The organism is Pseudomonas sp. NUPR-002 (genome assembly GCF_056322725.1).
On record NZ_CM150476.1, the window covers coordinates 3586940 to 3644191 of the forward strand.

Consider the following 57252-nt stretch of genomic DNA (forward strand, 5'->3'; position numbering starts at 1 on the left):
CGACGTCCGCTTCATAGGCGGTGTAGCGTGCCAGCACGTCGGACTGCTCGGCGCGGCGCGCCTCGACATGGTTGCCAGTGACCAGCGGCAAAGCCAGATAGACCGGGGTATTGCTGGTGTTCGGCGGCAAATCGAGGACCAACGGCTCGGTATTGCCACTCAGCTCGAACAGGCTGCCGTCGGGCAGAATGCCGGACGCCTGACTGATCACCACCTTGCCCATGTCGAGAAACTGCAGGTCGATTTCCAGGCGCAGAAAACCCCAGGCATAACTGCCCAGCAGTTGGGTGCGGGTTTTCATCTGGTAGTCGTAGTAACGATCGTTGTGCTGGAAGTGCTGCGGACGCAGCAGCATGCCTTCCTGCCATATGACTTTGTGTGCATTCATGATTTGTTGTCCGCTGTGGTGAGCGTTGCGTGACGGCTGCGGATACCGGTGTCGTCGAGGGTCAGGTCGGCGTCGGTCAACTGCGCGGGCGAGAGCTGCATTACATAGCGCCACTGGGTTTCAGACAGATCGCGGTAAGCCGCCAGTACACCGACGTAGCGACTGCCTGGCTCGACGCTGAGCTTGAGTTCCACGGTTTCGCCCGGGCGCAGTTCCAGTTCTTCACTGACCACCATGTCCGGTGCCAGAGATTCCTTGGCATGCTCGTACAGGCTGAAGAAATCGGCGTTCTCGAAGGCCACCGGGTGCTTGAGCTCGATCAGCCGCACCACGATCGGCGAGGGACGACCATTGAGGTCGGGATTGAGTTGCTCACTGGCGGTGAGTGTGAGGTTCAGCTTGGTCATGTTCGAGTACGGCGACAGCGACGAGCAGCCGGCCAGCAATACCAGGGCGGTCAACGCCGCCAGTGTTTTGAGCAACAGGGTCGAACAGCGAGTCATGCGCATCATCCTTGGACTCCGGTATGAAGAGAGCCGATCAGGCGAATCTGCTCTTCGTAGGCCAGGGCGAAGTCACGGGCCAGCAGGCGCTCGCTCCAGTCATCATCCTGGCGCAAGGCCTGGTGGTAGCGCTTGTAGGCCTTCCAACGACTGCCGTCGGTGACCAGCAAAGGTTTGCTTTGGCGCTCCAGACGCAGGGTCAACTGCTGCGGCGAGAAATGCTCGAGGGCGCCACGCAGCGCCGCGCGGCTGGCCGCCAACAGTGCCACCTGATGGGCCTGCAAATCGCGCCAGGCCTCAAGGATTGCCTGCTCTGCCGACAACTGGCCGGGCTTGCTGGCGCGCAGCAGACTGTCCAGTGCTTCGCTGGCGTCCTGGGCGTACTTGAGCGGGTTGTTGCTGCGCCCCTGGACGATGCTCAACGCCAGACGCAGTTCGTTTTTCAGCTCGTTACGGGTACGCAGGCCCTGTTGCAGGCCGCTGATACTGTGCTTGAGCAACTGTGCGGCGTTGATCGCCAGCGCTTCGCGGCCGTCGTGGTCGAGACCGTTGAGATCCACCCCCAGTGCTTCGCCAAACTGCGCCCAGAAATCATCACGCTGACGCGCAATTGGCACCTGCTTGGCCTCAACGGCTGCTTCAGGTTGCACCACCAGCTCCGGAATCAGCAGGCGCTCGGTGTCGATGCGGGCGAAGTCCCGGTGTTGCCCGAGGTCCTGGTGCGGCGTGTCGAGCGCAGCCAGCGCATCGAATTCCGTGTACAACCGCTCCTGCTCGTCAAGCAGGCTAAGCGGATCGAGGTCGATCAATGCGTCATCGGGAATGGTGTTAGCGGCCGTTTGCGCACGACCGATCTCGACCTCGCCATTGAACACATCGTGCACCAGCTGCGCACGGATCTCGACATCGCCCAGCTGGAAGACGCTGCCCTGTTCAATACGCTGCGCCTGCCCCTTGCGCAAGTACGCGCCGCTGTCGTTGAGCCTGATGCCGTTACGACTGACATCGGTGAGAAAAAACGCCCCGTTGAGGTAACTGACGAGCGCGTGGCGCTTGGACAGGTGACGATCTTCATCGGGGATTGTCCAGTCGCAATCCTCATGCCGCCCGATCACCCCGCCGGCCTGCGTGAAGGTGTGACGGCTTGACGTTTTCGCTGCGGGTTGCTTGCTCTTGAGCAGTTCGAAAACCAGTTCCATCATGATGCTCCTTGCGGTCATTTACCGCGATTGACCGCCTGTGGATCACCCAATGGGCGATAGGTGTTGTCGTTGAATTTGTAGTTGCCGCTACAGCCGCCAAGGACGATCAGGGCCAGTAGCGCAACGAGCCAGTGACGAACAGGCATCAGGCGTTCTCCTTAAGTAAAAAATGCGCACAGCGTCAGCCCTTGCCGGCAACGCTGACGGTTAAAAAAGCGCTTGGGCACAGCGCGTGCCGCGCTAGTGTTCGAAGTCGCTGAGGTTGATGTTCAGTCGCCCGAGGCGATACAAAAGCGTGCGCCTGGGCAAGCCAAGCTCGCGGGCTGCCAGGCTCTGGTTGCCGGCGTTTTTGCGCAGGCAGTCGAGCAGCAGATGACGCTCGACCCGCTCCAGTCGCTCGCGCAGGTTCAGCCCGGTTTCTTCCGGCAGCGTTTCACTGCTCAGGGAGAAGTGCTCAACCTGCAGCTCACCGCCTTCGCACAGCAGCACCGCCCGCTCCACCAGGCCCTTGAGCTCACGCACGTTGCCTGGGAAGGCGTAACTCGACAGCAGGTTCAGGGCGGTTGGCGACCAGCTGAGCAAATCGCGCTGCAGGAACGTGCAGGCCTTGTCGGCGAAGTGCCGGGCCAGATCGAGGATGTCGCCTTCACGCTGGCGCAAGGCCGGTAATTCAATCGGAAACTGCGCCAGGCGGTAGTAGAGGTCTTCGCGAAAGGTGCCTTCGCTGACCAGCACTGCCAAGTCGCGATGGGTCGCGGCAATGATGCGTACGTCGACCTTGTGCGTGTCGTTGGAACCCAGCGCACGAATCTCGCTTTCCTGCAGCACACGCAACAACTTGGCCTGCAGAGACAGCGGCATGTCACCAATTTCATCCAGCAGCAGGGTTCCGCCATTGGCCGCATCGAACAGCCCGGGCCGGTCGCGGTCGGCACCGGTAAAGGCGCCCTTGCGGTAGCCGAACAGTTCGCTCTCCAGCAGGCTCTCGGGAAACGCCGCACAGTTCTGCACAATGAACGCCTGCGAACGCCGTGGCCCATAATCGTGGATGGCGCGGGCGACCACTTCCTTGCCGGTGCCGGTCTCGCCGCAGAGCAATACGGTGTAGGGGCTGTGCAGCACTTTGCTGATCAGCCGACAGGTTTCACCCATGGCAACGCTGCTGCCTATCAAACCGTAGCCACTGGCGCTGACCGGGGCACTGACCTCAACTGCTGGCTCGCCCAGTGGCCGCCGCAGGTGCTGCAGCCGCTGCAACTGCCCGAGCACGAACGACCCCAGTTGCAGCATTGAATCGGCAAAGGCGTGAAGGTCGACAGATTCACGGCTGGCGCACAGCAACAGGCCTTCAACGGCCTTTTGCGTATTCACCAGTGGCACGCACAACAGCGACTGCCAGGGTGTATCCCGGGGTGGCAGGAAGTTGGTGTCGTGCAGGCTGCCGTTCAACCCGACCAAGCTCACCACACGGTTCTGACACAAGGCGAATTGCAGCAACTGCTCACCGTTGTAATCCGCCGGCAGGCTCGCTGCGTCCCTGGGCTGCAGGATCCCGTCCAGGCATTCGGCACTCAGGCCCAGACGGGTATGGGTGGCATCGAGCAAATACACCTGGCTCAACTCGCAACCACTAAGCCCAGCCACTGCGCATACGAAATCCCGCAGCAGCGCGCCGCCATCAGGCGCCTGCGGCAAGCTGACGAACTGCGCCAGCAGTGCCTCCGCGTAGCTCAGTGGTTGCGGTATACCCGAGAACATCACACCCACCTCAAGAGAACTCGCAGGTCACGCTGCCGCTACTGTCGAGCGTTGCGTGCACGTGTTTGAGGGCCTCACCATTGGCCATGGCATCAAGCAGGCGGTCGGCCACCAACGGCAGCACCTGCAGGTCGAGCAAATGGTCGATCAGGCGCGCGCCGCTGTCGCTCTGGTTGCAGCGCTCGGCCAGGTGGTCGACCAGCCGTTGGCAATGCGTGAACCCCAGCTGACGGCGGCTCAGACGTTCACCCAGGCGCTCCAGCTTGACCTCGATCAGCTCACGCAGTACCGGCCCGCCAACCGGGTAGTACGGTATGACGCGCATGCGCGCCAGCAGTGCAGGCTTGAAGTGCTGGCTGAGAAGTGGACGGATGCTTTCCTCCAGAACCTCGGCGTCCGGCCGCTCGCCGTTCGCGCACAAGGTGCTGATGCGTTCACTGCCCAGGTTCGAGGTCATCAGGATCAGGGTGTTGCGAAAATCAATGGCCCGCCCTTCGCCGTCATTGACCACGCCTTTATCGAAAATCTGATAGAACAGATTCAGCACGTCGGGGTCGGCTTTCTCGACCTCATCGAGGAGTACCACCGAATACGGTTTCTGGCGCACGGCCTCGGTCAGCATGCCGCCCTCGCCGTAACCGACATAACCTGGCGGTGCGCCGATCAGGCGCGAGACGGTGTGCTTTTCCTGGAACTCGGACATGTTGATGGTGGTAATGAAACGATCGCCGCCATACAAAAGGTCTGCCAGGGCCAGAGCGGTTTCGGTCTTGCCAACACCGCTAGGGCCGACCAGCAGGAATACCCCCACTGGCGCGTCCGGCTTGTTAAGGCCGGCGGCGGTGGCGCGCATCGAACGGTCCAACGCGTGCACCGCTTGTTCCTGACCGCGAATCCTCACCCGCAGGTCGGCGGCGAAGCTTGCCACCTTGGCGTTGTGTTCAAGGGCCAGTTGCTCAAGCGGTACGCCGGTCCAGGCGCTGATCACTTCAGCCACCAGGCGCGGGCAAACTTCAAAGCTGACCAGACGCTGCTGATGCTGCGCATCACTCAAGGCCCGATGGGTCTCGTTCAGCGCAGCTTCCAGTGTTTCGACGCCCTGCTCCGCGTGCCCTGCGACGGCAAGGGATGAATTCACCGCACCTTCACCGCCCTCTTCCACCGAGGCCTGCAACTGGCAACTCGTAGCGCGGGCCTTGGCCAGTTGCTGGCGCAGGTCGAGCAAGCGCTCGGCCAGGCCGCGCTGTTCAAGCCACAGGGCTTCCAGGCTGTGCTGCTCGGTGGTGGCCTCCGCCAGACGCGCCTGCAGTGCACTCATTACGTCCTGGTCGATTGCCAGTCCGGCTTCTGCATCGCGGCGCATCGCCTGAAGTTTGCGGTTACCTTCGGCCAGTTCGCCACGCAGCGCTTCCAGGCTCTGCGGCGCCGCTGCCAGGCTGATGCGCACCCGCGCACAGGCGGTGTCCAGCACGTCCACCGCCTTGTCCGGCAGTTGCCGCCCAGCCAGGTAGCGGGCCGATAATTCAGCCGCAGCCACCACCGCATCGTCGCGCAGGTAGATACCGTGGCTCTGCTCGTAAACCTGGGCCAGGCCACGCAGAATGGTCACCGCCTCGCTGACGGTCGGCTCAAGCAACTGCACCGGCTGGAAGCGCCGGGCAAGTGCCGGGTCTTTTTCGAAGTACTTCTTGTATTCAGCCCAGGTCGTGGCGGCGATCGTGCGCAACTCGCCGCGGGCCAGGGCTGGCTTGAGCAGGTTGGCCGCGTCGGAACCACCGGCGTTGTTACCCGCACCGATCAGCGTGTGGGCTTCGTCGATAAATACAATGATCGGCGTGCGCGACGCCTTGACCTCGTCAATCACACCCTTGAGGCGGCGCTCGAACTCCCCCTTGATGCTGGCACCCGCCTGCAGCAGGCCCATGTCCAGCGATAGCAGTTCAACACCCATGAGCACCTGCGGCACTTCACCGGCGGCAATGCGCGAGGCCAGGCCTTCGACCACGGCGGTTTTACCGACACCGGCTTCGCCCACCACAATCGGGTTGTTTTTGCGACGCCGGGCAAGGATGTCGATCATCTGCCGGATGGCACCATCGCGGCACAACACGGGATCAAGCTTGCCTTCGCGTGCCTGCTGGGTCAGGTTGTGGGTGAAACGCTGCAACATCAATTCACCCGGCACCGGCGGTTTGCCATGGCTCGGCGCTGGAGTCTGCGACAGGGCAAATGCTTTCAGCCGCTCGATATCAAGCCTGGCCAGCAGCGGCTGGTAACGGCTACCGGCGTAACGCAACGGGTTGCGCAGCAACGCCAGGATCAGCGCCGCCTGATCAACCTGACTGCGACCCAGTTCGAGATTGCCCACCAGCAAGGCATCCTGTAGCCATTGCACCAGCTCAGGCGCGAACACCGGGTTGCGCGAGGCACTCTGCTCAACCTGCGGCTGTAGCGCCGCGCTCAGCTCTGCGGCATCCACACTGGCGTCCTGCAGCGCGCGGGCGAGCAGACCACGGGGTCGCTGCAACAGGCCCAGCAGCAGGTCTTCGACCAGAATCTTGCTGCCACCGCGGGCAACGCAACGTTCGGCGCAGTATTCCAGGTCACGGCGGGTTTCGGCGTCCAGCGCCTGGATAAGTTGCTGCAGGTCTACGTTGATCATGTCATTTGTCCTTCATCAATTTTGCTGCCCAGGATGACCACGCCGTCCGCACGTTCGCGGCCAAGCCAAGAGGTCCATCCGAGGCGACACGCGTTCTGCTCACCGATGCGCAGTTCGTGAATGTCTTGCTGGCGCAACACCAGGCGAATGTCGTAATCCAGCGGATCGCGCAGGGTGAAGCGCACCAGCGCACACAGCGGCTGGTAACCAAAACCGATCGGCAGGAACTCATGGAAACGTTGCCAGTCGAGCTGGCGGATATGAATGCGGAATTTCCCGCAACGGTCGCGTACCTGCTCGCCCAGCACCAGGTCCTCACCAAGCACGCTATTGGCGCGGGCCAACTGGTTGCGTTGCTCCTCCAGAATCACCACCCGGCGCTCGATGCATTGTTCGATCACCAGGTCGGCATGCTTGAAGTAGTAACGCAGCACCGCCTCGATCAGCGCCGCCGAATGGGCGCGCAGACTGAGCAGGCCGAGGTACGGCAGCAGGCGTTTCCAGTTCAGCTCCCTGGCCTCGCGGATGACTTCACCGCCAAGACCGATCAGGGCAAACAGCTGCGCTGAAAACGGGTCGAATGCGCCGCTCCTGAAACTGGCGCGGTAGCGGTACTTGCACCAGATCGGCAGCATCAAGCGCTGCAGGCGATGGTGAAACAAATCGAGAAAATTACGGGTCAGGTTGCCCTCTTCGCCGTCTCCCAGGGCCTGCTCACCGTAAAAAGCCGGCAACGGCGATCCGGCCCCGAACAGGCCGATCAGGTTGAATCTCAGCCGTGCCCGCAGGTGTCCGTGCTCTTGGAAAAACTCCACGCGATCAATGTCACTGCCAGGAAAACCCAGGCTCGGATTGGCCTGGAACTCCAGCTGTTCATAGAGCTCTTCTTCGCCCAGTTCCGGGTGAGCATCGCGTAGCCGATCCACCACCACCAGCACCGCCTGAAACAGCGAGTACTCGCGGATGACCTGGGTCAGCCCATTTAAAGCAGGGGCTGCAGACCCATACGGGGTGTCCATTGGTACACCTCTCCTTGTGTACTTTTTACGCGCAGTTCGTGATAGGAGTTGAGGCTGGCGTAAAGCGCGAAAAACTCATTGAGTACCGAAGCGAACACGAACAGGTCGCCTTCGCCGATGTAACTTTGCCGATCCATGGTCAACTCGGTGCGCAAGCCACGCATCGGCAAGCCCCGGTGCAGCCTGTCGACATGCGTGTGGCGGATCGCCTTGAGCCCGTCCAGCAGGCGCTTGCTGACTTTTTCCTGGTGTTGGTCGTAATAGCGCGGCAAGTCGTAGGTTTCGAGAATCACCTTCAGTGCATCGACGTTGGCCAGCGACAGGTAGTTGAGCGACATGTTGCTGATCAGTTTCCACAGGAAGTCGCGATTCAACGGTGGCGCAAAACTCGAGGTGACCGGGGTGATATTGCTGAACTTCAGGAACTCCGGGGTTTGCGCGCACGTCTGGTTGATCGCGCCGCGCTTCAAACGCCGTGGCAAGTTCTGGTTGGTGCAGGTCAGCTCGATGGACAACGTTTCCTGGGCCTCGGAGTCGAGCACACCAAAGCTCAGGTAAGTGTCCAAACCATCGTGCAACAACGAAGGACGCTGGCGGATGCTGTAGTGCGGGCGCCGTTGCGGGACGTCAAAACTCGGGTCGTGCTCGAAGGACTCGAACGGCACATAGTCCTGGTAGCTGCGAGTGCCGGGGTTCCAAGCGGTCACGGCGTCCACCGAGAACACTCCACAGTTTTCTTGGCTGTAGGTGGCAGGCAGCAGCAGGTACTCATCCTGCTTGCCGTCGAGACGGATCGGCAGGGCATCGTGCTTGAACAGGTTGACGATTGGCGTGCAGTACAGCTTGACGTTGTCCAGCGTCGGCCGCAGGCGCTGGATATCGCTTTTGCGAATATCAAAGCGCAGCTCCAGGCCGTGCATGTGTTTGAGCCTGTCTGCTGGCAGCGACTGGAGCAGGTCGAGGCCATCGAGGTCGACGAACAGGAATTTGTCCTGGAACGCGAAGTACTCCTGCAAATAGCGATAGCCACGAAAGGTATTGAGCGGATACGGGATCAACGCCTCTTCTTCGGCAAAGCCCACCGGCTGCACGCGGCGGCCCGGCAGGTTGAACGACAAGGCGTTGCCGCTGGCATCCAGGCACGGCTGGCCATCCGCATCGAGCGGCAGCAACTGTATGCCTTGGAGGTTGCGCAGCAGGCACAGATAGAGCATCTGGCTGATGTAACGCTCGCCCGCCAGGTGCAGCCGCAGCCGCTCCAGCTTGAGCTCGCCGAGATGGCCGTCGCAGTTCATCTGCAGGCGCAGGCTCAGCAGTGCGCCATCGCCCTTCACCGAGTAATTGAGCGCGTCCAGCCTCAGCGCCTGGACGTCGGTCGGGTAGCACGTGCGAAAGCCGCAGCTCACCTCATCAATCAGCTCGCTCTGCACCGGCGTTTCACGCGCCACGCACCGCGCCGGCCCGGCCTGCGTCAACGGCTCGAACTGCAGGATGCTGAACGCCGGCAGCGGCCGCATGTAGTTCGGCCACAGCAGGTGCATCAACGAGTGGCTCAGTTCCGGCAACTCATCATCGAGCTTCTGTCGCAGCCGCCCGGTGAGGAACGCGAAACCCTCGAGCAAGCGCTCGACATCCGGATCCCTCCCGGCCTCGCTGAGAAACGGCGCCAACGCCGGACTACGCTCGGCGAAGCGGCGACCTAACTGGCGCAGCGCGGTCAGTTCGCTCTGGTAGTAGTGGTTGAAGGACACGTGTTGATCCCTGCTGTGGTGCTGGTTAACGTTGTGAAGTCAGTTGCATGGGCAATGCCGCGCCGAGAGCGGCCATCGTCGCCGGGTTAGCTGACCTTGACCTTGCCGCTGCCATCCAGGTGCGCGGTAAAACGGACCTGGCGCTTGAAACCATCGATCTCCAGCAGGCCTTCAATGTTGAAGGCCAAACGAAGCTGCTCAGGCTCACGCGGCAGGGAAACGACACGCACGCTGCTCAAACGCGGCTCATAGGCTTCGATGAAGGTCTCGATGGCCGCGCGTGCCTGGCTCAAGGCATCGTGCAGGCTCAAGCGCATGTCGTTCAGATCAGGTAGCCCGTAGTCGGACAACGTCTGCACACTGCCCGCACGGGTGCTGAGCATCTTGTCCAGATGGGCAGCCACCGACGCCGTGGCCCCCGCCTCGCGGCTCCAGCCGACACGCTCGTTGGCTTCGCCACTCAGGCGTTCGAACAGGCTGCCGTATCCGTTCATGGCCTAGCCCTGCCTACTCTTTGTCCAGCTTGCCGACCAGCGACAAGGTGAAGTCGGCACCCATGTACTTGAAGTGCGGGCGCACGTTGAGGCTGACGCGGTACCAGCCCGGCTCCCCTTCCACATCGCTAACGACAATCTGCGCGGCGCGCAGCGGACGGCGACCACGCACTTCTGCGCCAGGGTTCTCCTGGTCCGCCACGTATTGGCGAATCCACTTGTTGAGTTCCAGCTCCAGGTCGGTACGTTCTTTCCACGAACCGAGCTGCTCGCGCTGCAACACTTTCAGGTAGTGAGCAAGGCGGTTGACGATCATCATGTACGGCAACTGGGTGCCAAGCTTGTAGTTCAACTCGGCGGTTTTGCCTTCGGCACTGATGCCGAAGAACTTCGGCTTCTGCACCGAACTTGCGGAGAAGAACGCCGCGTTGTCACTGCCTTTGCGCATGGTCAGGGAGATGAAACCTTCCTCGGCCAGTTCGTATTCGCGGCGGTCGCTGACCAGCACTTCTGTTGGAATCTTGGTTTCGATCTCGCCCATGCTTTCGAAGTGATGCAGCGGCAGGTCTTCGACTGCCCCGCCACTTTGTGGGCCAATGATGTTCGGGCACCAGCGGAACTTGGCAAAGCTGTCCGTCAGTTTGGTACCGAACGCATACGCGGTGTTGCCCCACAAGTAATGCTCGTGGCTGTTGGCGACGGTTTCCTGATAGACAAAGGATTTGACCGGGTTCGCTTCCGGATCGTACGGGTTGCGCAACAGAAAACGCGGCAAGGTCAGGCCGATGTAGCGCGAGTCTTCCGACTGGCGGAAGCTCTGCCACTTGGCAAATTGCGGGCCTTCGAAGTGATCTTTGAAGTCTTTGAGGTCTGGCAGGCCGGTAAAGCTTTCCAGGCCGAAGAACGCCGGACCGGCTGCGGCGATAAAAGGCGCGTGGGCCATGCAGGCGACACTGGAGACGTATTGCATCAACTTGACGTCTGGTGCGCTGGGCGACATGAAATAGTTGGCGATGATCGCGCCGACCGGCTGACCACCGAACTGACCGTACTCAGCGGTATAGATGTGCTTGTACAGGCCGGCCTGCATGACTTCCGGCGAATCCTCGAAGTCGTCGAGCAGGTCCTGCTTGGAGACGTTGAGAATTTCGATCTTGATGTTTTCGCGGAAGTTGGTGCGTTCAACCAGCAACTGCAGGCCACGCCAGGCCGACTCCAGCGACTGGAAGTCGGCGTGGTGAAGGATTTCGTCCATCTGCCGGCTGAGCTTGGCATCGATCTCGGCGATCATGCGGTCGACCATGGCCTTCTTGACCGGCTCACCGTCATTCTGAGGCTTCAACAGCTCTTCGATGAACGCCGACACGCCGCGTTTGGCGATATCATAGGCTTCGTCGCCCGGTGTCAGGCGGGTTTCGGCGATGATGCTGTCGAGAATGCTGTACTCGCCATTGTCTTGGCTGTTCTGTGGTGCTGCACGAGTGCTCATAGGGTTGGCTTCCTTTGCGGATGGTGACTCAGGCGTCCGGGGCGGTGGCGTTCAAGCCCAGCTCACCCAGCACGCGGCCGCGCGATTCGTCGTCGGCGAGTACACCTTCGATGGCTTTACGGAATGCAGGGGCGTTACCCAGCGGACCTTTGAGGGCCACCAGCGCATCGCGCAGTTCCATCAGTTTTTTCAGCTCAGGCACTTGCTCGACCAGGCTGGCGGGATTGAAGTCCTTCATCGAGTTGACGTGCAGCGTCACCGCCAGCTCTTCTGTCTCGCTGTCTTGCTGCAGACGGTTAGGCACGCTCAGCGTCAGGCTCAGCTCTTGCTTGGCTAGCACCTCGTCGAAGGTCGCCTTGTCGATGCTGATCGGCTTGCGGTCTTCCACCTTGCGTTCGTCGCTGCGCAGGGTGTAATCACCGACGCTCAATAACTTCAACGGCAGTTCGATTTCTTCCTGAGCATCCCCGGTGCCAGGTTTGAAGGTGACGTTGATCCGTTCTTTTGGGGCTACCGAGCCTTCTTTGGCCATGGCTTTTCTCCGTGCGGTTGTTGGCCGAGTGGCCTATTCGAGTACCACTTCGAGGTCGAGGTGGCACAGCCTGCGATAAATCTCTTCTTTGCGTTCTCGCACGACGTGGTTCTGCGGCAACAACTCACAGCAGCTGTGCAGGAGGTGCAGCACATCCAGGGCAAGATCCGGCTCCCAGGCATGCAGGCCCGAGCGCTGAAGGTCTGCGTCGAGGGTTTCGAGCTGGGCTTTGGCCAGCTCGTACTTCTTGGCCATGTAGCACAGCCGGGCCAGGCTCAATTGCCAGCAAAACCGCGCGCGCCCGCCATGGGCGCTGTGCAGGCCTTGCTTGAGGGTCTGCACGGCAACCTTGAGGCCGTCCCGGCGCAGCACCGGCACTACCTGTTCAAGGGCCAGATCCCAAGCCGGCTGGCTGACAGCCGTGTCAACCTTGCGCGGCGCCCTGGCGCTTTGCAGGTGGGGCATCACATGGCCACTGATCCAGCTGCGGGTGGCCGGATCGGCGAATGGCGTGCCGTCGTGAAAGTGCAGCTCCACCACGCCGGGCAAGCGTTGAAGCAGCAGTGCAAAATGAAACTCCACTTCGCGCATCGCCTGATCGGCCTGCAACCCTTGCAGGCACTCCCAGGTCAGGCGCTGGCCGTCGAACCAGAACGGCGCCCGCGCCAGGCTCGCTTCAACCTCCACCAGCAAATCGGCGTATTGCCCATTGGCGTAGCGCTCCTGGTAGGCCTTCAGCTTGTCGGCCGGCAGCCCGCGTAGCGCCGTGACCTGTTCGCTGTTGCGCTCAGGGACGGTATCGATCGGCAGCCACAGCATGGTGCGGTTCAAACGCAACGCACGCACATCGACAGCCTTTTGCTTGAGCCACCAGGCGCACAGCGGCCGGGCCTGTTCCTGCAACCCACGCAACGTCTTCTGCGCATCCTTCTCGTTGTCGATCGGTGCGCCGGGGGCAAGCAACTGGCTGGCGACCTGCTGAACCTGGGTCACCACCGCCGCCACGATACCGGGCTCTGGCTGGCTTTCTGCCGCCCGCTGCACCATGGTTTTCAACCGTCGGCACAGCGGCAGTAACAGCGGCGCGTCATCCGCCAGATGCTCGGTAAACACGGCATCCAGACCTTCCAGATGCTCGACCATGCAGCGAAACAACGTCAGTTGCTCCCTGATCGGGACGCTATCGCTCAGCACCTGCTCAAGACGCAGCAGCAACCAACTGACAGCCGCCGTGCGGGTACGCCATTTGCCGGGATGAACCTGCAACCAATGGTGTTCACACAGGTAGTGCAGCATGCCTATGCCCGCCAGCAACCCGGCAAAGGACTCACGCTGATACAGCGCCCAGGTCAACCACACGGCAACGCGCAAATCCTTGGATTGCGTACGCAGCAACGCCTCACTGAGCGTTTGCACCTGCAACCAGTCGATTTGCCCGCTTTCATGCATGGACTGGGCTTTGGCCAACTCCGCTTCCAATGCCTCGAACTCGCTTGAAAAACGCACGTCCTCACCTGCAAAGCTTTCGCTGCAGATGGCGGAACTCGCGAGTTCAAGGTAGTGAGCCGACAAGGTACTTGAGTAGGACATTTATAGTGCTTTCATTGAAGTTGGCCGATACAACCACTTAGCGTGCGAACAGAACACCAAAGTATCCAGGTGCAAAAAACGCCACCAATACTTCCGAATGTTTGAACGCGAAAAAAACAGTGGAGCCAAGATACTCCGGGCAAGAAATAGTTCCCATAAGACCATTCCTCGTGGCTTGTGGGAATTTTCCCAAGAAGGCTGTCAGGAACAATATCTCGCACACTATGACATTGCGCCGCTGCGACACCGGTGTGAGAATTCACAACAATAAGCCCTGCCCTTAAAGGTCAGGTCAGAACTGAAACACGCCAATCACAGACTCAACTGGGCAACCATCCGAGCGTTCAAATGCAAAGAGCAATACAACTTTCGCTGTTAGGCATAGTGCTGCTGACAGGCTGTCAGGCTCAGTCCTATCCACTGCCCGAAAGCCAGAAGTTATCTGCCGAAAAAATTGCGCGAATTGCTGCGACAATCGAGCAGGCATACCCAAAACTTTCCGTCGAGGTCCGCAGTAAGCTGTTGATTACTGTGGTGCAGTCGCTGGACAACATGGTGTTTGTTGAAGGTGGCGAGTTTCAGATGGGGGATTTTGGTTGGCCGTATGATGACGATCCCACAAATCTATGTGACTGGCCGTGCGGGATAGAGCCGGAGGCGATGGGACGCATCAGCCCGTTCGGGGATGATGACTTTGTTCATCCCGTTAAGCTGAGCAGCTATCACCTATCTAGGTTTCAAGTAAAAATTGAAGAATTCGATCTATTCTTTACTGCCCACGGCAGGCCAGTATTTGATGCAAAATATCGGATTCGTGAGGATTTACAAAAGCGCTTTCACCCTGATCTTCCTACCGCGACCAAGGACTGGCAAGAAGCCAAGGATTATTGCAACTGGCTAGGGCAATTGAGTGGCTACCCGGTCGATCTGCCGACAGAGGCACAATGGGAGTATGCCGCTCGAAACCGAGGGCAGCACGTGGCATTTCCTACTGACAATGGTAGTTTAAACTACGGGCGAAACTTCCCAGACCCCGATATATTAGACACCTTTCCGGTCGCTAGTTTTGTTCCTAATCCGCTGGACATTTACAACCTTTCTGGCAATGCGACGGACTGGGTCAATGACTGGTATGGCAAAGATTATTATCGGTATTCTCCCATCGATAATCCACAAGGACCAAGCACCGGAACCCATCGAATCAGGCGAGGTGCGGATGTGACTGAGGAACCAACTTACAATTCCAGTACTGTCCGCCGCTGGGGCGACGAGCCGATAAAAAAAGACTACTACCCCACTGTGAGTTTTCGCTGCGCGATTCGGTCAGAAAAGCCCCTGTAATTTTCTCTACAGAGCTAGAGCATGAACTCTCAAACAGAAAGAAAAATAGCATTTCCTTTTTTAACCCTACTGCTTTTGGCAGGCTGCCAAGCCCAGTCCTACCCAATGCCTGAAAGCCAGAAGCTACCCGCCGAAAAAGTCGTCCAGATTGCAGTGACCATCGAGCAAAAATACCCAGAACTTCCTACCGAGATGCGTAGCAAGCTGTTGAATACCGTCGTGCAGTCGCTGGACAACATGGTGTTCGTCGAGGGCGGCGAGTTCCAGATGGGGGATTTTGGCTGGCCGTATGATGATGATCCCGCAAACCTATGTGACTGGCCGTGCGGAGTAGAACCTGAGCAGATGGGGCATATCACTATATTCGGGGATGACGACTTTGTTCATCCCGTCAAGCTGAGCAGCTACCACCTGTCTAGATTCCAAGTAAAGCTCGAGGAATTTGACCTTTTTTTTGTGGCACATGGAAAGCCGTTGTTCGACACAGCATTCAGAGAGCGTGAAGATCTAAAATTTCGCTATCGACCAAATCTTCCAGCACCTACTAAAAGTTGGCAGGAGGCCAAGGACTATTGCAGCTGGCTAGGGCAGTTGAGTGGTTACCCAATCGATCTACCAACAGAAGCGCAATGGGAGTATGCCGCTCGAAATCGCGGTCAGCATGTGATTTTTCCTACAGATAATGGAAGTTTAAATTACGAGCGAAATTTTCCACATCCTGATGAATCTAGAACATTTCCAGTTGATAGCTTTGTACCAAACCCATTGGGTATCTATAACCTCTCTGGCAATGCGACGGATTGGGTCAGTGACTGGTACAACAAGGACTATTACCGTAATTCTCCTGTCGAAAACCCGCAAGGGCCAAACTCCGGTACCCAACGAATAAGGCGCGGCTCAGGTGTACTAGAAGGTCCACTTCTGAGCGCCAGTACCGTTCGCCGCTGGGGAGTTGAGCCGATAAACAAAGGCTACTACCCTTCCGTGAGTTTTCGCTGCGCAGTTCAGTCAGACAAGAAACTATAACTTTAAAGGGCAAAATCACTCACAAGCGCCTTTGCCCTTTAAACACACTACTAATTTTAAGCCAGACCATCAAATAGTCCGCTATTACGAGCAGTCAGCAGCACTTTCTCTTTACGCCAAGCATTGCTAGGCGTCCACGCCACTCTGGTCGAAGACTCAACCCGTTGGTTAATCGCCAGATGCTCCACAAATCTATTGAACTGGTTTTGCTCATACCCGTCCAGAATGGCGTTTATTCTTTCTAAACTCACCATCGCATTGACCTTTTGAGCCGAGGGCGAGCAGTGCTCCAGTACTTCAATAAAATGCCGCCAATTGCGTATCTCCGAGAGCAGAATGACAAGTGCCTCCTCTTGCCGCTCATTAAAACTTTCGACAAAACCTTCGGTCAGCATGTAGACCATCGGGCCAAGCGTTTCAGGCGGGAGCAGGCTAAAAGATACTGGCTGCCCCTGAACCATCATGACTTTTTCCGATTTATGCTGTATCAAAAAATCAGCCATGTTCCGCGCCTCAGCTTTAGATGCAGAACGATTATTCCACCACTGGCTTATTGCTTCAGCACCTTCTTCAAACGCACTAAAATCGACCTTTGCTGGTAAAGTGGCGACCTGATAGAGACCAGAAGTTAGGTAGTCAAAAGCATCTTTCGTCACTCCCAAAAGGAACCGGTAGTCCATGTCCGCCAAGGCATTGCAAAACAGCAAGCTGGCCTTCCCTATCTGCTCAATATCCACCACCGTGCCAAACCCGCCTCCAGCTCCCGGCCCCAAAATCACAGAGCCTTTGCAGCTAAATGCCAAGCGATCTCTCGATACATCGAACCCAAACTCCCCACTCCCCCCAACCCCAAACGCCGCATTCCCCTCCGCAGTAATCTTCGCCAACTCCACCCAATTACTACTGGCATTCGCCTGCCCCACAACCACCTCCCCCAACCCTTGCTTGTCCGGCGCCACCCATTCAAACGCCCCGCTCAGCGCCCCACCGGCCTGCGCCCCGGCAAACGCATCGGCTTTGACGCCGATATGCCCGCTGGGGCCGACCGCCATGTTCGGTGTCCCTAACAATGCAGTCGCACCCGCCGGGGTTTCGCTGGGTTTGTATTGGGTTTTAACCCCCGCCTCGCCCTGCGCTTTGGCGCCAAGAAAACACGACAGTTCCAGCTTGCCGTTCAGGCGAAACACGCCAATGGGGTGCAGCACTTCCTTGCCCAGGGCATTGCGGTAGGACATGTTGGCGACATAGCCGCCCTGACTCGGGAAGAACCGGGTCAACGAGGCGGAGGCCTCTGCCAGCGAGAAGGCGGCGCTGCCTTTGACGCCGACTTCGATGTTGCCTTCCCTGGGGTTCCAGTTGTTCACGCCAGCACTGGCGCTGGCGGCAAAACGCAGGGCATGGGCCTCGGCGCTGACCGCATACCGCGAGGCATCGTTCTGATCGGAGGTCCAGGCCACTTCTTGATGCAAGCTGTTGAGCAGGTTGTCTTCCTTGCTGGTCCAGCTACTGAGCTTGAGTTCCAGATTGCCCAAGGGGCCGGCCTTGCGCCCTTCGCTGATGCCAGCTTTGATGTCCTTGATCAGATCACCTGCCAGCTGTTTGTTGAACGGTTTGCCGGCCATGACCCGTGTCGACACGCGCACCTTCCAGCGGGTGGTTTCGTGGTAAGGGACCGAGATGTAGTGACGCCGGGAGGGATCACTGAACAGAATGATTTCCACTACGCTGACACCACTTCGGGTTTGCTTGCCCTGCTGACGTGCAACGCTACGCCCTTTGCCATGCTTCAGGTCGGGCGCCGCGCTGTTGGCGTTGGTGGCGCTGTCTGCAGGCTCGGCGTTGCGCCGCGCTGCCAGTTGCACGCGCAGTGCGTTGATTTCACCGTCCAGCGCCAGGATCTTCTTGTCCTGCAAGCGCTTCCAGTTACTTTCAAACTGCGTTGAACCAACAAAGCTGGGGCTGTAACGCTGGTACCAGTCCCGCGCCTGCTGCAAGGTCGCCAGCTGTCCCTGCAGGTCTTCTGCCGAGGTCAGAAATGTGGCTTCGGGCGCTGGCGGCTTGCTTTCGCGGGTCAGCAACCCGGCCCCTTCGGCCTTGGTGGCCCAGGCTTGTTTGACGCAGTCGGCGCAGGCGCAACTGGCGTCGGAGTTCTGGCGTTTACTGCACTGGATAGAGGGTAACGCCTTGGCCAGGTTCTGATGCAGTTCGTCCATCAGTTTCTGCACCGCGTTGATTTCCTGCTTCAGCGCCTTGCACTGGGTGTCGGTCAACACGTAGAAGTGCGGTTCGCCGGTGATATGCGCGATATCGGCCAGTTCTTCCTCGCATTCGGTCTGGCACTTGGGCGTTGTCACGCTGCTGTTGTGCGATTGCAGCGGTGGCGGCAGCTCAGGTTCTGGCGCGCTGGCGGGGAGCTTCAGTTGCCAGCCGGGTTTGATGTAATCGGGGTGGTTGATGACCGGGTTAAGTGCCTGTATCTCGGATACTGTCGCGCCATGCTGCTGAGCAATTTTTCCCAGCGTGTCGCCGTGTTTAACCGTGTAGGTACTACTCATTTTTTGTCATCCTTGTGTTTCACAGGCGCTCTAGCTCAAGCAGCTTGTCGCCAAGGCCCAAGCCATCACGGGCCAGTACGTCGGCATAGGCAGCCTGACGGCTGAAGTCTTCGCCCTTGCGTAATGCCAGGCGTAGCCAGCGTTCCTGTTCGGCCACTTGCAGGTACCCGGCCTGGCGGGCTGCCAGGAGTTGTCGATAGACGAAGGCGGTTGGTTCGGGCATGGCCAGCACGGTTTGATAGCCCTGGGCAAAGCGTGCGGCCAACACCTGCAAACGCTGCAGCTCGAGCAGTTGCTGACGTTCGTGCCCGATGTGCAGCCAACCTGGTGCTTGTACCTCGACGTGCAACTCCGGCTGCGGGTGAGCCACACCACGCCAGCCCAGCTCATTGCGCCAGGCAAGGGTGGTGAGCGGCCCCATGAACTGCAGCACTTCGCGTTCGTCGAGGCAGCTCAACAACGGCTCCAGCCAACGCGGTTCGAAAAAACGCATCATCTGCGTCGGTGCGTCTTCCGTGCTGACGGTGAGCAGGCTGCGCCAATGTTCAACGGCCTGATCAAAGGCATGCTCATCCTTGAGATACGCCACAAAGCCAGCGCTGGCCTGCTCCAGCAGGTTGGCGGCATAGTCGGTGATTGCACCAGAGCGCGGACACATCAGGGCAAATGGTCCTGCGCTTTGCAGCGCGGCATAGCGGGTACCCTCCAGCAACGGGACACAACGTTCGATGTCATAACCAATGGCTTGCTCGACACGGGACGGCAAGTCCGGATCAAAACTGGTGTCGAGCATCACGCACAAGGTTCCCGCTGCTGCCGGCGTTTGAAACGGCGATGGGATGGACTGGATCATGATGAGTGACCTGCAGGATGGATCGGGCATTGACCTGAGGCGTCAGGCTGGCAATCCGGCGTGGGTAAAAGCGCGCCAGCCTGCGCTTGCTGTTGCAATAGCGCTACGCTCGGCAGCGCCAGTGCGACGGCGCTCGGCAGCGCTGCCAACATGCCAGGCAACAGTGCAGCAGCGCTGGCCATTGCAGGAGCGCCACCAATTTGAATCTCGCTGCTGCTGAAAATCCCGCCGGGGCCAATGACGATATGCTGGCCACCGCCTTGCAAACTGATGCTGCCCCCGGCGTCGATCACCACGTGGGCACCTGCCTTGATATGCACTTGCTGACTGGCATCGATCACCAGCGTTTGCCCGACCTGGACATGGCGGCTGTCGGCGACGAGCAGATAATCGTTGGCCTTGAGTTCCACTTTGCGATCGGCTTTTACCGTGTGCTGTTCTTCGGCTTCGAGCACGACGATGCTGTTGCCCTTGATGGTCTCCCGCCTTTCGTTGCCGACTTCCAGGCGGCTGTCGTTTTCGATTTTTTGCTCCATATCGCGCTGGGCACGCAGGTAGATCAGTTCCTGCCCACTGCGGTCTTCGATCGAAAGTTCGTTGTAGCCGCCGCTGTCAGGCGTGCTGCGGCTGCGCAGCACGGTTTTGGTCTTGTTGGCGGGCAAGGGATATGGCGTTGGTGTGAGCTTGTTGGCAATGCAACCGCTGATCAGCGGCTGGTCGGGGTCGCCTTCCAGGTAGGTGACCAGCACTTCCATGCCGATGCGCGGAATCGTCACCGCGCCAAAACCCGGGCCCGCCCAGTTGGAGGCCACCCGCAGCCAGCAACTGCTTTTTTCGCTGTTCAGCTCGGCGCGGTCCCAGTGGAACTCGACTTTGACCCGGCCGTATTCATCGCAGTAGATTTCTTCGCCTTCCGGGCCGGTGACCCGAGCGGTCTGGCAGGTCAACTGCGCTGGACGCTTGACCAGCGGCGGACGGTAAAACACATCCCACGGCGTGGCCCTGAAGCAGTTACGGTAGCCCTGGCTGAAACCGCCTTCGGGCGGGCTATCGATGCTGGCCGACTCTTCCAGCACCTGCGGCTGTTTGCCTTGGTGAGTCACACTGAGCAACAGCCACAAATCGTTGTAGGCTTTGCGCGGGTGCTCGCTCAGTTCAAAAAAATGGCCGCTGCGCAGCAAGGGCTGATCGCTGCTGCCTTCGGCCAATTGATAGTCGGTGCGGTGCCGTTCCAACGCCTGACGAGCAAGCTGTTTGCTGCGTTCTTCGCTTTCGTTGGGGACCGGGTAGCGGTAGTCCTCTAGGGCCGGGCTGAAGTCGGCGCTGGTCTGTTTCTCCAGCAAACGGCTGGGACGCTGAAAATCATAGGTGCGTTGGGTCACCTTGTTGGTACGGGTGCTGAAGCGCTGGCTGAACTGGCTGACCACCGGGTACTCGGCGACCATACCGGCCCCTTGCCGAAAAGGCGTTGCACTGAGCTTGGGGAAAAACGTCTGGTGGTCGCTGAACTCCAGGTGGTGGCCCTGGGGGCTGTGCTGGTGAAACCAGGCAATGCCCTCTTCGCTGCAGAGCCTTGATACAAAGCTGAAATCCGACTCCGCATATTGCGTGCAGTATTCACGTTCGCTGCAGTTGCTGACATGAAACGTGAAGGCATCGGCCTGAATGCCATGCCCCTGCAGCACCTCGGTGATGATCTGTGGCACCGTCTTCTGCTGGAAGATCCGCTGCTGACGGCTGAACTGCAGGTAGTGCAGCGCCGGTACCAGGGTCAGTTGATAGTGGATCAGGCGGGTACCGGGTTCGCCGATCAAAACATCTTCGATGTGGCCGTGAATGCCTTCGCCATTGTGGCCAAAGCGCAGGAATGCCGACTGGCCAATCAGGCTGTCGAGGTCGAAGTCTGGGTGCTCGCTGACCAGCTCAACAGTAATCGCATACAGCTGGCTGATGGCTTCGGTGCCGTGAAAGGCCAGGACTTTGAAGTCGTTGCGCACGCTAGGAATAAGTAATTCGAAATGCACACCCTTGGCCGACGTAAACATAGGCTTGTCCTTGAGAAAGACGCTCAGAAAGGCGCATCAACAGTGATGAGCGCACGCAGGCCGGTCCTGCGTGCGCGACGGTCAGAACGCCTTAGCCAGCGACCGGGACACGCCAGTCATCGGAACCGGAAGTACCGGAGACTTCGTGGGTCCAGGTGATTTTGCGGTAGGTGAAGTGCACGTCTTCGAGGTGGGTGAAGTGCGAGTTCGCCGGGTCCTGGCAGTTGTGCATGTAGTCCTTGATATCGACGATGATCGCGTCTTCCAGGGTGGTGGTGTAGTAGTGCTCCTGGGTGCCGGCCGCCGAGGTGCGGTACCACTTGATTTCGATTTTGGTCAGGCGTTCACCAGACGTCAGGGCCGCCAGCAGTAGCGGCGAGGCCTTGTCGAAGACTTTGGTGATGACCACAGGTTTGTGCACGCGCTGACCAGTCGGTTGGCCGGACTGTGGGTCACGCGGGATGATCACCTGGTGCTGGAAACCCTGAACCATGACCTGGTCTTCGTGACCTTCCTGGTAGGTGTTGCCAACCGAATCGGCGGTGAACGCACCGGCGGTGATCAAGCCTTGTTTGGTGCCGGTCACGGACATGTAAGCGGGGGTAGCCATGAAAACTCCTTGCTGAAAATAAAGGTGCCCGACCGGGAAAAATCACCCGGCGGGTACCTATAGCCAAAACAAGGAGCGTGCCAGAAGCTGCAGAAGCCTTGTAAACCGGGGCTTGCAGCAGCTCAAGGGGTGGCTGCAGCCACAGATGCCAGGGCACTCAGGTAAAAAGTGCGCAACTTCTTGCGCAGTGCTGCGCAAGAAGTTGCGCACTCGTCTGTACACAACGAAATACAAGGCCTACAGCGCTGTGCACAGAGCCTTACCCACATTTGAGTGCGCAAAAAGTTGCGCAGTGCGTTTGCCTTGAATCAGCGCATTGCCGTTGCAACAGCAACCTGGCGAACGTTCACTGCGGCCGCAAAATCAGCACCCCCAGTGGTGGCAGATTCAGCGCCAGTGACAGTGGCTGCCCATGACTGGCCAGCGCCTCACTGCTGACTTCGCCGAGGTTGCCATAGTTGGAACCGGCATAGCCCTCGGCATCGCTGTTGAGCACCTCACTCCAGCGCTCACCGAACGGCACCCCAATGCGATAACCCTGGCGCGGCACCGGGGTGAAGTTGGCCACCACCAACAGCGGTTCACCACTGGCGCTCCAGCGCAGCCAGGCATACACGCTGTTGTGCGCATCGTCGCCAATCAGCCACTGGAAGCCTTGGGATTGGCAGTCCTGTTCATGCAACGCACGCTCCTGGCGGTACAGCCGGTTCAGATCGCCCACCAGGCGCTGCACGCCTAAGTGCTCAGGGTATTTGAGCAGGTACCAGTCCAACTCGCTGTCGTGGTTCCACTCTCGCCACTGACCAAACTCGCAGCCCATGAACAGCAATTTTTTGCCTGGATGGGCCCACATGAAGGTCAGGTAGGCGCGCAGGTTGGCGAATTTCTGCCAGCGGTCGCCGGGCATTTTGTCGATCAGCGAGTGCTTACCGTGCACCACTTCGTCGTGGGAAATCGGCAGGATGAAATGCTCGGAGTAGGCGTAGATCAGGCCAAAGCTCATCTCGTTGTGGTGGTAGGTACGGTGGATCGGGTCGTTCTGGATGTAATGCAAGGTGTCGTGCATCCAGCCCATGTTCCACTTGTAGTTAAAACCCAGGCCGCCCTGCTGGGTCGGCTGGCTGACCCCGGGCCAGGCCGTGGACTCTTCGGCGATCACCAGTGCGCCGGGGGCTTCCAGGGCGACGACATCGTTGAGGTGGCGAATGAAGTCGATGGCTTCCAGGTTCTCCCGCCCACCATGACGGTTAGGCACCCATTCACCGGCCTTGCGCGAGTAGTCGCGGTAGAGCATCGAGGCGACGGCATCGACGCGCAGGCCATCGATGTGAAAATGTTTGAGCCAGTGCAAGGCCGAGGCCAGCATAAAACCGTGCACTTCGGTGCGGCCCAGGTTGTAGATGAGCGTGTCCCAGTCCTGGTGGAAGCCCTCAAGCGGGTTTTCATACTCATACAGCGCGGTGCCGTCGAAGCGCGCCAGGCCGTGGCTGTCGGTGGGAAAGTGCGCCGGTACCCAGTCGAGGATCACGCCGATCTGCGCCTGGTGACAGGCGTCGACAAAGGCGGCGAAATCGTCCGCCGAACCGTAGCGGGCCGTGGGCGCGAACAACGACAGGGGTTGATAGCCCCACGAGCCGCCAAAGGGATGCTCCATGATCGGCATCAGTTCGATATGGGTGAAGCCCAATTGCTGGATGTAAGGCACCAGACGATCAGCCAGTTCGCGCCAGTTGTAGAAGCGCGCCACTTCGCCGGTGTCATCCAGTTCACATTGCCAGGAGCCTGCGTGCAGTTCATAGATCGACAGCGGCGCACTGCTGACGTGGCGGTCGCCACGGTTGTGCATCCAGTGCTGGTCCTGCCAGTCATGGATCAGCGGGCCGGCCACTTTTGACGCGGTGCTCGGTGGCAGCTCGGTAGCCCGGGCCAGGGGGTCGGCTTTGAGCGGCAGGATGCCGTCGCGGCCGAGCACTTCATACTTGTACGCCTCTCCCGCCTGCAGGCGCGGCACGAACAGTTCCCAGACGCCTGAGGCGTGGCGCAGGCGCATGGGGTGACGGCGACCATCCCAGTTGTTGAAGTCGCCCACCACCGACACTCGCCGGGCGTTAGGCGCCCACACCGAAAAACGCACGCCACTGACCCCGTCCACCGTCAGCAGTTGGGCACCCATGCTGGATGCCAGGTCGCGGTGATTGCCTTCGCCGAACAGGTAAAGGTCCATGTCCCCCAGCTGTGGCCCGAAGCTGTAAGGGTCCTCGGTGACCTGCTCGCCATTGGCCCACTGGATCTGTAAGCGATAAGGCTGCTGTTCGCTCAGGTGGGCGATAAACAACCCCGGTACCGGCTGTTGCTCCAGCTCACCCAACAGCCGCCCATCGTCGCGGGCAAGCGCCTGCACACTCAAGGCGTTAGGTAGATAGGCGCGGACAAACTGGCCGCCCGCCCCATCCGGGTGCGGGCCAAGCACGGCGAACGGATCAGCATGCTCGGCCCTGACCAGGGCGTCGATATCACGTTGATCCAGCCCGCCTTCCTCGCGCTTGCGTTGTTTCATTCAGCTTTCTCCCCAGGTACTTGTCAGGCCATGGAGACCATGCAAAGGCACGGCCAACCAACTTGGGCGGTTTTCGGCTTCGTACAGAATTTCGTAGGCCGCTTTTTCCAGGCTGAACAGTTCCAGTGCCGCTCGCTCGCCGTCGGCATCTTCCCAGGCATGGGGCATGGCCGCAGTGGCCAAGCCGTAGGCCTCGACAAACGCATGTCGGACCTGGTGCAGATAACGCCTGGCGACTCGCTGACGGGCCTGGCGGGCGTTGTCCGAGAGATCGACACTGGAGGCACTGCGCAGCACCATGGCAGCAGCATAGTCGAAGGATCGCAGAACGCCGCTGACATCCTTGTACGGGCTGTGTTTGGCCCGGCGCTGATCCAGCGGCCGGGCCGGTTCGCCTTCGAAGTCAATCAGGTAGGCATCGCCCTGCACCACCAGCACCTGGCCCAGGTGCAGGTCGCCATGCACGCGCATCATCAGCCCACCCTGGGCCTGTACGCTCAAGGCTGAGACGGTGGCCAGCAGGTCCTCGCGCTGCTGGTGCAGGTCGTCGATCAGGCGTTGGCTGTCGCTATCGAGATCGCCACGGTGGGCTTGCAACAGATCCAGGGCGTGGCTTAATTGACTGCCGATGTGCGTTGCCCATGCCTGGCAGTCCTGCGTGTTGCTGGGCCGGGGCCGGAAGGCCGGGTCGTGGCTCGGCGCTGCCAGCAACAGGTGCATTTCGCCCAGACGCTGCCCCAACATGGCGGCAAAGTCGGCCAGGTCTTGCAGGGCATCGGTATGGCCGTCGCGCTCAGACTGACCGGGCTCCAACTCATCGCGAATGGCGCGTTCGAGGTTGTTCTGGGTCCAGTCCCAGGCATCACCCTGATTACTCAGGTAGCCCTGGGCAATCATCAGCAAGTGGCTGTGCTGCGCCGTGTCGACCCGATTCATCCATCCCAGTAACGGCGAAATATTGCTGAAACCGGCCGCGGTGAGGTAGGCACTCATTTCCAATTCCGGGTGAATCCCCGGATTGACCCGGCGAATCAGTTTGAGCACCACACTGCCGCCGACCACCACCGAGCTGTTGGACTGCTCGGTGGAAAGGTAGCGCACCGGCGCATCGTCACCCAGATTCAGCGCCGCCAGTTGCTCGGTGGCATGAAACTGCAGCTCACCTTCGGCACAGGGCAAACGCTGGCCGTCGCGACATGCCGCCAGCAGCGCATGGATAAAACTGTCGAGGACAAAACCGTCGGTGATCAGCCCGACCTGACGCCCGCGCCGCACCCGGGCCAGGGCCAGCTGTTGCGGCGGTGCGCTGGTGATCTGCTCTTCAGCGATCAAGCCGAACGGCAACTGATAGCGACTGCTGTGGCCGGCGCTAGTTACCTCAAGCTCACTGAGCAGCACCGGACTGCTGGCACTGCCGAAGCGCACACCGTAAGCGATCTGCACCTGGTCGATGCTGGCATCCTTGCCCGCGAACCAGCGACGCTTGGGCAGGTACTGGGGCAGGATGCTGTCTTGCAGCGTCGAACGTGCTGGCGCTTCGAGCAGTTCTTCCATGCGTTTTTTCAGCACCAGGGTGGTGAATTCCGGCAGGCTTTGCGCCGGTTCCACGTGCCAGCTGGGCATCTGGTCCTTGTCGGCCAGCAGGAACCAATAGAACCCGTACGGCGCCAGGGTGAGCAGAAACGGCAACTGGCCAATCGGCGGAAAGGCACTGCCGCCGAGCATCTCCACCGGCACACTGCCAACGTAGGCTGACAGGTCCAGTTCAGCCGCCTGGGCAGCGCGCGATACGTTGGCGACACACAGGATGATCTCGCGTTTGCCAGTGCTATCGGTGTATTCGCGCAGGTAGGCAAGAATCCGCCGGTTGCTCGGCGACAGCATGATCAGGCTGCCGCGGCCGAAGGCTTTTTGCTGCTTGCGCACCGCCAGCAAGCGCCGGTTCCAGTTCAACAGCGAATGCGGGTCATGGGCTTGGGTTTCGACGTTGACCGAGGCGAAGCCATACAGCGGGTCCATGATCGGCGGCAGTACCAGACGTGCAGGGTCCGCCCGCGAAAAACCGCCGTTGCGATCGACCGACCACTGCATGGGTGTGCGCACGCCATCGCGGTCGCCGAGGTAGATGTTGTCGCCCATGCCGATTTCATCGCCGTAGTACAGCGTCGGCGTGCCGGGCATCGACAACAACAAGCTGCTCAGCAGCTCGACGCGTCGCCGGTCACGTTGCAGCAACGGCGCCAGGCGTCGGCGAATGCCCAGGTTGATGCGCGCCCGGCGGTCTTCGGCGTAGAAGTTCCACAGGTAGTCACGCTCGCGGTCGGTGACCATTTCCAGGGTCAGTTCATCATGGTTGCGCAGAAAGATTGCCCACTGGCAGTTGGCCGGGATTTCCGGGGTCTGACGCAAGATATCGGTGATCGGAAAACGGTCTTCCTGGGCCACCGCCATGTACATGCGCGGCATCAACGGGAAGTGAAAGGCCACGTGGCACTCATCGCCCTGCCCGGCGCCAAAGTACAGCTGGGTGTCTTCCGGCCATTGGTTGGCCTCGGCCAGCAGCATGCGGTCGGGGTAGTTGGCATCGATCTCGGCACGTATCTGTTTGAGCACCTGATGGGTTTCCGGCAGGTTCTCGTTGTTGGTGCCGTCGCGTTCGATCAGGTACGGGATCGCATCCAGGCGCAGACCGTCGACGCCCAGATCGAGCCAGTAGCGCATGACGCCAATAACGGCCTTGAGCACTTGCGGGTTATCGAAGTTGAGGTCTGGCTGGTGCGAGTAGAACCGATGCCAGAAGTACTGGCCGGCCACCGGGTCCCAGGTCCAGTTGGACTTCTCGGTATCGAGGAAGATGATCCGCGTACCGTCGTATTTCTGGTCGCTGTCCGACCACACGTAGTAGTCCCGGGCCTTGCTGCCGGGCTTGGCGCGCCGCGCCCGCTGAAACCAGGGGTGCTGGTCGGAGGTATGGTTGATGACCAACTCGGTGATCACCCGCAGGCCACGTTTGTGGGCTTCGGCGATAAAGCGTTTAACGTCGCTCAACGTGCCGTAGTCCGGGTGTACGGCTTTGTATTCAGCGATGTCGTAACCATCGTCACGCCGTGGCGACGGGTAGAACGGCAGCAGCCAGAGGGTGTTGACCCCAAGGGCGGCGATGTAGTCGAGCTTGGCGATCAGGCCGGGAAAATCACCGATGCCGTCGTTGTTCGAATCGAAGAAGGACTTCACGTGCACCTGATAGATGATCGCGTCCTTGTACCACAGCGGGTCGTCGATGAAGGCTGCCGGGCGGGTTCGCTTGGCCATGGTCGACTCCTTTCTAGAGGGCTTTTTCGATACGCCAGATAGCAAACGGCAAGTGCCAGGGTTCGATGCGCATCCATTGGGTTTTGCCGTGCCAGGTCCAGCGGTGGCCGGTCATCAGGTCTTCACCCAGGGTATCGGCGTTGTCATCCAGGCCGAGTTCCCATAGCGGTAACTCGAAATGCGCCTCCTGGGCGTTGTGTGGGTCAAGGCTGATGGCAATCAGAATGAAGTTGTCGCGCTCGGCAGTGCGCTTGCCGAAGTACACAATGTTGTCGTTCCAGGCGTGATAGAACGCCACCCCCAGGTGCGTCTGCAGCGCCCGGTTCTGACGACGGATGCGGTTGAGCTGGGCGATCTCGGCGATGATGTTGCCGGGCTGGCTGAAATCACGCGGGCGGATCTCGTATTTTTCCGAGTCCAGGTACTCTTCCTTGCCCGGTATCGGCGTTGCCTCACACAGCTCGAAGCCCGAATACATCCCCCATAAACCCGAGCCCATGGTGGCCAGGGCTGCACGGATGAGAAAACCGGCGCGACCGGATTCATGCAGGAAAAACGGGTTGATGTCCGGGGTATTGACGAAGAAATTCGGCCGGTAGCAATAGCACCACGGGGGTTGATTGAGCTCTTCGAAATAGCTTTGCAGCTCGGACTTGGTGTTACGCCAGGTGAAATAGCTGTAGCTCTGGGAGTAACCGACCTTGCCCAAGCGCGCCATCATCGCCGGTTTAGTAAAGGCTTCAGCGAGAAAGATCACCTCCGGGTACTGACTGCGCACATTGGCAATCAACCAGTGCCAGAATGGCAGCGGCTTGGTGTGCGGATTGTCGACGCGAAAGGTTTTCACCCCTTCCTGCACCCAGCCCAGCACCACATCACGCAGCGCCAGCCACAGCGACGGCACCGCCTCGGCGGCATAGAAGTCGACGTTGACGATGTCCTGGTACTTCTTCGGTGGGTTTTCCGCATAACGAATGCTGCCGTCCGGGCGCCAGGAGAACCAGCCGGGATGCTCCTCGAGCCAGGGGTGATCCTGGGAACACTGGATGGCGAAGTCCAGGGCGATCTCCAGGCCATGTTCGGCAGCCGCGGCCACCAGGCGGCGAAAATCCTCGCGACTGCCCAGTTGCGGGTGAATCGCGTCGTGACCGCCCGCCTCGCTGCCAATGGCGTAAGGGCTGCCCGGGTCATCGGCTTCGGCCTGCAGGGCATTGTTGCGGCCTTTACGGTAACGCATGCCGATCGGATGAATCGGCGGAAAGTACAGCACGTCAAAGCCCATATCGCGGATCATCGGCAAGCGCTCATGGACATCGTTGAACGTGCCATGGCGCTGGGGATCATCGGTGATCGAGCGCGGAAACAACTCATACCAACTGGCGAACAGCGCCTGCTGGCGTTCGACATCCAACGGGTATTCGGGGCTGCGGCTCAGATAGGTACGATGATCGGCCTCGCGCATCAGCAGCGCCGTTTCTGCCTGCAGCAGCCGCGCGACCTGCGCCTCAGATGCCAGGCCCGGCAGCGCCTGGTGCAGCGCGTGTAGCTGTTCACGCAACAGGCCGTGACTACGCTGGATACTCTGTTCGAGCAGCAGCAACCCTTCTTGCAGCTCCAGCTCCACGGCCAGCCCGGCGCTGAACTTTTTCTCCAGGTCGTGGCAAAAGGTGGCAAACGGGTCGATCCAGGCCTCGATGCTGAACAGGTAACGCCCCTGCTCCGTGACACTGAACGGCGCCTGCCACAGGTCATTACCAGCAAAGCTCATCGGCACGCAATGCCAGCGCCGGCTCGCGGCCTGACGCCAATTGAGCATGACCGCCAGGGTGTCGTGGCCATCGCAGTACACCTTGCTGCTGACCTGGACCTTCTCGTTGACCACCGCCTTGACCGCAAACAGGCCGCCATCGAGCACGGGTTGCGTGTTCTCGATCACGATCCGCGGCTCCAGCAAGGCCTGAGAGAGGCTCACGGCCTGGTCGGGGTGATCGTTTGCCGGGGCGACGCGGTCGGTTTCGAAGGGCTCATCGCGGGTCATCGATCCTTGCTCCGTTACGAGGTGGCAGTAAGAGTTCAGAGCGAGCCTGTGGCGTGGGGTTCAAAAAAAATGAGCGATTGAGGCGCTGTGCAGTCCAAATGCACGAAGTCCGCTCATGCAGATCCCCATTGCGAGGTCAGGCTATGAACATACCTATTCCGGCTGAAACACCCGATCCGAATATAGACGACCCGACACTGCCGCCTGCGGTGCCGGAGGAAGATCCCGATGAACTGCCGATCAAGCCGACACAGCCACCCAGTGTGGGTGACCCGCCGGTGGAGGAGCCGCCGTTGAAGGCTGGGCGCTGAGGGTAGGAGCGGGCTTGCCCCGCGCTGCGATGTGACCGATGGTCCGCTATCGCGGGGCAAGCCCGTTCCTACACAGAGCCGCGCGAATTAGCGGTTACTCAGCTCTTCGATGCTGATTTCGCGCATGCGGAATTTCTGCACCTTGCCAGTGACGGTCATCGGAAATTCATCGACAAAGCGGAAATGCCGTGGGGTTTTGAAGTGGGCAATGCGGCTTTTGCACCACTGCTGCAGTTCGATCTCGCTGGCGTTGTGCCCGGGATGGAACTTGATCCAGGCAACGATTTCTTCACCGTAGCGCTCATCCGGAATGCCGATGACCTGGACATCAGCCACCGCCGGGTGCGTGAAGAAGAACTCCTCCAGCTCGCGCGGATAGATGTTCTCGCCACCGCGAATGATCATGTCCTTGTTACGCCCGGCGATGCAGACATAGCCCGCCTCGTCCATGGTCGCCAGGTCGCCGGTGTGCATCCAGCCTGCCGGGTCGATGGTTTCGTGCGTGGCGTCGGGGTTGCCCCAATAGCCGAGCATCACACTGTAACCACGGGTGCACAGTTCACCGATCTGCCCGCGCGGTACGACGCAGCCGTGTTCATCGACAATCTTGCTTTCCAGTTGTGGCTGCGTGCGCCCAACGGTCGTTACGCGCAGTTCCAGCTCGTCTTCCGGGCCGGTTTGCAGTGACACCGGGCTGGTTTCGGTCATGCCGTAGGCAATCTGCACTTCGCTCATGTGCATCTGGTCGATGACCCGGCGCATGACTTCGATCGGGCACGTGGCGCCGGCCATGATGCCGGTGCGCAGGCTGCTCAGGTCGAATTCGCCGCGCTGCGGATGGTCGAGCATGGCGATGAACATAGTCGGCACCCCATACAGTGCCGTGGCCTGCTCTTGCGCGACCGTGTCCAGGGTCAGCAACGGGTCGAAGGCGTCGTTGGGGTAGATCATGGTGCTGCCGTGGGTCACACAGCCCAGGTTACCCATGACCATGCCGAAGCAATGGTACAGCGGCACCGGGATCACCATGCGGTCCTGCTCGCTCAGGCCCAGGCTTTCGCCCACCATGTAGCCATTGTTGAGGATGTTGTAATGGCTGAGGGTCGCGCCCTTGGGGAAGCCGGTGGTGCCGGAGGTGTACTGGATGTTCACCGGCTGATCGAACTGCAGGCTGTGCTGACGTGCCTGATAGTCGGCCAGCGAGGTCTGCTCGGCCAACGCCGACAGCTGTGCCCAAGGTAGGAATCCCGCCGGTGGTGCGTCATCCAGGCTGATCAGGCCACGCAGATCAGGCAGACGTTCACCGCTGACCTGCCCTGGCTGCTGTTCGGCAAGACTTGGCAGCAGTTCTGCCAGCATGGCGTGGTAATCGGACGACTTGAACGCCCCGGCGCAGACCAGCCACTGGCAGCCGGACTGTTTGAGCACATATTCAAGTTCGCTGGTGCGGTACGCCGGGTTGATGTTGACCAGGATCACGCCGATCTTGGCGGTGGCAAACTGGGTGATGCACCACTGCGCGCAGTTCGGCGCCCAGATGCCCAGACGGTCGCCGGTCTTCAGACCAAGCGCCATCAGCGCCCTGGCGTGGCGATCTACACTGTCAGCTAATTGCTGCCAGCTGTAGCGTAGTTGCTGGTGACGCACGACCAGTGCCTCGCGTTCGGCGAAGCGCGACACGGTGTTGTCAAACGCCTGGCCAATGGTCATGGCCAGCAAGGGCTTGTCTTGACGCCCTTGGGTATAACTCGGTTGATTCATGGCGATCCCTTGTTGTGGTTGTTCTGGGAGCTGATTCAAGCGGGTCTTACTCTGGCGCATATTTACGTTAACGTAAAGGTCATGATGCGATTGACAGTTCATTGTCTCAGGTTTACGTTAACGTAAAGGTGATAGCTGATCGCGGGGCAAGCCCGCTCCCACAGGAACCACACACAACTGTAGGAGCGGGCTTGCCCCGCGAATAACTCCAAGAACAATCAAAGAAGGTGCCCGCATGCATTATCCAACCCTGAACTTCGCCCTGGGCGAAACCATCGACATGCTTCGTGACCAGGTACAGTCGTTTGTTGCTGCAGAGCTGGCACCGCGCGCCGCACAGATCGACCAGGACAACCTGTTCCCCGCCGATATGTGGCGCAAGTTCGGCGAAATGGGTTTGCTCGGCATTACCGTCAGCGAAGAATACGGTGGCAGCGGCCTGGGCTACCTGGCTCACGTGGTGGCCATGGAAGAAATCAGCCGGGGTTCCGCTTCGGTCGCCCTCTCCTACGGCGCCCACTCCAACCTCTGCGTCAATCAGATCAACCGCAACGGCAACGCCGAACAGAAAGCCAAGTACCTGCCCAAGTTGATCAGCGGCGAACACATCGGCGCCCTGGCCATGAGCGAGCCGAACGCCGGTTCCGACGTGGTATCGATGAAGCTGCGCGCCGAACAACGCGGCGACCACTTCGTCCTCAACGGCAGCAAGACCTGGATCACCAACGGCCCCGACGCCAACACCTATGTGATCTACGCCAAAACCGACCTGGACAAGGGCCCGCACGGTATTACCGCGTTTATCGTCGAGCGTGACTGGAAAGGCTTCAGCCGCAGCAACAAGTTCGACAAGCTGGGCATGCGCGGCTCCAACACCTGCGAGCTGTTCTTCGACAACGTTGAAGTACCCAAGGAGAACATCCTCGGCGTGCTCAACGGTGGCGTAAAGGTACTGATGAGCGGCCTGGACTACGAGCGCGTGGTGCTCTCGGGCGGCCCGACCGGGATCATGCAGGCCTGTATGGACCTGGTGGTGCCTTATATTCACGACCGCAAGCAGTTCGGCCAGAGCATCGGCGAGTTCCAGCTGATCCAGGGCAAAATTGCCGACATGTACACCCAGCTCAACGCCAGCCGCGCCTACCTGTACGCCGTGGCCCAGGCCTGTGACCGCGCGGAAACCACCCGCAAAGACGCCGCTGGCGTGATCCTCTACACCGCTGAGCGTGCAACCCAGATGGCCCTGGAAGCGATCCAGATCCTGGGTGGCAACGGTTACATCAACGAGTTCCCGGCTGGCCGTTTGCTGCGTGACGCCAAGCTCTACGAGATCGGTGCTGGCACCAGCGAAATCCGCCGGATGCTGATCGGCCGTGAACTGTTCAATGAAACCCGCTGAGCAAAAGGACTAGGCGCCCATGGCTATCCTGCACACCCAGATCAACCCGCGCTCGGGCGAATTTTCCAGCAACAGCGCGGCCATGCTCGAACAGGTCCAGGCCCTGCGCACCTTGCTGGCCAAGGTCCATGAGGGCGGTGGCCACAAGGCTCAGGAGCGCCACACGTCGCGCGGCAAGCTGCTGCCGCGCGAGCGCATCGACCGCCTGCTGGATCCCGGCTCACCCTTCCTGGAGATCGGCCAACTGGCGGCCCATGAGGTGTATGGCGAAGACGTACCGGCGGCGGGCGTGATTGCCGGCATCGGCCGGATCGAAGGCGTTGAATGCATGATCGTGGCCAACGACGCCACGGTCAAAGGCGGCTCGTACTACCCGCTGACGGTGAAAAAGCACCTGCGTGCCCAGGCCATCGCCCTGCAGAATCGTCTGCCTTGCGTGTACCTGGTGGACTCCGGCGGTGCCAACCTGCCACGCCAGGATGAAGTGTTCCCGGACCGCGAGCATTTCGGCCGGATTTTCTTCAATCAGGCCAACATGAGTGCACTGGGCATTGCCCAGATCGCCGTGGTCATGGGCTCGTGCACCGCTGGCGGCGCCTATGTGCCAGCCATGGCCGATGAAGCGATCATGGTCCGTCAGCAAGCCACCATTTTCCTCGCCGGCCCGCCGCTGGTCAAAGCCGCGACCGGTGAAGTGGTGAGCGCCGAAGACCTTGGCGGCGCCGATGTACACTGCAAAACCAGTGGCGTTGCCGACCATTACGCCGACAACGACGAGCATGCCCTGGCCATCGCCCGGCGCTGCGTGGCCAACCTCAACTGGCACAAGCAGGGCAAGCTGGCCCAGCAAACCCCGATTGCGCCCCTGTACGACGCGCAAGAGCTGTACGGCGTGGTGCCTGCAGATGCCAAGCAACCGTTCGATGTGCGTGAAGTCATCGCCCGTCTGGTAGACGGTTCGGTGTTCGATGAATTCAAAGCGCTGTTCGGTACCACCCTGGTGTGCGGCTTCGCCCACCTGCACGGTTATCCGATCGCGATCCTGGCCAACAATGGCATTCTGTTCGCCGAAGCTGCGCAAAAAGGTGCGCACTTCATTGAGCTGGCTTGTCAGCGCGGTATTCCGTTGCTGTTCCTGCAGAACATTACCGGTTTCATGGTCGGGCAGAAATACGAGGCTGGCGGCATCGCCAAGCATGGCGCCAAGCTGGTGACCGCCGTGGCCTGCGCCCAGGTACCAAAGTTCACGGTGATCATCGGCGGCAGCTTCGGCGCTGGCAACTACGGTATGTGTGGCCGCGCCTACGACCCACGTTTCCTGTGGATGTGGCCGAACGCGCGGATCGGTGTGATGGGTGCCGAGCAGGCAGCCGGTGTACTGGCTCAGGTCAAGCGCGAGCAAAGCGAGCGCAGCGGCCATCCGTTCAGCGCCGAAGACGAAGCGCGGCTCAAACAACCGATCCTCGACCAGTACGAACACCAGGGCCACCCCTACTACTCCAGCGCCCGCCTGTGGGACGACGGCGTCATCGACCCGGCGCAAACCCGCGAGGTTCTTGGCCTGGCGCTGTCTGCGGCCCTCAACGCACCGATTGAACAAAGCCGTTTCGGCATTTTCCGGATGTGACCATGAGCGACTTCACTACCCTTGAGCTGATCAAGGACCCCCGTGGTTTCGCCACCCTGTGGCTGAGCCGGGAAGACAAGAACAACGCCTTCAACGCCCAGATGATCCGCGAGCTGATCCTGGCCATCGACCAGATCGGTGCCGACAGCAGCCTGCGCTTTGTCTTGCTGCGTGGCCGTGGCCGGCACTTCAGCGCTGGCGCCGACCTGGCCTGGATGCAGCAGTCTGCGGCACTGGATTACAACAGCAACCTCGACGATTCCCGCGAGCTGGCCGAACTGATGTACAACCTGGCCAAGCTCAAGGTGCCGACCCTGGCGGTGGTTCAGGGTGCAGCCTTCGGCGGTGCGCTGGGTCTGATCAGTTGCTGCGACATGGCCATCGGCACCACTGACGCGCAGCTGTGTCTGTCGGAAGTGCGTATTGGCTTGGCCCCTGCGGTGATCAGCCCGTTCGTGGTCCAGGCCATGGGCGAGCGCGCGGCACGGCGCTATGCAATCACCGCCGAACGCTTCAGTGGCGAGCGTGCCCGCGAGCTGGGCCTGCTGGCAGAGGCCTATCCGGCCGCCGAGCTTGAACAGGCGCTCGAACAGTGGATTTCCAACCTGCTACTCAACAGCCCCCAAGCCATGCGTGCCAGCAAAGAGCTGCTGCGCGAAGTGGGTCACGGTGAGCTGACCCCAGCGTTGCGCCGCTATTGCGAGAACGCCATCGCCCGCATCCGTGTCAGCCCCGAGGGACAGGAAGGTTTGCGCGCTTTTCTGGAAAAACGCAGCCCGGCCTGGCAGGCCGAACCGTCGAACAAGGAGCCGCGCTCATGACCCGCACCCCGTTGACCACCCTGCTGGTTGCCAACCGTGGCGAAATTGCCTGCCGCGTCATGCGCACAGCCAAAGCCCTGGGTCTGACCACCGTTGCCGTGCACAGCGCCATCGACCGTGATGCCCGGCACAGCCGCGAAGCCGACATCCGTGTTGACCTGGGCGGCGCCAAAGCCGCTGAAAGCTACCTGGACATCGACAAACTGCTGGCAGCAGCCAAAGCCAGCGGCGCCCAGGCGATTCACCCGGGCTATGGCTTTCTCTCGGAAAACGCCGGTTTTGCCCGCGCCATCGAACAGGCCGGGCTGATTTTCCTCGGCCCACCGGCCAGCGCCATCGACGCCATGGGCAGCAAATCGGCGGCCAAAGCCTTGATGGAAACCGCCGGAGTACCGTTGGTGCCCGGTTACCACGGCGAAGCCCAAGACCTGGAAACTTTCCGCGCTGCCGCCGAGCGCATTGGCTACCCGGTGCTGCTCAAAGCCACCGCTGGCGGTGGCGGCAAAGGCATGAAGGTCGTGGAAAGCGAAAGCCAGCTGGCCGAAGCCCTGGCCTCGGCCCAGCGTGAAGCACAGTCGTCGTTCGGCGATGCGCGGATGCTGGTGGAAAAGTACGTACTCAAGCCACGCCACGTCGAGATTCAGGTGTTCGCCGACCAACACGGCAACTGCCTGTACCTCAACGAACGCGACTGCTCGATCCAGCGCCGTCACCAGAAAGTCGTTGAAGAGGCCCCTGCCCCGGGCCTGAGCAGCGCCCAACGCCAAGCCATGGGTGAGGCGGCGGTCAAGGCTGCCCAAGCCATCGGTTATGTCGGTGCGGGCACCGTGGAGTTCCTGCTCGACGCACGTGGCGAATTCTTCTTCATGGAGATGAACACCCGCCTGCAAGTTGAACACCCGGTTACCGAAGCCATCACCGGCCTTGACCTGGTGGCCTGGCAGATCCGCGTGGCGTGCGGTGAGCGCTTGCCGATCACCCAGGACCAGGTGCCGCTCAACGGCCATGCCATTGAAGTGCGCCTGTATGCCGAAGACCCCGCCAACGACTTCCTGCCAGCGACCGGACATCTTGCGCTGTACCGCGAGTCGGCCCCCGGTGAAGGACGCCGGGTCGACAGCGGGGTCAGTGAGGGCGACAGCATTTCGCCGTTCTACGACCCGATGCTCGGCAAACTGATTGCCTGGGGAGAAACCCGCGAACAGGCTCGCCTGCGCTTGCTGGCCATGCTCGACGAATTCGCCATTGGCGGTTTGAAGACCAACATTGCCTTCCTGCGCCGCATCCTCGCGCACCCGGCCTTTGCCGACGCTGAGCTGGATACCGGCTTCATTCCGCGTTACCAGGAACAATTGCTGCCGCCTGCGCAGCCGTTGTCTGCGCTGTTCTGGCAGGCGGCGGGTGAGGCATTCATCCAGAGCCAGCCGCTGACAGCACGCCAGGATGACCGCCATTCACCGTGGGCTGCTACCAACGGTTTCCGTGCCGGGGTACCTGCGCAGATCAGCCTGCACCTGAACTGCGAGGGCCAGAATCAGGCCCTGAGCCTGGTGCGCGCCAGCGCCTCGCCGTTCACCCTGGTCGGCGAGCAGTTGCAGGTTGATGCCGAGGGTATGCGTCAGCGCCACCTGGCGATCCGCCGCGACAATACGCTGTACCTGCAGTGGCAAGGCGAGCTGCACGCCGTAACCGCCTACGACCCGATTGCCGAAGCCGATGCCAGCCACAGTCATCAGGGCGGCCTCAGCGCGCCTATGAACGGCAGCATCGTGCGAGTGCTGGTAGAGCCAGGCCAACAGGTTGAAGCAGGTACCGCGCTGGTGGTGCTCGAAGCCATGAAGATGGAACACAGCATCCGTGCAGCACAGGCCGGGACCGTCAAGGCGCTGTTTTGCCAGGAAGGTGAGATGGTCAGCGAAGGGACCGTGTTGGTGGAGCTGGAAGAGGCGTAGGACCGGGTAATTCCGGGTGGCAACTGTCTTGCACCACCTGTGGGAGCGGGCTTGCCCCGCGATAGCGATCTTTCTGTCACATCGCCTCGCGGGGCAAGCCCGCTCCTACAGTTTCAACAGCACTTGTACGACGATACCGAGCACTTGCGTCTGCTCGGTGAACAACGCCTTGGGATAGGTCGGGTTCAGCGGCTTGAGATAGCGCTGACCACCCTCTTCGATCAATTGCCGAAACACCACCGCGCTGCTGTCGGATGCGCGGGCAATCAGCAGCTTGCCCGGCGCCGCGCTTTGGCCGGTATCGACCAGAATCAGCATACCTTGCGGCACACTCAAGCCCACCGGCGCGGTCATCGCGTCGCTTTCCACCCGCAACCAGAAGCCCCGCCCCAACGCCGCATGGTCGCTTGACTGGCAGTCGCCGGCGTCTGCCGGGGTTTCATCGAGGCTGTCCCAGCGCAGAATCGGATAGCGAAAATACAATTCGTACCGCTGGCCGTCAGCACCGGTTACCGCTCCGGGGAAGGCACTGTCACCATACGCCGCGCTGTCTTCGCGCAGTTGATGCGGATAGACCATGCGCAGTGGCGGGAACCCCACTTCCACCAGAATCTGGTTGAGCACCCGCAGTTTGGGCTCACGACCGCCGCGCAGCCAATGGCCTACGGCGCCTTGAGTGACGCCGATTCGTTCGGCGAGGTTTTCCTGCGTGATCTTCAGTTCACGCATTCTGGTTTTAACCAGATCAGTCCAATTATCCATCGCTGGCACGATACGGACTGCCCTTCGGCGCTCAATACACAAATTGTAGTATTTAAAGATTAGTAGCAACTACAAAACGTATTAATATCGCGCACGACGCTAAATTGTTCACCCACAAGGCAGGTAGCCGCATGAGACACCCCACCTCTGAAAAGGACATCCCCCTGGACAACGAATCGCTGAGCAGCAGCGATGCCGCCCGGCGCGCACTGGATTTCTACTTGAACCCCAGCCCGCCCACCGAGCCGCTAGCAGACTGCTGGCTGGTGCCGCGCGAAGGCCTCGACGACGCCCAGGCCACCGAACATGCAACCCAGCTACTGCGCTGCGCCGCAGCCACGGCACAAGAGTCGGCCAGTGGCTTGCAGGGCATGCAGCGCGACCTGGCGTTGACGGTGGTGCACATGATCAACATGGCCAAAGCGGTGCTCGAACACCTGCCCGCCACTGATCCGCGAAGTTAATTTACTGCGTGGGAGATAAGCGTGAATGTCGCTGCAACAACGGCAGCAGAGCCGTTGGTTGAACGAGGGGGCGCATTCGGTAAAAGTTTTTTACGGAATGGGAGAAAAAATCATTTGACTTGCAAATGATAACGATTATTATTGCTCACAACTGGTCGCGAGACTGGTTGGATAAGCTGAAAGCCCTTAGGTCGGACTCTCAGATTATCTCCTCATCAGGCTAATCACGGTTTTTGACCCGGCTTTTTGCCGGGTCTTTTTTTTGGCTCTTCAGGCTAATGAAGGCGGGTGTTGCTTGAATGGCCGCGATGATAGCAAAGGAATGTCGCATGGTGAAGCCGCGTACGCTGCTTTGCAGAATTAGCACTTGAGAATCAATCTCGTTACGATTAATCTAGTGCTGCGTCACGGACGATGCCCCCTCTTCCCTCTCTTCAGCAAGGAGCTTGTACATGACCCGTCTGTTGCTGCCCCTTGAGCATCACCCGCACACGCAAGACCTGGCCGACGACGCCATGCTGGAGCAACTGAAAAAGCTGCCACGCCGTGTACAACAAGTGTTCCTCCTCAGCCGCCTTGACCAACTGAGCTTTGCTGACATCGCCAAACGCCTGGACCTGCCCGCACTGTCCATAGAGCGCCACATGAACCAGGCCCTGCAGAGCGTACGCCCAACGCATGACGCCTTGGCCAGTCGCGCTGGCCAGTGGTATGTACGCTTGCAAAGCCCGCAGGTTACCGCCAGCGAGCGCATCGACTTTCGTCGCTGGCTGGACGCCGCGCCCGAGCATCGTGAAGCATTCCACGCCACCGAACTGCGCTGGCGCACGCTGTTGGCGCCGGCCCGGCAACTGGGCCACGACGCCTGGTACCGTCAGGCCGGCGCGGCATTGTCGGTCGGCGGCTGCTCGGTAGCCATCGGGCTTGTCATGGCAGCACTGGCAGCGATCGGTTTCTGGTCCTGAGCCAGACGTGTAGAGTGAGGGTCACAACAACTCTACAGGAGCCTGGTGATGAGTGTGACGCTGCCCCCTTTGCACATCGACTGCGATTTCGATTCCGGCAATATCCTGATCAATGACGCCAGTGACCCACGCCGCACACTGCTGGCGATTCGGCCTGATACGCACAGCGATCATTTTCAGTGGTTTCACTTCAAAGCCAGCGGCCTGACCCCAGGCCAGCGCCACAGCTTTGTTCTGGAGAATGCCGGTCAGTCGTCTTACAACGAAGCCTGGACGGGTTATCAGGCGGTAGCGTCGTACGATCAACAGCAGTGGTTTCGTGTGCCTACCGCGTTTGACGGCAAGGCCCTGAGCTTTGCCCTCGACGCTGAGCAACCACAGGCCTGGTTCGCCTACTTCGAACCCTACCCCCGCGCCCGCCACAATCAACTGATCGAGCGCGCCCGCAGCCTGCCTGGCGTCACCCTGCTGGCCACCGGGCGCAGTGTCGAAGGCCGCGACATCCCGTTGCTGCGCGCCGGTGACGGTGCCGACGGCAAACGCAAGATCTGGATCATTGCCCAGCAGCACCCCGGCGAACACATGGCCGAGTGGTTCATGGAAGGCGTGATCAACCGTCTGCAAAGCAATGACGCTGGCGTGCAGGCCCTGCTGCAGGAGGCCGACCTGTACCTGATCCCCAACATGAACCCCGATGGCGCGCTACGCGGCCACCTGCGTACCAATGCGGCGGGCCAGGACCTCAACCGTGCCTGGCAGAACGCAAGCACCGAGAAAAGTCCGGAAGTACTGTTTGCCCAGGTGCAAATGAAACAGCACGGTGTCGACCTGTTCCTCGACGTGCATGGCGACGAGGAAATTCCTCATGTGTTCACCGCAGGCTGCGAAGGCAACCCCGGCTTCACCCCGCGCCTGGCCGAGCTGGAAAAAACCTTCCGCGACAGCCTGTGCGCACGCACGGCCGACTTCCAGCAGGTTCACGGCTACCCACGCTCGGCCCCGGGCCAGGCCAACCTGACCCTGGGGGCCAACAGTGTCGGTCAGGCTTATGAGTGCCTGTCACTGACCCTGGAGATGCCGTTCAAGGACCACAACGATGCACCCAACCCGGTCACCGGCTGGAATGGCCAACGCTCGCAAGCGCTGGCGCATGCCGTGCTGGATGTCATCGGGCAGATGATCCCGCGCCTGCGTTAGGGGTTGCCTCAGGCCTGACCGTGGGCCTTGTGCTTGAGCTTCTCGGTGTCGACCCGCACGAACACCGAGTCGGCACTCACGGTCAGCACATCGCCGGCCCAGACCTCACAGATCACCCGGCTCTTGCGCCCTGGCTCACCTTCGACCCGGGCCTTGAGCAGCAGCTCGACGCCCATCGGCGTGGGTTTGAGGTAGGTCAGGTTGAGTTGCCCGGTGACGCAGTCGATGCGTGGCAGGCTCCCCGGCTCGCGCTCTTCGGCGCGGTAGTGATAGGCCATGGCCGTCCAGTTGGAATGGCAATCGACCAGCATGGCCAGCAGGCCACCGTAGACCAGCCCGGGCCAGCCGAGAAAGGTGCTGTCGGGCGAGTGTCGGCAGACCAGATGAATACCGTCGGCATCCCAATGGCTTTGCAAGTGCAGACCGCTTGGGTGGGAGCAACCGCAGCCGTAACAGACGCCCTCGGGGGCGGCCAGTTCCTGAATGGACAACAGGGGGTTATTCATAAGCTTCCTGATTGTTGTTTTGGAGGGAAAGCGTTGCCGATAGTACCGTTCTGCACAGCAAAAGCCCATGAACAGGTCATGGGCTTTTGCTGCATCGCGCATTCAATGCGCATGCGTTCGAACAGGGCAACGCTTTGCCTTCCCGCCCCCGGCTGATACTCAGGCCCGGGTTACAGCCCCAATTCCTGCGGGGTGAGCATGTCGCATTCAAAAGCGATCCAGCCGCCTTCCAGCTCAGCGTGGCCGTTGACGATCGGGCCGTAGTAGCTCAGGCCGTTGTCCAGGGTCACACAGATGTGCGTCGCCTTGTCGGGGGCCGCCAGGGTGCCAACGAAATGCACCTTCTTCAGCGTCTCGGTCACGGCCTCCAGGCCGACCCGAATCGCGACGTTCTCCACCGCTTCGACATCTTCGTGCAGATCGTCGCTGACGGTCACGGTGGCTGTGTAGTTGTACATGCTTGAACTCCAACGACAAAGATCGGCGTCTACTGACGCACGCGGCCGCATAGGGTAATAGAGTGTCGAGGAAAAATCCCGTGCACTTCGACATCCGGCAGGCGCAAAGACTGGTATTGTGCGCCCCCGCCAAGACTATTCTGGGACAACACATTGACCGCTGAACAACCCCTGATCGCCGATTTGTTTGAAGTCGACAAGCGCCTGAGCCTCAAGCCCGTGGTGGATTTCAACACTTACCTGCTCAAAGCCTTCGGCGACGGCCCGTGCCGTTGCAGCCGCTGCCTGGCGGCTGGCGGTGATGAAGCGGGTTTCGAGCACGCACACACTTTCGTGCTTGAAGGCCAGAGCGTGCATCGACGCTTTGCCACCACCGCTGGCAGCGACGTGCTGCTGGTGCTGAAAAAAGCCTGGCTGTCGTACACCAAGGTCGAGCTGTCGCCACTGGGCACGCTGGACATGGACACCCTGCGCGCCTTCGTCGAACCCGAGCTGCGCAAACGCCTGGCGCCCTTGCTGCTGGCCAGCGGCCTGGTCCGCGAGGTTGAGGGGCAATGGTTGTTGCAGGCTCAAGCCGGCGACTGACCCATGCCCTGCCCGCTCCTGGTGCCGGACCAGGAGCGCGGCCGCTTACCCGCCTAGCGCCAATGCATAAGGCCCCTCGGCCAGCTGTTCACGCAGAAACGCCACGCAACTGCGCACCTTGGCCGAACTGCTCGAGCGCGCCGCCGTCACCGCCCAGACGTCTGCGGGCTGGTAGTACGCCGGTAACACCCGCACCAATGACCCCTCCTGCAGGTTACTGACCAGGTCCCAGTAAGACGCCATGATGATGCCGTGCCCATCCAGCGCCCACTGGCGGACGATATCGCTGTGGTTGGCAGCCATGGGCCCGGTGACTTTGACCGTCTCGGCGCCTTGCGGCCCGACCAGGCGCCACACGCCGAAGCGGTCATCGCGGCTGCGAAACAGCAGGCAATCGTGCTGCGCCAGTTCTGCCGGCACCCGGACCGTGCCACGCCGCGCCAGGTAGTCGGGGCTCGCCGCCAGCACCCGTTTGTTCTCGGCGATGCGGTGGGCGATCAGGTGCTTTTCCTGCACCTCCCCCACGCGAATATCGATGTCGAAGTTCTCGCCAATCAGGTCCACCCGGCGGTCCATCAACTCCAGCCAGATATCCAACTGCGGGTGTCGATGGCGCAACAGCGAGAGAATCGGCGCCACATGCTCACGGCCCAGGCGCAAACTGGTGCTGATCCGCAGGGTGCCACGCGGTTCACTGTGCGCTTCGGACAGCGCGTCGAACATCGACTCAACGTTTTCCAGGATCTTCTGCGCCCAGACAAACGCCGCCTCACCGTCGCTGGTGATGTTCACCCGCCGCGTGGTGCGGTTGAACAGCTTCACCCCCAACAGCGCTTCCAGGGTGGCGATGCGCTTGCTGACATGCGCAGGCGACAGGCCGATCTCGGTGGCCGCGCCAATGAAGCTGGAACGCCGGGCCACCTCGCAGAACAACTGCAGGTCGCGCAGCAACGGATCATTATTCGCTATCAGCGCATTCTGATTCTTCATTCAGCCCGATTATCTCCCCAGCGTTTTTTATTAGCCTCTCACAAAACCGCCGCTGCGGTCTGCCTTGTCCTACAAGAACAACGAGAGTGCCATGATCCCCTTACGCATCGCCGTTGCCGGCGCCGGCCTGATCGGCCGTCGCCACATTGAACTGATCCAGGCCAGCGGCGACTGCCAGCTGTGCGCGCTGGTCGACCCTGCGCCTGCCACCACAACGTTGGGGGAATTGACTGGGGTGCCGGTGTATCCATCGCTGCAAGCGTTGTTCAGCGAGCAACGCCCGGACGGCGTCATTCTCGCCACCCCTAATCAACTGCATGTGCAAGGTGCACTGACCTGTGTCGAACAAGGCGTGGCGGCGCTGATTGAAAAGCCGGTGGCCCACAGCCTTGAGGAAGGCAAACGGCTACTGGCCATCGCTGAGCAGCGCCAAGCGCGGCTGCTGGTGGGGCATCACCGCGCGCACAGTGCCATTCTCGATAAGGCCCGCGAGCTGATCAGCGAAGGCGTGCTCGGGGATCTGGTCGCGGTGATGGGCAGCGCGCTGTTCTACAAGCCTGCCGATTACTTCGACAGCGCGCCCTGGCGTTGCCAACCCGGCGGCGGACCGGTACTGATCAACATGATTCACGAAATCGGCAACCTGCGTTCGCTGTGCGGTGAGATTGTCGCTGTGCAAGCTCAGGCCTCCAACGCTACCCGCGGCTTTGCCGTGGAAGACACCGTGGCAATCAGTCTGCGCTTTGCCAGAGGTGCCCTGGGTACCTTTCTGCTCTCCGACACCGCCGCCAGCGCCCGCAGTTGGGAACAAACCGCCGGGGAAAACCTCGATTACCCCCGCTACACCGATGAAGACTGCTATGTGCTGGCTGGCACCCGTGGCTCGCTGTCGATCCCGAGCATGCGTCTGAAGTACTACGAACACCCCGAACAGCGCTCCTGGTGGACGCCCTTCAGCACCGCCGTTGCGCCTCTGCAAGCGGTCGATCCGCTCCAGCGTCAATTAGCGCACTTCTGCCAGGTGATTCGCGGTGACGTCCAGCCCCTGGTCAGTGTGCGCGACGGCTTGCGCAACCTACAGATCGTCGAAGCGATCAGCCAGGCCGCGCTCAGCGGCCAGACCATCGACACCAGCAGCCTCTGACACCCGCCTCTCTCACCACTCCATTGAACGGAACCTTGCCTGCATGACGAACGTGCTTGTACTCAACGGCCCAAACCTGAACATGCTTGGCCTGCGCCAGCCCGAGGTCTATGGCCACGAAACCCTGGCCGACCTTGAGCAGCTATGCCAGCAGACTGCCGAGCGGCTGCACCTGACGCTGGAATTTGCGCAGACCAACCATGAAGGGCAGATGATCGACTGGATTCACCAGGCGCGCGGCCGAGTCGATGGCATCGTCATCAACCCCGGCGCGTGGACCCACACCTCAGTGGCGATCCACGATGCGTTGATGGCCGCCGAAGTGCCGGTGATCGAAGTACACATTTCCAATGTCCATCGCCGTGAAGCCTTCCGTCACCACTCCTACGTCTCGCTGGTGGCCAAGGCGGTGCTGGCGGGGTTCGGCACCCACGGCTATGTCCTGGCCATCGAGCACTTTGCCCGTGGCCGTTGATTAACTTCAGTCTTCCAGCGGCTTGGGCGGTGCCGCCGGTTTGGCAGGCTTAGCCGGTTTGCCGGGTTTGGCATCGGCAGCCGGCTTGGCGTCGGCCTGCTTTTTCTCGGCCACGGTAGGCGCAACGATGGCCTTCTCTTCCGCCGGCAAGGCGTCTACCGCATCGAAAATCGATTGGGGCTCGACCGAGCCGTCATGCTTGATCTCATGTTTCTGGCCGTCCTTGCCGACCAGAATCACCTGGGTGCCATTGCGTGCACCCAGGCTCAGTTCGCGGATCAAGGCCATGGTGGTTTGCTGCTCAAGGTTTTTGTCATCGCGCTTGCCGATCATGCCGGCAACGCTGTAGAGCACCAGGCTGCGGTCATCGAAGGCTTTCTTGGTGGCCGGGTCTTTGAGCGCTTCGTTCAAACCGCGCAGGGTCGGGTCGGCGGTGCTTGGCGCAATGACTATCAAAGGGCGGGACTTGTACAGGTCCTGGTTCAAGGGGGCATCGTCAGCGAGGACGGGGCCGGCTATGGCCAACAAGGTGGCAAGGGTCAGTGACCGTACGAGCATGCGCATCTCCTTCAATTTCCATGCATCAAAGACTACAGATCGCGACGAAAGATCCGAGGTGCGAGCCTAAACTACAGGACGAAATCCGTGGACAAGTCAAAGGTAACTTCCGATTTCCATGTAAGGCCTTGACCCTGACCAGAACAGGCTGACATCTGATTCTGAGGATAGCTGATCTAAAGGAGCGGACCATGAGCATTGTCGATACCCTGCTGTTGTTGCTGATCCTTGCCACAGCCTTGGGTTGCGGCCTGATGGGCGGGTTGTTCTTCGCCTTCTCCAACTTTGTCATGACCGCCCTGGAGCGCATCCCGGAACAGAGTGCGGTAACGGCCATGCAGTCGATCAACAAGGTGGTGCTCAATCGCCTGTTCCTGGCCTTGTTCCTCGGCACCGCAGCCACCAGCATCGGCCTGCTGATCTGGGCGTATCAGCGCTGGCCACTGCCGGGCAGCCTGTGCATGGCCATCGGCAGTGCCCTGTACCTGGCCGGCAACATCGTCGTCACCCTGCTGTTCAACGTGCCGAAAAACCAGGCCCTGGCCCGCCTCGACCCGGCCAGCAGTGAAGCGGCGGCGGCCTGGCACCGCTACGTACCCAGCTGGAATCGTTGGAACCATGTGCGCACCATCACCGCGCTGGCAGCCGCCGCCTGGCTGATGGCCGCCCTGTGGCTAGCCCGCCCGTAGGCGCGTGCTAGCCCCGCGGGGCGATGTAACAGCAACCGCTAAAACAACCCCATCTGCCGATCGATCAGCGCCGTAAAGTCATCCTCCACAAACGGCAGAATGGCATCGGCCACCGGTTGCAGTTGGCGGGTCAGGTAGTGGTCATAGTCGATGGCTGAATGGCGGGTTTCCAGCGGCTCCGGGCCGGCCACGGTGATCACATAGCTGATCCAGCCGCCATTCTGGTACTGCCGTGGCCGCCCCTGACGCTGGTTGAAGTCATCAGCCATGCGCGCTGCCCGCACATGCGGCGGAACGTTGCGCTGATAGTCCGCCAGCGGGCGGCGCAGGCGCTTGCGGTAAACCAACAATTCATCCAGCTCGCCGGCCAGGGTCTGACGCACGTATTCGCGCAGGTAAGCCTGGTAGGGTTGCCGACGGAAAATGCGTTCGTACAGTTCCTGCTGGAATTGGCGCGCCAATGGCGACCAGTCGGTACGGACACTTTCCAGGCCCTTGAAGACCATTTCATCGCGCCCGTCGTTACGCTGCACCAACCCGGCGTAGCGCTTTTTGCTGCCTTCTTCGGCACCGCGGATGGTGGGCATCAGAAAGCGCTTGTAGTGCGTCTCGTATTGCAGCTCAAGGGCGCTGTCCAGATCGTAAGTGTCGCGCAAATGTGTGCACCACCATTGATTGACCTGCTGCACCAGACGGCGGCCGATGGCATCGGCATCAGCCTCGCTGTGCGCGCTCTTGAGCCAGACAAAGGTGGAGTCGGTATCGCCGTAGATCACTGTATAACCCTGAGCTTCGATCAACTCGCGGGTGCGGCGCATGATCTCGTGGCCGCGCAGGGTGATCGATGAGGCCAGACGCGGGTCGAAGAAACGGCAGCCACTGGAACCGAGCACGCCGTAGAAGGCGTTCATGATGATCTTCAAGGCCTGCGACAACGGCGCATTCTTTTCGCGCTTAGCGGTCTCGCGCCCCTGCCAGACGCGTTCGACGATCGCGGGCAAACAGTGATGAAGGCGCGAAAAGCGCGCACCACGAAAACCCGGAACCGAGGTGGCGTCACCCGGTTCACGCAGCCCCTCGACCAACCCCAGCGGATCGATGAGAAAGGTGCGAATGATCGAGGGGTACAGGCTCTTGTAGTCCAGCACCAGCACCGACTCGTACAAGCCGGGCCGCGAGTCCATGACAAAGCCGCCGGGGCTCGCCTCTTCCGGGCGCTCACCTTGATTGGGCGCGACGAAGCCCTGGCGATGCATCAGCGGGATGTACAAGTGGCCGAAGGCAGCGACTGAACCACCACTACGATCAGCCGGTAAACCGGTGACCGTCGCCCGTTCCAGGAGGAAGGTCAGCAGTTCGGTCTTGGCGAAGATCCGCGTGACCAGCTCGCAGTCCTTGAGGTTGTAGCGTGCCAGGGCCGGTTTGTCCTCGGCAAACATGCGATTGATTTCATCCATGCGCTGATACGGGGTATCAATGGCCTTGCCTTCACCGAGCAGGGTTTGCGCTACGTTTTCCAGGCTGAACGAAGGAAAGCTCCAGGTCGCCGAGCGCAACGCCTCGATGCCATCGATGATCAAACGGCCACTGGCCCCGGCAAAGAAATGCGTGCGACTGCCGTGTTCGCGCCACTCCATCGGCTCACCGTCGCGGCCCAGGCACAGGGGAACCTGCAACTGCTCGGCGTGGGCCTGCAACACGCGCAGGTCGAACTGCACCAGGTTCCAGCCGATGATCGCGTCCGGATCATGCTGCGCCAGCCATTGATTCAGGCGCTCGAGCAACTGCGCCCGACTGTCACAGTAGTCCAGGTCGAAATCCACCTCGCGGTCATCGCCATTGGCCGGGCCAAGCATGTACACCTGGCGCTGGCCGCAGCCCTCAAGGGTAATCGAATACAATTCGCCGCGTTCGGTGGTTTCGATGTCCAGCGACACCAGCTTCAGCGTTGGCCGGTAGTCGGGCGCCGGTTTGAGCAAGGCATCCTGCACCACGCCCTGCTCATCGGGCGTGCCACTGAAACTGACCGGGGCGGTGATGAAACGCTCCATCAGGTAGCGATCGGGCGGGCGGATATCGGCTTCGTAAACCTGCACCCCGGCAGCACGCAGGCGCTTTTCCAGCTGGATCAACTGGCGATGCTGGCGGCAGTACAAGCCCATCACCGGGCGCTGCTCAAAATCGCGCAGTTCAAGCGGGCGTAACGCTACCCCGCGTTCACTGCGCAACACCGTCTGTGCCTGCTGGCGGTGCGTCGCCGGGATGAAAGCCACAGAGGTTTGCAGCGGCACGCGCAAGCGACGCGGGCCTTGGTCGGTGGCCAACCAGAACTCGACGCAGGTCCCTGCCGGGGTATCGCGCCAATGTCGGGTCAGGACAAAGCCCTGCTGTAACTCCACCACTACAACCTCTGAACCACCTGATCTGTGCTGCGATTCTACCCCAGCACCGCAGCGGCCGAGCAGCCGTATCGAGTATTAGTCATACAAATAGTCGTAGCCCTGGGCAGGCAGTTGCGGCACTTGCGCCAGCAGGTAATGACCCAGTGCCTGAATCTGTCGGGCCTGTGGGCTGGATTTGAGCCAAGTCAGGTAATAGCCCTCGCCGGTCGACACCGCCTGCGGCAACGGCGGCACCAGGCGCCCGGCGGCAAGTTCTGTGCTGGCCAGCAACAGGTCGACCACCGCAACCCCCGCACCTTGCTGGGCCGCCGACATGCCTTGATCCAGGGTATCGAACAGTTGACCACGTTCAAGCCCGGCGGGCGACGCACCGAGGCGCGCCAGCCAACGCCGCCAGTCGCGGCGGTCTGCCGAGCAGTGCAGGTAATCAGCGCGTTGCAGGCCGTCCAGCCCTGGCCCGAGCGTTGCCTGATAACCAGGACTGCACACCGGCAGCAACCACTCATCGAACAGCTTGAGGCTGTCGACATCGGCGGCAAAACGGCCGTCAGCCAAGAGCATCGCGGCGTCATAGGGCTCGCTGTAGAAATCGACACTGTCGATGTCCATCCACACGCTGGACAGTTGCACATGGCTGGCTGGCACCGACTGACGATAGCCCTCCAGTACCCCGAGCAGCCAGCGGGTGGTCAGGGTCGAAGGTGCTTTCAGGCGAATGCTGTTGCGCTCCTTTTTCAGCAGCGCGCAGGCGTTGTCGATAATTTTGAAGCCTACTTTCAACTCTTGCGCCAATACCCGCCCGGACTCGGTCAGCGACAGTTTAGGGCCACGGCGTTCAAACAAGGCGCAGCCAAACAAACCTTCGAGGGTTTTGATGTGGTGACTGATAGCCCCTTGGGTCAGCGCCAGTTCCTGAGCGGCGCGGGTAAAGGAGCCATAACGCGCGGCCACCTCGAACGCCCTTAAGGCCAGCAATGCAGGAATACGTTCGGACATAGGCCACCTGAGGCATGAGCAGGACTAATAGAAAGCCATAGCAACAGTCGTTTTACAAGGCGCGGGGGGCTGCCGAAAATGCCCACACACCTGACGACCACCGAGCCTGCCAATGAACACCGCCCTGCTCCTGACCTACGCACTGACCGTTTTGCTGCTGATTGCCACGCCCGGCCCGGTGGTTGCCCTGGTGGTCAACACAGCCGCCAGCACTGGCCGCCGCCAGGCGCTGTGGACCGCCGTCGGCACCAACGGTGCCTCGCTGGTGCTGATCGCACTGGCCGCCAGCCTGATTCTTACCAGTGCGGTGATCGCCCCCCATGTGCTCAGTGCGCTGAGTGTGGTGGGCTGCCTGTTCATCGGTTACCTGGCCATTAGCGGCCTGCGTCAGGCACTGACACCCAACGCGGACGTTGCGCCGCCTGACCGCGTGCGTGGAGGCCTGTGGAAAGGCTTTGCCATCGGCTTGTCGAACCCGAAAGACATCCTGTTCTTCATGGCCTTTTTCCCGCAGTTCATCCACATCACCAGCCAGACAAGCCACAGCCTGTTACTGCTTTCGCTGGTTTGGGTGATTCTCGATATGGCGATTCTGGCGGCGTACATTCTGCTGACCAGCACCTTGGCGAGCCCACAACATCAGCGGCTGATCGGCCTGGCCAGCGGCGCGATGCTGCTGGTGATCGCCTTGGCAGGGCTGTTTTACAACCTTCGGACATTTTGGTCCTAAGGCTTGCCCGGTAGGAGCGGGCTTGCCCCGCGATGCGATGTGCCAGATAAATCGCATCGCGGGGCAAGCCCGCTCCTACCGGCCAGTCATCACTTGGACACCATGTTGCGTGGCTTTCGAGAACGCCCCTACAAAGGTTAGAATGGTCGCCTTTGCCCAGGCCCCTTCGAACCCTACTATGGACAGTTGGATTGAACCCTGAACCTCAGCGTACCGTTATTCAATTGATGCCCAGCCCTCAAGCAGTGCCCTCCTCAGGCTTTACCCGGTTGCGTGCACGCCTCTGCTCCTTCTTATTAGCCATATTGGTGCCCGGCTGCGCGCTGGCTGACGGCTTGCGCATCGACCCGCACGCCGACCTGCTGTATCGCCAGGCCGTGACACTGCTGGAGCAAGCCGAACATCAGGCCGACAGCTTCAGCCTCAAGACCAGCTCCACCGACCAGGACCTGGCGCAACAGGGGCAAGCTCTTGGGCGAACCCTCACCCCTGCCGTCAGCCTGCTGACCAAAGCCGTGGAGCTGGACCATCCGGTCGCCCGTTATCGCCTGGCGTTGTATTACATGACCTACCTGCCCACCGAGCAGATTCCAGTTGCCGCTTGCCCGCTACTGCAAACCAGCCTTGCGCAGGGTTTTGCACCCGCGGCACTGGGGATCGAAGCCTGGTGCACCGACTACCGTGACAGCACGGCGTTTGGCAAAAACCTTGAGCATGTCCAGGCCATAGCCAACCGCTACGCCTCCTATTACCCGCAACCGGCCGAGCGTCTGCTGTGCAATCCCGAACAACCTCAGGGCCTGGCCCTGCAATGGGGACGCCAACGCGACTTCCAGGCCGAAATCTACCGTTTGCAGGGCAACAGCCAACCCGATCAACGCCAGCGTTACTGGCAAAAAGCGGTTGATCTGAACGGTTGCTTTGCCGTACGCCAACGTCTGCTCAGCAAGCATTTTTGACCCGCCCTGGCGCCAGGTGAGCCTGAACAGCAAGATCGTTCAAGTCACCTGCGCGCAGCTCTGGCATGCTGTGCAACCTTTTCCAGTTGTTGCAGATAGCCATGTCCAGCCCACCCTTCGCCCGCCAGGCCTTTACCCGCGGCGCAATCGCCATCCTGCCATTGTCTTTGGCGGTCGCCCCCTGGGGGCTACTCGCCGGCTCAATGGCCATCGAAGCCAACCTCACCCCTTGGGAAGGCCAGGGGCTGTCGGCCATCGTTTTCGCCGGGGCGGCACAGCTGGTGGCCATTGGCATGCTCAAAGGCGGAGCGAACCTGTTCTCGATCCTGTTGACTACCCTGCTGCTGACCTCCCAGCACCTGCTCTACGGCCTGTCGATGCGCCCGGTACTGTCAGGGCTGCCTACCCGCTGGCGGCTGGGCCTGGGATTCTTGCTCACTGACGAGTTTTTTGCTCTCACCAGCCAGTACGACCAACAGCAGTTCAACCGCTGGTATGCGTTAGGCGTTGGCCTGACCTTCTACATCGCCTGGAACCTGTTCACCCTGGCGGGCATTATTCTTGGCCAAAACATCCCGCACCTCGACCAGTTGGGCCTGGATTTCTCCATCGTCGCCACCTTTGTTGCCCTGATCGCCCCGCTGGTGCGCAATCTGCCCACCGTGGTGTGCGTTGCGGTGTCGTTGTTCAGCTCTGTGCTGTTCAGCTTCTGGCACTGGGAAACCGGCCTGGTGGCAGCCGGCCTGCTGGGCATGAGCGCCGGTTTCATCTGCCAGAAATTCAGCGGAGCACGCTCATGATCTTTGCCTTGATTGTCGGGATGGGCCTGCTGGTATTTCTCAACCGCTACGCATTCCTTGAACCACGCTTGCCGCTGCGCCTGAGCTCCAACGCCCGGCAATTTCTCGGTTTTGCCGTGCCGGGTATGTTGACCGCCATCTGTGGGCCGATCATTTTCCTGCCTGGTCATCAACTCGACCTGAGCCTGAGCAACCCGTACTTGCTCGGTTCAGTGGTGGCCGTGGTGCTGGTGCTGTTGACCCGCAGCACCTTGATCAGCATGCTGGTGAGCATGATGTTCTTTTTCGTCTTTCGCTGGTGGTTGAACGGCAGCCCATGAACGCAGCACCGCAGGAACAGACCCACTTCTGGCAAGCGCCGGCGCTGGGAGATGTCGAGATGCTTCACGCTCGATATTTCCAGCAACGCTTTGCGCCGCATGTGCATGAAGGCTATGCGATCACCATCATCACCTCGGGTGCCCAGCGTTTCTGGCATCGTGGCAGCGATCATGTGGCGGCGGTGGGCAGCATGGTGCTGATCAACCCCGATGAAATGCACACCGGCGCCAAGGCCCATGAACAGGGCTGGCGTTATCGTGGCTTGTACCCACAAGGTGAACGTATCACCGGTGTGCTGGATGAGCTGGATATCAAACGCGACGGCCTGCCGCGCTTCGAGGCCAGCGTGCTGCACGATCCGCAACTGGCCAAGGCGTTCAACTGGCTGCACTGCCTGGCTGAACAGGGTGCCAGTGACCTGGAGCAACAGAGCGCGTGGCGCGAGGCCGTGCTGATGCTGGTGCACCGCCATGCCCGCATCGGTAGCCCGCGCGAGCCTGGCAACGAACCCTGCGCCGTGGCACGAGCCAAAGAGCTGATGGAAAGCTGCCTGGCCGACCCACCGTCACTGCAGGATCTGGCCAGTGCGGTCAATCTTTCACCTTTCCACTTCGCCCGGGTGTTTCGCCAGGCCACCGGTTTGCCTCCGCATGCCTGGCTCAAACAGCGGCGCCTGAGTCGCGCACGGGAACTGCTGAAGAACGACTGCCTGCCGTTCAACGTGGCCTTTGCTTTGGGGTTTTCGGATCAGAGCCATTTGAACCGGCAGTTCAAACAGGCTTATGGGGTGACGCCAGGGGAATACCGCCGGGCGTGTGTGGGTTAGGTAGGAGCGGGCTTGCCCCGCGAGGCGATGTGTCAGATCAATCGCCATCGCGGAGCAAGCCCGCTCCTACCAGTAGCCCTGCGGTGTTTCAGGCACGAATCAGGTGATCGAACGCCGCCAGCGAAGCCTTGGCGCCCTCACCCACGGCAATCACGATCTGCTTGTACGGCACGGTGGTCACATCACCGGCAGCAAACACACCCGGCAGGTTGGTCTGGCCACGGGAGTCGACAATGATCTCACCACGTGGCGACAGCTCTACCGTGCCCTTGAGCCAGTCAGTGTTGGGCAACAGGCCGATCTGTACAAAGATCCCTTCCAGTGCGATGTCATGCAGCTCATCGCTGTTGCGGTCCTTGTAGCGCAGGCCGCTGACCTTCTGGCCATCACCCAGCACTTCGGTGGTCAGCGCGCTGGTGATCACCTTGACGTTCGGCAAGCTGTGCAGCTTGCGTTGCAACACCGCGTCGGCACGCAGTTGGCTGTCAAACTCGATCAGTGTTACCTGGGCCACGATACCGGCCAGATCAATTGCCGCTTCTACACCCGAGTTGCCGCCACCAATCACCGCCACGCGCTTGCCCTTGAACAGCGGGCCGTCGCAGTGCGGGCAGTACGCCACGCCACGGCTGCGGTACTCTTTTTCACCCGGTACGTTCATTTCCCGCCAGCGCGCGCCAGTGGCGAGGATGACGGTTTTGGCCTTGAGTGAAGCACCACTGGCCAGGCGTACTTCATGCAGCCCGCCATCGCTGGCCGGGATCAGCGCTTCACCGCGCTGCAAGTTCATGATGTCGACGTCGTACTGCTTGACGTGCTCTTCCAGGGCCATGGCCAGTTTCGGGCCTTCGGTTTCCTGAACCGAGATGAAGTTCTCGATGGCCATGGTGTCGAGCACCTGCCCACCAAAACGCTCCGCAGCCACACCGGTACGGATGCCTTTACGCGCCGCGTAAATGGCCGCTGCAGCACCGGCGGGGCCACCGCCAACCACCAATACGTCGAAGGCGTCTTTGGCGTTGATTTTTTCCGCCTGGCGCTCAGCGCTGCTGGTGTCCAGCTTGGCGACGATTTCTTCCAGGCCCATGCGGCCCTGGCCAAACACTTCGCCATTGAGGTACACGCTGGGTACCGCCATGACTTTGCGCGATTCGACTTCTTCCTGGAACAGCGCGCCGTCGATGGCAACATGACGAATGTTCGGGTTAAGCACCGCCATCAGGTTCAGTGCCTGAACCACGTCCGGGCAGTTCTGGCACGACAGCGAGAAGTAGGTTTCAAAGTTGAATTCACCTTGCAGCGCGCCGATCTGCTCGATCAGTTCGGCGCTGGCCTTGGACGGATGGCCGCCGACCTGCAGCAGTGCCAGCACCAGCGAGGTGAACTCATGGCCCATGGGGATGCCGGCAAAGCGCAGGCTGATGTCGGCCCCAGGGCGGTTGAGCGAGAACGAAGGACGCCGGGCGTCGTTACCGTCCTCACGCAAGGAAATCAGGGTGGACAGGCTGGCGATTTCAACCAGCAGGTCGCGTAATTCGCGGGACTTCGCGCCGTCATCGAGGGAAGCGACGATCTCGATCGGCTGAGTGACCCGTTCCAGGTAGGTTTTCAACTGAGTTTTAAGCGTGGCGTCCAACATACGGGCGATTCCTTTTTCAAACGGTAGAAATAACAACGCCCGGGCGAAAGCGCCCGGGCGTTTTGCGGGGCGGTGACAACATCAGGTGCGGTGCAGCACCGCCCTCGGCTGGCTCACGGTCTTAGATCTTGCCGACCAGGTCCAGCGATGGCGCCAGAGTGGCTTCGCCTTCTTTCCACTTGGCTGGGCACACTTCGCCTGGGTGAGCAGCGACGTACTGGGCAGCCTTGATCTTGCGCAGCAGCTCGCTGGCGTCACGGCCAACACCGCCGTCGTTCAGTTCAACGATCTTGATCTGACCTTCCGGGTTGATCACGAAGGTGCCACGGTCAGCGATACCGGCTTCTTCGATCAGTACGTCGAAGTTGCGCGAGATGACGTGAGTCGGGTCACCGATCAGTGGGTACTGGATCTTGCCGATGGTGTCCGAGGTGTCGTGCCAGGCTTTGTGGGTGAAGTGGGTGTCGGTGGACACGCCGTAGATTTCCACGCCCAGGTCTTTGAACTCAGCGTAGTTGTCGGCCAGGTCGCCCAGCTCGGTCGGGCAGACGAAGGTGAAGTCAGCCGGGTAGAAGAATACGACAGACCATTTGCCTTTGAGGTCGGCGTCGGAGACTTCGACAAACTTGCCCTGGTGGTAAGCAGTGGCTTTGAACGGTTTTACCTGGCTGTTGATGATAGGCATAAGTAACGCTCCTTCAGGGGGTTGAAAAACTTGATGGGAGAATCGTAGCTAATACATTCCCTCAATGCTCATTGGCAAAGCTCATGCTGCCGATTGGTTTTGGCTATAAGTGGCGGGTTAGATAGCTTGAACGCTCATAACAAGGATTCCACGGCATCACTGCCCTGCTGTTCACAGGTCGCCTGCAGTACGGTCGGGGCATTGCCTGACGGCTGGCCCGCAGGCAGCCGATAGTTCAGGGCACAGTGCTGCTGCATGCCGTCCCCCCAGCGCACCTGCAAACGCCCCTGCGTGTTGATCCCGCGCACATGCAATCGGCTGCCCTGCCCGACCAGCCCCAGCTCCTCGCCCGTTTCATCCAGCACCACCGCGCCGAAGGGCAACACGCTGCCATCGGCCTGGCGTGCGTCGATCAACGCGCTGCGCCCGCTGCGTGTGGGGTAGTAGAGCAAGGCCGCAGCACCGGCTCGCGGCACGACTTGCTGGCTGCTCAGTTGCAGTTCGATGTCTTGCGAGGTGCCTTTAGGGTCCAGCTCGACGGTATTGAGGCTGTACGGCAAAAGGTGCGGCAGCACCGCATAGCCCTTGCTATCCAGCTGCACCTGCGGCGCCTGCTTGAGTCGTGCGCGGGCAGCGCCCGGCGCATGCACGATGGCAAAGCTTTCGCCCAGCGACTGGGTCGCCGTCAGCCCTCCGGCATGTGCCACCAACGCCCCGCGAGCGCCCAGCGAGGCCTGTTGGTAGTCACGGTGCTGACTGAGTGTTCCACTGAGCTGTGCTCCCGCACCGCTGTACTGCGCTTGGGCGTCCACACCTGCGGTATCGCGCTGCGATTCATGCCGTGTGCTCAGCCCCAGGCCATACCCCCACTGGCCATGCTCACCGGCAGTGCTGCTGAAGCGGGTGTTGGTTGTGTTGTGTCCACTGCCGTTGCTGGTGAAGGTACTGGACAGTGAGCCACGCCGACGCTCACCCAACGGCAGACTCAAGGTCACGGCGATTTGATTGCGATGCCCTGCCGACGTCGATTGCTCGCGGGAGGCCGTGATGCCATAGCCCAGCGCGCCATAGCGGTTGAAGTAGCCAAGCGAATAGCTCAAATCACTACCCGGCCGCTGCCAGCGCTGCGTCCGCACGGCTTGCAGGCTCAAACGCCCCCCCTGCTCACCCAGGCCTTGGCTGACTGCAACGCGTGCGCTCAGGCGTGTCGGGTGCGGGTTCGGCGAGTGCTGCTCGCCCTCGTACCGAGCACGGGCAACGTCATTGAAGCCCTGGTACTCAGGACCACTGCTGGTCAGGCTGACGCTCAGGTCGGTGCGCGACGCCGCCAGCACTTGACGCCAGCTCAACCGCACGGCCTGGCCAGCGCTGCGCTCCTGCTCTGGCGAGTCGCTGTGCGATCCGAGTACAGTCAGGGCCACCGCCCCCAGGTGGCTGTTCAGCGTGCCCCCCAGCGCAGCCGATTGATACCCTGGAGCTGCGATCAATCCGGCATGTACGCTGAA

General features: G+C 60.7%; 49 protein-coding genes (2 of these 49 only partly in view). 19 read left to right on the forward strand and 30 right to left on the reverse strand.

What is annotated here, in order from left to right:
* From tssK to tssA, 12 genes are all read right to left on the reverse strand, one after another.
* A protein-coding gene (gene tssK / locus ACVWSC_RS16095; RefSeq protein WP_442107732.1) for a type VI secretion system baseplate subunit TssK crosses the window boundary here: on the reverse strand, window positions 1-388 show its 5' end (the start). 944 nt of this gene lie to the left of the window's left edge; only the first 388 of its 1332 coding nucleotides appear in the window; it begins with the start codon at window positions 386-388; its stop codon lies off the left edge, out of view.
* A complete protein-coding gene (tssJ, locus tag ACVWSC_RS16100) occupies window positions 385-891 on the reverse strand; it encodes a type VI secretion system lipoprotein TssJ (protein WP_442107734.1) in 507 nt (168 codons plus the stop codon). The genes tssK and tssJ overlap by 4 nt, the downstream gene beginning before the upstream one ends.
* A gap of 5 nt (window positions 892-896) precedes the next feature.
* A complete protein-coding gene (tagH, locus tag ACVWSC_RS16105) occupies window positions 897-2090 on the reverse strand; it encodes a type VI secretion system-associated FHA domain protein TagH (protein ID WP_442114314.1) in 1194 nt (397 codons plus the stop codon).
* A gap of 17 nt (window positions 2091-2107) precedes the next feature.
* Window positions 2108-2239: a type VI secretion protein gene (locus ACVWSC_RS16110; RefSeq protein WP_442107736.1), complete on the reverse strand. Its 132-nt coding sequence runs from the start codon at window positions 2237-2239 to the stop codon at window positions 2108-2110.
* 94 nt (window positions 2240-2333) lie between these two features.
* Window positions 2334-3851 carry a sigma-54 interaction domain-containing protein gene (locus ACVWSC_RS16115; RefSeq protein ID WP_442107738.1) on the reverse strand — a complete coding sequence of 506 codons (1518 nt, stop codon included), beginning with the start codon at window positions 3849-3851 and terminating at the stop codon, window positions 2334-2336.
* Between the two features lie 10 nt (window positions 3852-3861).
* Window positions 3862-6513: a type VI secretion system ATPase TssH gene (tssH, locus tag ACVWSC_RS16120; RefSeq protein ID WP_442107740.1), complete on the reverse strand. Its 2652-nt coding sequence runs from the start codon at window positions 6511-6513 to the stop codon at window positions 3862-3864.
* Entirely contained in the window at window positions 6510-7532 is a 1023-nt protein-coding gene (gene tssG / locus ACVWSC_RS16125; protein ID WP_442107742.1) for a type VI secretion system baseplate subunit TssG, read from the reverse strand. The genes tssH and tssG overlap by 4 nt, the downstream gene beginning before the upstream one ends.
* Window positions 7496-9283 carry a type VI secretion system baseplate subunit TssF gene (tssF, locus tag ACVWSC_RS16130; RefSeq protein WP_442107744.1) on the reverse strand — a complete coding sequence of 596 codons (1788 nt, stop codon included), beginning with the start codon at window positions 9281-9283 and terminating at the stop codon, window positions 7496-7498. Before tssF ends, tssG begins: the two co-directional genes overlap by 37 nt.
* 86 nt (window positions 9284-9369) lie before the next feature.
* Window positions 9370-9777: a type VI secretion system baseplate subunit TssE gene (gene tssE, locus ACVWSC_RS16135; RefSeq protein ID WP_442107746.1), complete on the reverse strand. Its 408-nt coding sequence runs from the start codon at window positions 9775-9777 to the stop codon at window positions 9370-9372.
* Window positions 9778-9790: 13 nt separating this feature from the next.
* Entirely contained in the window at window positions 9791-11266 is a 1476-nt protein-coding gene (tssC, locus tag ACVWSC_RS16140; protein WP_442107748.1) for a type VI secretion system contractile sheath large subunit, read from the reverse strand.
* 28 nt (window positions 11267-11294) lie between these two features.
* The gene (gene tssB / locus ACVWSC_RS16145) at window positions 11295-11798 is read right to left on the reverse strand and encodes a type VI secretion system contractile sheath small subunit (protein ID WP_442107750.1); all 504 of its coding nucleotides are present in this window, start codon (window positions 11796-11798) and stop codon (window positions 11295-11297) included.
* 33 nt (window positions 11799-11831) lie between these two features.
* Window positions 11832-13388 (reverse strand): type VI secretion system protein TssA, encoded by a 1557-nt coding sequence (gene tssA, locus ACVWSC_RS16150; RefSeq protein WP_442107752.1) that lies wholly within the window; start codon window positions 13386-13388, stop codon window positions 11832-11834.
* A 348-nt stretch (window positions 13389-13736) separates the two neighbouring features.
* Between tssA and ACVWSC_RS16155 the strand changes: the two genes are divergently transcribed.
* Entirely contained in the window at window positions 13737-14729 is a 993-nt protein-coding gene (locus tag ACVWSC_RS16155) for a formylglycine-generating enzyme family protein (RefSeq protein WP_442107754.1), read from the forward strand.
* A 21-nt stretch (window positions 14730-14750) separates the two neighbouring features.
* Window positions 14751-15755, forward strand: a complete 1005-nt coding sequence (locus ACVWSC_RS16160; protein WP_442107756.1) for a formylglycine-generating enzyme family protein — start codon at window positions 14751-14753, stop codon at window positions 15753-15755.
* Between the two features lie 56 nt (window positions 15756-15811).
* On the opposite strand, the gene ACVWSC_RS16165 is transcribed toward ACVWSC_RS16160, so the two are convergent.
* From ACVWSC_RS16165 to ACVWSC_RS16195, 7 genes are all read right to left on the reverse strand, one after another.
* The gene (locus tag ACVWSC_RS16165) at window positions 15812-18310 is read right to left on the reverse strand and encodes a LysM peptidoglycan-binding domain-containing protein (RefSeq protein WP_442107758.1); all 2499 of its coding nucleotides are present in this window, start codon (window positions 18308-18310) and stop codon (window positions 15812-15814) included.
* 19 nt (window positions 18311-18329) lie between these two features.
* Window positions 18330-19163, reverse strand: coding sequence for a DUF4123 domain-containing protein (locus ACVWSC_RS16170; RefSeq protein ID WP_442107760.1), 834 nt, complete (start codon window positions 19161-19163; stop codon window positions 18330-18332).
* Window positions 19160-21208, reverse strand: coding sequence for a type VI secretion system tip protein TssI/VgrG (gene tssI / locus ACVWSC_RS16175; protein WP_442107762.1), 2049 nt, complete (start codon window positions 21206-21208; stop codon window positions 19160-19162). The genes ACVWSC_RS16170 and tssI overlap by 4 nt, the downstream gene beginning before the upstream one ends.
* Window positions 21209-21299: 91 nt before the next feature.
* Window positions 21300-21818, reverse strand: a complete 519-nt coding sequence (locus tag ACVWSC_RS16180; RefSeq protein WP_442107764.1) for an Hcp family type VI secretion system effector — start codon at window positions 21816-21818, stop codon at window positions 21300-21302.
* A gap of 346 nt (window positions 21819-22164) precedes the next feature.
* A complete protein-coding gene (gene glgB / locus ACVWSC_RS16185; protein ID WP_442107766.1) occupies window positions 22165-24375 on the reverse strand; it encodes a 1,4-alpha-glucan branching protein GlgB in 2211 nt (736 codons plus the stop codon).
* Window positions 24376-27687, reverse strand: coding sequence for a maltose alpha-D-glucosyltransferase (gene treS, locus ACVWSC_RS16190; RefSeq protein WP_442107768.1), 3312 nt, complete (start codon window positions 27685-27687; stop codon window positions 24376-24378).
* A 13-nt stretch (window positions 27688-27700) separates the two neighbouring features.
* Complete coding sequence (locus ACVWSC_RS16195) at window positions 27701-29725, reverse strand: alpha-1,4-glucan--maltose-1-phosphate maltosyltransferase (RefSeq protein ID WP_476461704.1); 2025 nt, start codon at window positions 29723-29725, stop codon at window positions 27701-27703.
* Between the two features lie 143 nt (window positions 29726-29868).
* Here ACVWSC_RS16195 and ACVWSC_RS16200 point away from each other — a divergent pair, with 143 nt between their 5' ends.
* The gene (locus ACVWSC_RS16200) at window positions 29869-30036 is read left to right on the forward strand and encodes a hypothetical protein (RefSeq protein ID WP_442107772.1); all 168 of its coding nucleotides are present in this window, start codon (window positions 29869-29871) and stop codon (window positions 30034-30036) included.
* Window positions 30037-30123: 87 nt separating this feature from the next.
* Here the strand turns inward: ACVWSC_RS16200 and ACVWSC_RS16205 are convergent, their stop codons facing one another.
* The gene (locus ACVWSC_RS16205; protein WP_442107774.1) at window positions 30124-31797 is read right to left on the reverse strand and encodes an AMP-binding protein; all 1674 of its coding nucleotides are present in this window, start codon (window positions 31795-31797) and stop codon (window positions 30124-30126) included.
* 235 nt (window positions 31798-32032) lie between these two features.
* Here ACVWSC_RS16205 and ACVWSC_RS16210 point away from each other — a divergent pair, with 235 nt between their 5' ends.
* From ACVWSC_RS16210 to ACVWSC_RS16225, 4 genes are read left to right on the forward strand one after another with little or no spacing between them, the layout of a single operon-like run.
* Entirely contained in the window at window positions 32033-33196 is a 1164-nt protein-coding gene (locus ACVWSC_RS16210; RefSeq protein ID WP_442107776.1) for an isovaleryl-CoA dehydrogenase, read from the forward strand.
* Window positions 33197-33215: 19 nt separating this feature from the next.
* A complete protein-coding gene (locus ACVWSC_RS16215; protein WP_442107778.1) occupies window positions 33216-34823 on the forward strand; it encodes a carboxyl transferase domain-containing protein in 1608 nt (535 codons plus the stop codon).
* Between the two features lie 2 nt (window positions 34824-34825).
* On the forward strand, window positions 34826-35644 hold the full coding sequence (locus ACVWSC_RS16220) for a gamma-carboxygeranoyl-CoA hydratase (protein ID WP_442107780.1): 819 nt from the start codon (window positions 34826-34828) through the stop codon (window positions 35642-35644).
* Entirely contained in the window at window positions 35641-37596 is a 1956-nt protein-coding gene (locus ACVWSC_RS16225) for an acetyl/propionyl/methylcrotonyl-CoA carboxylase subunit alpha (protein WP_442107782.1), read from the forward strand. Before ACVWSC_RS16220 ends, ACVWSC_RS16225 begins: the two co-directional genes overlap by 4 nt.
* A gap of 105 nt (window positions 37597-37701) precedes the next feature.
* Here ACVWSC_RS16225 and ACVWSC_RS16230 read toward each other — a convergent pair whose 3' ends face one another.
* Complete coding sequence (locus ACVWSC_RS16230; RefSeq protein WP_442107784.1) at window positions 37702-38325, reverse strand: S24 family peptidase; 624 nt, start codon at window positions 38323-38325, stop codon at window positions 37702-37704.
* A 164-nt stretch (window positions 38326-38489) separates the two neighbouring features.
* Between ACVWSC_RS16230 and ACVWSC_RS16235 the strand changes: the two genes are divergently transcribed.
* The 3 genes from ACVWSC_RS16235 to ACVWSC_RS16245 all read left to right on the forward strand — a co-directional run bounded on the left by ACVWSC_RS16235 (window position 38490) and on the right by ACVWSC_RS16245 (window position 40984).
* Window positions 38490-38822: a DUF6124 family protein gene (locus ACVWSC_RS16235; RefSeq protein ID WP_442107786.1), complete on the forward strand. Its 333-nt coding sequence runs from the start codon at window positions 38490-38492 to the stop codon at window positions 38820-38822.
* 452 nt (window positions 38823-39274) lie between these two features.
* Window positions 39275-39787 carry a DUF4880 domain-containing protein gene (locus ACVWSC_RS16240; protein WP_442107788.1) on the forward strand — a complete coding sequence of 171 codons (513 nt, stop codon included), beginning with the start codon at window positions 39275-39277 and terminating at the stop codon, window positions 39785-39787.
* Between the two features lie 48 nt (window positions 39788-39835).
* Window positions 39836-40984, forward strand: coding sequence for a M14 family metallopeptidase (locus ACVWSC_RS16245; protein ID WP_442107790.1), 1149 nt, complete (start codon window positions 39836-39838; stop codon window positions 40982-40984).
* Between the two features lie 8 nt (window positions 40985-40992).
* On the opposite strand, the gene ACVWSC_RS16250 is transcribed toward ACVWSC_RS16245, so the two are convergent.
* Together ACVWSC_RS16250 and ACVWSC_RS16255 are read right to left on the reverse strand one after the other, a co-directional pair.
* Window positions 40993-41490 carry a PaaI family thioesterase gene (locus ACVWSC_RS16250; RefSeq protein ID WP_442107792.1) on the reverse strand — a complete coding sequence of 166 codons (498 nt, stop codon included), beginning with the start codon at window positions 41488-41490 and terminating at the stop codon, window positions 40993-40995.
* Between the two features lie 170 nt (window positions 41491-41660).
* Window positions 41661-41948 carry a hypothetical protein gene (locus tag ACVWSC_RS16255; RefSeq protein ID WP_128325072.1) on the reverse strand — a complete coding sequence of 96 codons (288 nt, stop codon included), beginning with the start codon at window positions 41946-41948 and terminating at the stop codon, window positions 41661-41663.
* Window positions 41949-42101: 153 nt separating this feature from the next.
* Here ACVWSC_RS16255 and ACVWSC_RS16260 point away from each other — a divergent pair, with 153 nt between their 5' ends.
* Window positions 42102-42533 (forward strand): hypothetical protein, encoded by a 432-nt coding sequence (locus tag ACVWSC_RS16260; protein WP_442107795.1) that lies wholly within the window; start codon window positions 42102-42104, stop codon window positions 42531-42533.
* A 45-nt stretch (window positions 42534-42578) separates the two neighbouring features.
* Here ACVWSC_RS16260 and ACVWSC_RS16265 read toward each other — a convergent pair whose 3' ends face one another.
* Window positions 42579-43523 carry a LysR family transcriptional regulator gene (locus ACVWSC_RS16265; protein ID WP_442107797.1) on the reverse strand — a complete coding sequence of 315 codons (945 nt, stop codon included), beginning with the start codon at window positions 43521-43523 and terminating at the stop codon, window positions 42579-42581.
* A gap of 91 nt (window positions 43524-43614) precedes the next feature.
* Between ACVWSC_RS16265 and ACVWSC_RS16270 the strand changes: the two genes are divergently transcribed.
* Both ACVWSC_RS16270 and aroQ read left to right on the forward strand, forming a co-directional pair.
* A complete protein-coding gene (locus ACVWSC_RS16270) occupies window positions 43615-44667 on the forward strand; it encodes a Gfo/Idh/MocA family protein (protein ID WP_442107799.1) in 1053 nt (350 codons plus the stop codon).
* Between the two features lie 43 nt (window positions 44668-44710).
* On the forward strand, window positions 44711-45142 hold the full coding sequence (gene aroQ, locus ACVWSC_RS16275; RefSeq protein WP_442107801.1) for a type II 3-dehydroquinate dehydratase: 432 nt from the start codon (window positions 44711-44713) through the stop codon (window positions 45140-45142).
* Window positions 45143-45148: 6 nt separating this feature from the next.
* Here the strand turns inward: aroQ and ACVWSC_RS16280 are convergent, their stop codons facing one another.
* Entirely contained in the window at window positions 45149-45700 is a 552-nt protein-coding gene (locus tag ACVWSC_RS16280) for a DUF4174 domain-containing protein (RefSeq protein WP_442107803.1), read from the reverse strand.
* Window positions 45701-45891: 191 nt separating this feature from the next.
* Here ACVWSC_RS16280 and ACVWSC_RS16285 point away from each other — a divergent pair, with 191 nt between their 5' ends.
* On the forward strand, window positions 45892-46389 hold the full coding sequence (locus ACVWSC_RS16285) for an anthrone oxygenase family protein (protein ID WP_442107805.1): 498 nt from the start codon (window positions 45892-45894) through the stop codon (window positions 46387-46389).
* 38 nt (window positions 46390-46427) lie between these two features.
* Here the strand turns inward: ACVWSC_RS16285 and ACVWSC_RS16290 are convergent, their stop codons facing one another.
* Window positions 46428-48788, reverse strand: coding sequence for a DNA polymerase II (locus ACVWSC_RS16290; protein ID WP_442107807.1), 2361 nt, complete (start codon window positions 48786-48788; stop codon window positions 46428-46430).
* 78 nt (window positions 48789-48866) lie between these two features.
* Window positions 48867-49787, reverse strand: coding sequence for a LysR substrate-binding domain-containing protein (locus ACVWSC_RS16295; protein WP_442107809.1), 921 nt, complete (start codon window positions 49785-49787; stop codon window positions 48867-48869).
* 112 nt (window positions 49788-49899) lie between these two features.
* Between ACVWSC_RS16295 and ACVWSC_RS16300 the strand changes: the two genes are divergently transcribed.
* The 5 genes from ACVWSC_RS16300 (at window position 49900) to ACVWSC_RS16320 (ending at window position 53423) form a co-directional block, all read left to right on the forward strand.
* Window positions 49900-50517: a LysE family translocator gene (locus tag ACVWSC_RS16300; RefSeq protein ID WP_442107811.1), complete on the forward strand. Its 618-nt coding sequence runs from the start codon at window positions 49900-49902 to the stop codon at window positions 50515-50517.
* Between the two features lie 308 nt (window positions 50518-50825).
* Window positions 50826-51476, forward strand: a complete 651-nt coding sequence (locus tag ACVWSC_RS16305) for a sel1 repeat family protein (protein WP_442107813.1) — start codon at window positions 50826-50828, stop codon at window positions 51474-51476.
* Between the two features lie 101 nt (window positions 51477-51577).
* Complete coding sequence (locus ACVWSC_RS16310; RefSeq protein WP_442107815.1) at window positions 51578-52276, forward strand: AzlC family ABC transporter permease; 699 nt, start codon at window positions 51578-51580, stop codon at window positions 52274-52276.
* The gene (locus tag ACVWSC_RS16315) at window positions 52273-52596 is read left to right on the forward strand and encodes an AzlD domain-containing protein (RefSeq protein WP_442107817.1); all 324 of its coding nucleotides are present in this window, start codon (window positions 52273-52275) and stop codon (window positions 52594-52596) included. The genes ACVWSC_RS16310 and ACVWSC_RS16315 overlap by 4 nt, the downstream gene beginning before the upstream one ends.
* Window positions 52593-53423 carry a helix-turn-helix transcriptional regulator gene (locus ACVWSC_RS16320; protein WP_442107819.1) on the forward strand — a complete coding sequence of 277 codons (831 nt, stop codon included), beginning with the start codon at window positions 52593-52595 and terminating at the stop codon, window positions 53421-53423. Before ACVWSC_RS16315 ends, ACVWSC_RS16320 begins: the two co-directional genes overlap by 4 nt.
* 88 nt (window positions 53424-53511) lie before the next feature.
* Here the strand turns inward: ACVWSC_RS16320 and ahpF are convergent, their stop codons facing one another.
* From ahpF to ACVWSC_RS16335, 3 genes are all read right to left on the reverse strand, one after another.
* The gene (gene ahpF / locus ACVWSC_RS16325) at window positions 53512-55062 is read right to left on the reverse strand and encodes an alkyl hydroperoxide reductase subunit F (protein ID WP_442107821.1); all 1551 of its coding nucleotides are present in this window, start codon (window positions 55060-55062) and stop codon (window positions 53512-53514) included.
* A gap of 121 nt (window positions 55063-55183) precedes the next feature.
* Complete coding sequence (gene ahpC / locus ACVWSC_RS16330) at window positions 55184-55747, reverse strand: alkyl hydroperoxide reductase subunit C (protein WP_128325693.1); 564 nt, start codon at window positions 55745-55747, stop codon at window positions 55184-55186.
* A 134-nt stretch (window positions 55748-55881) separates the two neighbouring features.
* Window positions 55882-57252, reverse strand: partial view of a fimbria/pilus outer membrane usher protein gene (locus ACVWSC_RS16335; protein ID WP_442107824.1) — the 3' portion only. It continues 1173 nt past the right edge of the window; only the last 1371 of its 2544 coding nucleotides appear in the window; its start codon lies off the right edge, out of view; the stop codon is at window positions 55882-55884.

Excerpts from the sequence above, each read along its gene's own strand:
- ACVWSC_RS16270 (WP_442107799.1), top strand. The coding sequence starts at position 43,615 with ATGATCCCCTTACGCATCGCCGTTGCCGGCGCCGGCCTGATCGGCCGT.
- ACVWSC_RS16165 (WP_442107758.1), bottom strand. The coding sequence starts at position 18,310 with ATGAGTAGTACCTACACGGTTAAACACGGCGACACGCTGGGAAAAATT.
- ACVWSC_RS16215 (WP_442107778.1), top strand. The coding sequence starts at position 33,216 with ATGGCTATCCTGCACACCCAGATCAACCCGCGCTCGGGCGAATTTTCC.
- ACVWSC_RS16320 (WP_442107819.1), top strand. The coding sequence starts at position 52,593 with ATGAACGCAGCACCGCAGGAACAGACCCACTTCTGGCAAGCGCCGGCG.
- ACVWSC_RS16315 (WP_442107817.1), top strand. The coding sequence starts at position 52,273 with ATGATCTTTGCCTTGATTGTCGGGATGGGCCTGCTGGTATTTCTCAAC.
- tssC (WP_442107748.1), bottom strand. The coding sequence starts at position 11,266 with ATGAGCACTCGTGCAGCACCACAGAACAGCCAAGACAATGGCGAGTAC.
- ACVWSC_RS16110 (WP_442107736.1), bottom strand. The coding sequence starts at position 2,239 with ATGCCTGTTCGTCACTGGCTCGTTGCGCTACTGGCCCTGATCGTCCTT.
- ACVWSC_RS16300 (WP_442107811.1), top strand. The coding sequence starts at position 49,900 with ATGAACACCGCCCTGCTCCTGACCTACGCACTGACCGTTTTGCTGCTG.
- ACVWSC_RS16205 (WP_442107774.1), bottom strand. The coding sequence starts at position 31,797 with ATGAATCAACCGAGTTATACCCAAGGGCGTCAAGACAAGCCCTTGCTG.
- ACVWSC_RS16180 (WP_442107764.1), bottom strand. The coding sequence starts at position 21,818 with ATGGCTACCCCCGCTTACATGTCCGTGACCGGCACCAAACAAGGCTTG.
- ACVWSC_RS16115 (WP_442107738.1), bottom strand. The coding sequence starts at position 3,851 with ATGTTCTCGGGTATACCGCAACCACTGAGCTACGCGGAGGCACTGCTG.
- ACVWSC_RS16235 (WP_442107786.1), top strand. The coding sequence starts at position 38,490 with ATGAGACACCCCACCTCTGAAAAGGACATCCCCCTGGACAACGAATCG.
- ACVWSC_RS16195 (WP_476461704.1), bottom strand. The coding sequence starts at position 29,725 with ATGACCCGCGATGAGCCCTTCGAAACCGACCGCGTCGCCCCGGCAAAC.
- ACVWSC_RS16225 (WP_442107782.1), top strand. The coding sequence starts at position 35,641 with ATGACCCGCACCCCGTTGACCACCCTGCTGGTTGCCAACCGTGGCGAA.
- ACVWSC_RS16245 (WP_442107790.1), top strand. The coding sequence starts at position 39,836 with ATGAGTGTGACGCTGCCCCCTTTGCACATCGACTGCGATTTCGATTCC.
- tssA (WP_442107752.1), bottom strand. The coding sequence starts at position 13,388 with ATGTCCTACTCAAGTACCTTGTCGGCTCACTACCTTGAACTCGCGAGT.
- glgB (WP_442107766.1), bottom strand. The coding sequence starts at position 24,375 with ATGAAACAACGCAAGCGCGAGGAAGGCGGGCTGGATCAACGTGATATC.
- tagH (WP_442114314.1), bottom strand. The coding sequence starts at position 2,090 with ATGGAACTGGTTTTCGAACTGCTCAAGAGCAAGCAACCCGCAGCGAAA.
- ACVWSC_RS16200 (WP_442107772.1), top strand. The coding sequence starts at position 29,869 with ATGAACATACCTATTCCGGCTGAAACACCCGATCCGAATATAGACGAC.
- ACVWSC_RS16280 (WP_442107803.1), bottom strand. The coding sequence starts at position 45,700 with ATGCTCGTACGGTCACTGACCCTTGCCACCTTGTTGGCCATAGCCGGC.
- ahpC (WP_128325693.1), bottom strand. The coding sequence starts at position 55,747 with ATGCCTATCATCAACAGCCAGGTAAAACCGTTCAAAGCCACTGCTTAC.
- ACVWSC_RS16285 (WP_442107805.1), top strand. The coding sequence starts at position 45,892 with ATGAGCATTGTCGATACCCTGCTGTTGTTGCTGATCCTTGCCACAGCC.
- ACVWSC_RS16240 (WP_442107788.1), top strand. The coding sequence starts at position 39,275 with ATGACCCGTCTGTTGCTGCCCCTTGAGCATCACCCGCACACGCAAGAC.
- ACVWSC_RS16230 (WP_442107784.1), bottom strand. The coding sequence starts at position 38,325 with ATGCGTGAACTGAAGATCACGCAGGAAAACCTCGCCGAACGAATCGGC.
- tssB (WP_442107750.1), bottom strand. The coding sequence starts at position 11,798 with ATGGCCAAAGAAGGCTCGGTAGCCCCAAAAGAACGGATCAACGTCACC.
- tssI (WP_442107762.1), bottom strand. The coding sequence starts at position 21,208 with ATGTTTACGTCGGCCAAGGGTGTGCATTTCGAATTACTTATTCCTAGC.
- ahpF (WP_442107821.1), bottom strand. The coding sequence starts at position 55,062 with ATGTTGGACGCCACGCTTAAAACTCAGTTGAAAACCTACCTGGAACGG.
- ACVWSC_RS16220 (WP_442107780.1), top strand. The coding sequence starts at position 34,826 with ATGAGCGACTTCACTACCCTTGAGCTGATCAAGGACCCCCGTGGTTTC.
- ACVWSC_RS16210 (WP_442107776.1), top strand. The coding sequence starts at position 32,033 with ATGCATTATCCAACCCTGAACTTCGCCCTGGGCGAAACCATCGACATG.
- aroQ (WP_442107801.1), top strand. The coding sequence starts at position 44,711 with ATGACGAACGTGCTTGTACTCAACGGCCCAAACCTGAACATGCTTGGC.
- tssH (WP_442107740.1), bottom strand. The coding sequence starts at position 6,513 with ATGATCAACGTAGACCTGCAGCAACTTATCCAGGCGCTGGACGCCGAA.
- ACVWSC_RS16295 (WP_442107809.1), bottom strand. The coding sequence starts at position 49,787 with ATGTCCGAACGTATTCCTGCATTGCTGGCCTTAAGGGCGTTCGAGGTG.
- ACVWSC_RS16255 (WP_128325072.1), bottom strand. The coding sequence starts at position 41,948 with ATGTACAACTACACAGCCACCGTGACCGTCAGCGACGATCTGCACGAA.
- ACVWSC_RS16265 (WP_442107797.1), bottom strand. The coding sequence starts at position 43,523 with ATGAAGAATCAGAATGCGCTGATAGCGAATAATGATCCGTTGCTGCGC.
- ACVWSC_RS16250 (WP_442107792.1), bottom strand. The coding sequence starts at position 41,490 with ATGAATAACCCCCTGTTGTCCATTCAGGAACTGGCCGCCCCCGAGGGC.
- ACVWSC_RS16160 (WP_442107756.1), top strand. The coding sequence starts at position 14,751 with ATGAACTCTCAAACAGAAAGAAAAATAGCATTTCCTTTTTTAACCCTA.
- ACVWSC_RS16310 (WP_442107815.1), top strand. The coding sequence starts at position 51,578 with ATGTCCAGCCCACCCTTCGCCCGCCAGGCCTTTACCCGCGGCGCAATC.
- treS (WP_442107768.1), bottom strand. The coding sequence starts at position 27,687 with ATGGCCAAGCGAACCCGCCCGGCAGCCTTCATCGACGACCCGCTGTGG.
- ACVWSC_RS16170 (WP_442107760.1), bottom strand. The coding sequence starts at position 19,163 with ATGATCCAGTCCATCCCATCGCCGTTTCAAACGCCGGCAGCAGCGGGA.
- tssE (WP_442107746.1), bottom strand. The coding sequence starts at position 9,777 with ATGAACGGATACGGCAGCCTGTTCGAACGCCTGAGTGGCGAAGCCAAC.
- ACVWSC_RS16155 (WP_442107754.1), top strand. The coding sequence starts at position 13,737 with ATGCAAAGAGCAATACAACTTTCGCTGTTAGGCATAGTGCTGCTGACA.
- tssG (WP_442107742.1), bottom strand. The coding sequence starts at position 7,532 with ATGGACACCCCGTATGGGTCTGCAGCCCCTGCTTTAAATGGGCTGACC.
- tssJ (WP_442107734.1), bottom strand. The coding sequence starts at position 891 with ATGACTCGCTGTTCGACCCTGTTGCTCAAAACACTGGCGGCGTTGACC.